At 67.9% G+C, this 56,579-nt stretch carries 49 protein-coding genes and 3 rRNA genes (2 of these 52 running past the window's edge); 13 read left to right on the forward strand and 39 right to left on the reverse strand.

Annotated elements, in window-relative coordinates; all coding sequences use genetic code 11:
- The 7 genes from ACZ5Z0_RS03400 to ACZ5Z0_RS03430 all read right to left on the reverse strand — a co-directional run.
- A protein-coding gene (locus ACZ5Z0_RS03400) for a tetratricopeptide repeat protein (protein ID WP_464109887.1) crosses the window boundary here: on the reverse strand, positions 1 to 723 show its beginning. The gene continues 1,140 nt to the left of window position 1, outside the view; the window shows 723 of its 1,863 coding nt (coding positions 1–723); its start codon is at positions 721 to 723; the stop codon falls past the left edge of the window.
- A gap of 314 nt (positions 724 to 1,037) precedes the next feature.
- Positions 1,038 to 1,154: ribosomal RNA gene (gene rrf, locus ACZ5Z0_RS03405) — 5S ribosomal RNA — on the reverse strand.
- Positions 1,155 to 1,367: 213 nt separating this feature from the next.
- Positions 1,368 to 4,501, reverse strand: a 23S ribosomal RNA gene (locus ACZ5Z0_RS03410).
- Positions 4,502 to 4,984: 483 nt separating this feature from the next.
- Positions 4,985 to 6,509: ribosomal RNA gene (locus ACZ5Z0_RS03415) — 16S ribosomal RNA — on the reverse strand.
- The 16S, 23S and 5S rRNA genes sit together here, the layout of an rRNA operon.
- Positions 6,510 to 7,028: 519 nt before the next feature.
- Positions 7,029 to 8,342 (reverse strand): tyrosine--tRNA ligase, encoded by a 1,314-nt coding sequence (gene tyrS / locus ACZ5Z0_RS03420; protein ID WP_464109888.1) that lies wholly within the window; start codon positions 8,340 to 8,342, stop codon positions 7,029 to 7,031.
- Between the two features lie 99 nt (positions 8,343 to 8,441).
- A complete protein-coding gene (locus ACZ5Z0_RS03425) occupies positions 8,442 to 10,691 on the reverse strand; it encodes a HelD family protein (RefSeq protein WP_464109889.1) in 2,250 nt (749 codons plus the stop codon).
- Positions 10,692 to 10,886: 195 nt separating this feature from the next.
- Entirely contained in the window at positions 10,887 to 11,408 is a 522-nt protein-coding gene (locus ACZ5Z0_RS03430; protein ID WP_464110701.1) for an adenine phosphoribosyltransferase, read from the reverse strand.
- A 204-nt stretch (positions 11,409 to 11,612) separates the two neighbouring features.
- Between ACZ5Z0_RS03430 and ACZ5Z0_RS03435 the strand changes: the two genes are divergently transcribed.
- Positions 11,613 to 12,230 (forward strand): GNAT family N-acetyltransferase, encoded by a 618-nt coding sequence (locus ACZ5Z0_RS03435; protein WP_464109890.1) that lies wholly within the window; start codon positions 11,613 to 11,615, stop codon positions 12,228 to 12,230.
- Here ACZ5Z0_RS03435 and ACZ5Z0_RS03440 read toward each other — a convergent pair.
- Complete coding sequence (locus ACZ5Z0_RS03440) at positions 12,200 to 12,841, reverse strand: DNA-3-methyladenine glycosylase (protein ID WP_464109891.1); 642 nt, start codon at positions 12,839 to 12,841, stop codon at positions 12,200 to 12,202. The genes ACZ5Z0_RS03435 and ACZ5Z0_RS03440 overlap by 31 nt on opposite strands.
- A 104-nt stretch (positions 12,842 to 12,945) precedes the next feature.
- On the opposite strand from ACZ5Z0_RS03440, the gene ACZ5Z0_RS03445 reads away from it, so the two are divergent.
- Positions 12,946 to 14,532, forward strand: coding sequence for a DNA-3-methyladenine glycosylase 2 family protein (locus ACZ5Z0_RS03445; protein ID WP_464109892.1), 1,587 nt, complete (start codon positions 12,946 to 12,948; stop codon positions 14,530 to 14,532).
- Positions 14,529 to 15,044 (forward strand): methylated-DNA--[protein]-cysteine S-methyltransferase, encoded by a 516-nt coding sequence (locus ACZ5Z0_RS03450; protein ID WP_464109893.1) that lies wholly within the window; start codon positions 14,529 to 14,531, stop codon positions 15,042 to 15,044. The genes ACZ5Z0_RS03445 and ACZ5Z0_RS03450 overlap by 4 nt, the downstream gene beginning before the upstream one ends.
- Positions 15,045 to 15,069: 25 nt before the next feature.
- Here the strand turns inward: ACZ5Z0_RS03450 and ACZ5Z0_RS03455 are convergent, their stop codons facing one another.
- The 10 genes from ACZ5Z0_RS03455 to argC form a co-directional block, all read right to left on the reverse strand.
- Entirely contained in the window at positions 15,070 to 15,810 is a 741-nt protein-coding gene (locus ACZ5Z0_RS03455) for a maleylpyruvate isomerase family mycothiol-dependent enzyme (protein WP_464109894.1), read from the reverse strand.
- 76 nt (positions 15,811 to 15,886) lie between these two features.
- Complete coding sequence (locus ACZ5Z0_RS03460; RefSeq protein ID WP_464109895.1) at positions 15,887 to 16,408, reverse strand: pyridoxine/pyridoxamine 5'-phosphate oxidase; 522 nt, start codon at positions 16,406 to 16,408, stop codon at positions 15,887 to 15,889.
- 150 nt (positions 16,409 to 16,558) lie between these two features.
- Positions 16,559 to 17,986: an argininosuccinate lyase gene (gene argH / locus ACZ5Z0_RS03465; RefSeq protein ID WP_138769701.1), complete on the reverse strand. Its 1,428-nt coding sequence runs from the start codon at positions 17,984 to 17,986 to the stop codon at positions 16,559 to 16,561.
- A 5-nt stretch (positions 17,987 to 17,991) separates the two neighbouring features.
- Positions 17,992 to 19,197, reverse strand: coding sequence for an argininosuccinate synthase (locus tag ACZ5Z0_RS03470; RefSeq protein WP_138769702.1), 1,206 nt, complete (start codon positions 19,195 to 19,197; stop codon positions 17,992 to 17,994).
- Positions 19,198 to 19,254: 57 nt separating this feature from the next.
- Positions 19,255 to 19,785 (reverse strand): arginine repressor, encoded by a 531-nt coding sequence (locus ACZ5Z0_RS03475; protein WP_138769703.1) that lies wholly within the window; start codon positions 19,783 to 19,785, stop codon positions 19,255 to 19,257.
- A complete protein-coding gene (argF, locus tag ACZ5Z0_RS03480) occupies positions 19,785 to 20,816 on the reverse strand; it encodes an ornithine carbamoyltransferase (RefSeq protein ID WP_464109896.1) in 1,032 nt (343 codons plus the stop codon). Before argF ends, ACZ5Z0_RS03475 begins: the two co-directional genes overlap by 1 nt.
- Positions 20,813 to 22,072: an acetylornithine transaminase gene (locus ACZ5Z0_RS03485; protein ID WP_464109897.1), complete on the reverse strand. Its 1,260-nt coding sequence runs from the start codon at positions 22,070 to 22,072 to the stop codon at positions 20,813 to 20,815. The genes argF and ACZ5Z0_RS03485 overlap by 4 nt, the downstream gene beginning before the upstream one ends.
- Complete coding sequence (argB, locus tag ACZ5Z0_RS03490) at positions 22,069 to 22,998, reverse strand: acetylglutamate kinase (RefSeq protein WP_464109898.1); 930 nt, start codon at positions 22,996 to 22,998, stop codon at positions 22,069 to 22,071. The genes ACZ5Z0_RS03485 and argB overlap by 4 nt, the downstream gene beginning before the upstream one ends.
- A gap of 38 nt (positions 22,999 to 23,036) precedes the next feature.
- Positions 23,037 to 24,203, reverse strand: a complete 1,167-nt coding sequence (gene argJ / locus ACZ5Z0_RS03495; protein WP_464109899.1) for a bifunctional glutamate N-acetyltransferase/amino-acid acetyltransferase ArgJ — start codon at positions 24,201 to 24,203, stop codon at positions 23,037 to 23,039.
- The gene (gene argC, locus ACZ5Z0_RS03500) at positions 24,200 to 25,231 is read right to left on the reverse strand and encodes an N-acetyl-gamma-glutamyl-phosphate reductase (protein ID WP_464109900.1); all 1,032 of its coding nucleotides are present in this window, start codon (positions 25,229 to 25,231) and stop codon (positions 24,200 to 24,202) included. The genes argJ and argC overlap by 4 nt, the downstream gene beginning before the upstream one ends.
- A 185-nt stretch (positions 25,232 to 25,416) precedes the next feature.
- Between argC and ACZ5Z0_RS03505 the strand changes: the two genes are divergently transcribed.
- The 4 genes from ACZ5Z0_RS03505 to ACZ5Z0_RS03520 all read left to right on the forward strand — a co-directional run bounded on the left by ACZ5Z0_RS03505 (position 25,417) and on the right by ACZ5Z0_RS03520 (position 33,078).
- Positions 25,417 to 26,520 (forward strand): fatty acid desaturase family protein, encoded by a 1,104-nt coding sequence (locus ACZ5Z0_RS03505; protein WP_464110702.1) that lies wholly within the window; start codon positions 25,417 to 25,419, stop codon positions 26,518 to 26,520.
- A gap of 141 nt (positions 26,521 to 26,661) precedes the next feature.
- Positions 26,662 to 27,627 (forward strand): quinone oxidoreductase family protein, encoded by a 966-nt coding sequence (locus ACZ5Z0_RS03510; protein ID WP_464109901.1) that lies wholly within the window; start codon positions 26,662 to 26,664, stop codon positions 27,625 to 27,627.
- Positions 27,628 to 27,685: 58 nt separating this feature from the next.
- Positions 27,686 to 31,639: a Pls/PosA family non-ribosomal peptide synthetase gene (locus tag ACZ5Z0_RS03515; protein ID WP_464109902.1), complete on the forward strand. Its 3,954-nt coding sequence runs from the start codon at positions 27,686 to 27,688 to the stop codon at positions 31,637 to 31,639.
- 65 nt (positions 31,640 to 31,704) lie between these two features.
- Complete coding sequence (locus ACZ5Z0_RS03520) at positions 31,705 to 33,078, forward strand: M1 family metallopeptidase (RefSeq protein ID WP_464109903.1); 1,374 nt, start codon at positions 31,705 to 31,707, stop codon at positions 33,076 to 33,078.
- Here ACZ5Z0_RS03520 and ACZ5Z0_RS03525 read toward each other — a convergent pair.
- From ACZ5Z0_RS03525 to pheS, 3 genes are read right to left on the reverse strand one after another with little or no spacing between them, the layout of a single operon-like run.
- Positions 33,042 to 33,824 (reverse strand): 4'-phosphopantetheinyl transferase family protein, encoded by a 783-nt coding sequence (locus ACZ5Z0_RS03525; protein ID WP_464109904.1) that lies wholly within the window; start codon positions 33,822 to 33,824, stop codon positions 33,042 to 33,044. The genes ACZ5Z0_RS03520 and ACZ5Z0_RS03525 overlap by 37 nt on opposite strands.
- Positions 33,825 to 33,877: 53 nt before the next feature.
- Positions 33,878 to 36,421: a phenylalanine--tRNA ligase subunit beta gene (gene pheT / locus ACZ5Z0_RS03530; protein ID WP_464109905.1), complete on the reverse strand. Its 2,544-nt coding sequence runs from the start codon at positions 36,419 to 36,421 to the stop codon at positions 33,878 to 33,880.
- Between the two features lie 2 nt (positions 36,422 to 36,423).
- Positions 36,424 to 37,485, reverse strand: coding sequence for a phenylalanine--tRNA ligase subunit alpha (gene pheS, locus ACZ5Z0_RS03535; protein ID WP_464109906.1), 1,062 nt, complete (start codon positions 37,483 to 37,485; stop codon positions 36,424 to 36,426).
- Between the two features lie 225 nt (positions 37,486 to 37,710).
- Here pheS and ACZ5Z0_RS03540 point away from each other — a divergent pair, with 225 nt between their 5' ends.
- A complete protein-coding gene (locus ACZ5Z0_RS03540; RefSeq protein WP_464109907.1) occupies positions 37,711 to 38,139 on the forward strand; it encodes a hypothetical protein in 429 nt (142 codons plus the stop codon).
- Between the two features lies 1 nt (position 38,140).
- Positions 38,141 to 38,779, forward strand: a complete 639-nt coding sequence (locus ACZ5Z0_RS03545; RefSeq protein ID WP_464109908.1) for an SIMPL domain-containing protein — start codon at positions 38,141 to 38,143, stop codon at positions 38,777 to 38,779.
- Positions 38,780 to 38,815: 36 nt separating this feature from the next.
- On the opposite strand, the gene pcp is transcribed toward ACZ5Z0_RS03545, so the two are convergent.
- Both pcp and ACZ5Z0_RS03555 read right to left on the reverse strand, forming a co-directional pair.
- Positions 38,816 to 39,457 (reverse strand): pyroglutamyl-peptidase I, encoded by a 642-nt coding sequence (gene pcp, locus ACZ5Z0_RS03550; RefSeq protein ID WP_464109909.1) that lies wholly within the window; start codon positions 39,455 to 39,457, stop codon positions 38,816 to 38,818.
- Positions 39,458 to 39,590: 133 nt separating this feature from the next.
- Complete coding sequence (locus tag ACZ5Z0_RS03555) at positions 39,591 to 39,785, reverse strand: hypothetical protein (protein ID WP_464109910.1); 195 nt, start codon at positions 39,783 to 39,785, stop codon at positions 39,591 to 39,593.
- A 185-nt stretch (positions 39,786 to 39,970) separates the two neighbouring features.
- Between ACZ5Z0_RS03555 and ACZ5Z0_RS03560 the strand changes: the two genes are divergently transcribed.
- Complete coding sequence (locus ACZ5Z0_RS03560; protein WP_464109911.1) at positions 39,971 to 41,143, forward strand: Rv2578c family radical SAM protein; 1,173 nt, start codon at positions 39,971 to 39,973, stop codon at positions 41,141 to 41,143.
- A gap of 58 nt (positions 41,144 to 41,201) precedes the next feature.
- Here ACZ5Z0_RS03560 and ACZ5Z0_RS03565 read toward each other — a convergent pair whose 3' ends face one another.
- Genes ACZ5Z0_RS03565 through ACZ5Z0_RS03580 form a run of 4 tightly spaced genes read right to left on the reverse strand, consistent with a single transcriptional unit; the run spans position 41,202 to position 44,577 of the window.
- Positions 41,202 to 42,575 (reverse strand): NAD(P)(+) transhydrogenase (Re/Si-specific) subunit beta, encoded by a 1,374-nt coding sequence (locus ACZ5Z0_RS03565; protein WP_464109912.1) that lies wholly within the window; start codon positions 42,573 to 42,575, stop codon positions 41,202 to 41,204.
- The gene (locus tag ACZ5Z0_RS03570) at positions 42,572 to 42,934 is read right to left on the reverse strand and encodes an NAD(P) transhydrogenase subunit alpha part 2 (protein WP_464109913.1); all 363 of its coding nucleotides are present in this window, start codon (positions 42,932 to 42,934) and stop codon (positions 42,572 to 42,574) included. Before ACZ5Z0_RS03570 ends, ACZ5Z0_RS03565 begins: the two co-directional genes overlap by 4 nt.
- Positions 42,934 to 44,091, reverse strand: coding sequence for an NAD(P) transhydrogenase subunit alpha (locus ACZ5Z0_RS03575; RefSeq protein ID WP_464109914.1), 1,158 nt, complete (start codon positions 44,089 to 44,091; stop codon positions 42,934 to 42,936). The genes ACZ5Z0_RS03570 and ACZ5Z0_RS03575 overlap by 1 nt, the downstream gene beginning before the upstream one ends.
- Positions 44,092 to 44,133: 42 nt before the next feature.
- Positions 44,134 to 44,577, reverse strand: coding sequence for a (deoxy)nucleoside triphosphate pyrophosphohydrolase (locus ACZ5Z0_RS03580; protein ID WP_464109915.1), 444 nt, complete (start codon positions 44,575 to 44,577; stop codon positions 44,134 to 44,136).
- A gap of 177 nt (positions 44,578 to 44,754) precedes the next feature.
- Between ACZ5Z0_RS03580 and ACZ5Z0_RS03585 the strand changes: the two genes are divergently transcribed.
- A complete protein-coding gene (locus ACZ5Z0_RS03585; RefSeq protein WP_464109916.1) occupies positions 44,755 to 45,963 on the forward strand; it encodes an MFS transporter in 1,209 nt (402 codons plus the stop codon).
- Between the two features lie 48 nt (positions 45,964 to 46,011).
- Here ACZ5Z0_RS03585 and ACZ5Z0_RS03590 read toward each other — a convergent pair whose 3' ends face one another.
- Positions 46,012 to 46,932, reverse strand: coding sequence for a cation diffusion facilitator family transporter (locus ACZ5Z0_RS03590; RefSeq protein WP_464109917.1), 921 nt, complete (start codon positions 46,930 to 46,932; stop codon positions 46,012 to 46,014).
- A gap of 229 nt (positions 46,933 to 47,161) precedes the next feature.
- On the opposite strand from ACZ5Z0_RS03590, the gene ACZ5Z0_RS03595 reads away from it, so the two are divergent.
- Positions 47,162 to 47,428, forward strand: a complete 267-nt coding sequence (locus ACZ5Z0_RS03595) for a GlsB/YeaQ/YmgE family stress response membrane protein (RefSeq protein ID WP_136323365.1) — start codon at positions 47,162 to 47,164, stop codon at positions 47,426 to 47,428.
- 105 nt (positions 47,429 to 47,533) lie between these two features.
- On the opposite strand, the gene ACZ5Z0_RS03600 is transcribed toward ACZ5Z0_RS03595, so the two are convergent.
- The 4 genes from ACZ5Z0_RS03600 to infC all read right to left on the reverse strand — a co-directional run bounded on the left by ACZ5Z0_RS03600 (position 47,534) and on the right by infC (position 50,457).
- A complete protein-coding gene (locus ACZ5Z0_RS03600; RefSeq protein ID WP_464109918.1) occupies positions 47,534 to 48,439 on the reverse strand; it encodes a TrmH family RNA methyltransferase in 906 nt (301 codons plus the stop codon).
- A gap of 65 nt (positions 48,440 to 48,504) precedes the next feature.
- Positions 48,505 to 48,975, reverse strand: a complete 471-nt coding sequence (gene rplT / locus ACZ5Z0_RS03605) for a 50S ribosomal protein L20 (RefSeq protein WP_464109919.1) — start codon at positions 48,973 to 48,975, stop codon at positions 48,505 to 48,507.
- A gap of 119 nt (positions 48,976 to 49,094) precedes the next feature.
- On the reverse strand, positions 49,095 to 49,289 hold the full coding sequence (gene rpmI / locus ACZ5Z0_RS03610) for a 50S ribosomal protein L35 (protein WP_009358635.1): 195 nt from the start codon (positions 49,287 to 49,289) through the stop codon (positions 49,095 to 49,097).
- A 115-nt stretch (positions 49,290 to 49,404) separates the two neighbouring features.
- Complete coding sequence (infC, locus tag ACZ5Z0_RS03615) at positions 49,405 to 50,457, reverse strand: translation initiation factor IF-3 (protein ID WP_464109920.1); 1,053 nt, start codon at positions 50,455 to 50,457, stop codon at positions 49,405 to 49,407.
- Positions 50,458 to 50,882: 425 nt separating this feature from the next.
- On the opposite strand from infC, the gene ACZ5Z0_RS03620 reads away from it, so the two are divergent.
- Positions 50,883 to 51,269 carry a DUF1844 domain-containing protein gene (locus ACZ5Z0_RS03620; RefSeq protein ID WP_464109921.1) on the forward strand — a complete coding sequence of 129 codons (387 nt, stop codon included), beginning with the start codon at positions 50,883 to 50,885 and terminating at the stop codon, positions 51,267 to 51,269.
- Positions 51,270 to 51,391: 122 nt separating this feature from the next.
- Here ACZ5Z0_RS03620 and ACZ5Z0_RS03625 read toward each other — a convergent pair whose 3' ends face one another.
- The 7 genes from ACZ5Z0_RS03625 to ACZ5Z0_RS03655 form a co-directional block, all read right to left on the reverse strand.
- A complete protein-coding gene (locus ACZ5Z0_RS03625) occupies positions 51,392 to 52,711 on the reverse strand; it encodes an MFS transporter (protein ID WP_464109922.1) in 1,320 nt (439 codons plus the stop codon).
- Positions 52,712 to 52,773: 62 nt separating this feature from the next.
- The gene (locus ACZ5Z0_RS03630; protein ID WP_464109923.1) at positions 52,774 to 53,709 is read right to left on the reverse strand and encodes an SseB family protein; all 936 of its coding nucleotides are present in this window, start codon (positions 53,707 to 53,709) and stop codon (positions 52,774 to 52,776) included.
- 13 nt (positions 53,710 to 53,722) lie between these two features.
- On the reverse strand, positions 53,723 to 54,469 hold the full coding sequence (priA, locus tag ACZ5Z0_RS03635; protein WP_464109924.1) for a bifunctional 1-(5-phosphoribosyl)-5-((5-phosphoribosylamino)methylideneamino)imidazole-4-carboxamide isomerase/phosphoribosylanthranilate isomerase PriA: 747 nt from the start codon (positions 54,467 to 54,469) through the stop codon (positions 53,723 to 53,725).
- Positions 54,470 to 54,539: 70 nt separating this feature from the next.
- Positions 54,540 to 54,698: a hypothetical protein gene (locus ACZ5Z0_RS03640; RefSeq protein ID WP_186372245.1), complete on the reverse strand. Its 159-nt coding sequence runs from the start codon at positions 54,696 to 54,698 to the stop codon at positions 54,540 to 54,542.
- The gene (gene hisH, locus ACZ5Z0_RS03645) at positions 54,699 to 55,475 is read right to left on the reverse strand and encodes an imidazole glycerol phosphate synthase subunit HisH (protein ID WP_464109925.1); all 777 of its coding nucleotides are present in this window, start codon (positions 55,473 to 55,475) and stop codon (positions 54,699 to 54,701) included.
- A complete protein-coding gene (gene hisB, locus ACZ5Z0_RS03650; RefSeq protein ID WP_464109926.1) occupies positions 55,472 to 56,098 on the reverse strand; it encodes an imidazoleglycerol-phosphate dehydratase HisB in 627 nt (208 codons plus the stop codon). Before hisB ends, hisH begins: the two co-directional genes overlap by 4 nt.
- 69 nt (positions 56,099 to 56,167) lie before the next feature.
- Positions 56,168 to 56,579: the end of a histidinol-phosphate transaminase gene (locus ACZ5Z0_RS03655; protein ID WP_464109927.1), read on the reverse strand. Its footprint extends 707 nt past the window's final position; the window shows 412 of its 1,119 coding nt (coding positions 708–1,119); the start codon falls outside the window, past its right edge — the gene reads right to left on this strand; it ends in the stop codon at positions 56,168 to 56,170.

Below are 56,579 nucleotides of genomic sequence, written 5' to 3' on the forward strand. Positions count from 1 at the left end.
GAAGGGCTTGCGGTTGTCGCCCCCGCTGAACGGCTTACGATCACGATCGCCACCGAAGCTCCGATGCTCGCCGCCCTCACGCGACGGACGATCACCAAACGGCTTACGGTCACGATCGCCACCACCACTGAACGGCTTACGATCACGATCGCCACCACCACTGAACGGCTTACGATCACGATCGCCACCACCACTGAACGGCTTACGATCACGATCGCCACCACCACTGAACGGCTTACGATCACGATCGCCACCACCACTGAACGGCTTACGATCACGATCGCCACCGAAGCTCCGACGCTCGCCGCCCTCACGCGACGGACGATCACCAAACGGCTTACGATCACGGTCACCGCCACCACTGAACGGCTTACGATCACGATCGCCACCACCACTGAACGGCTTACGATCACGATCGCCACCACCACTGAACGGCTTACGATCACGATCGCCACCACCACTGAACGGCTTACGATCACGATCGCCACCACCACTGAACGGCTTACGATCACCTTCGCGAGACGGACGATCACCAAACGGCTTGCGATCCCGGTCGTTGAAGGACGGGCGCGATCCGTCCGAACGGTCATCCCTGGCGCGGAAACCGCGCGGGGCTCCGCCGGAGTTGTTCGCGCCGCGGAAACCCCCGCCGCCGGAATTCCGTCCGCCGCCGAAGTTGCCGCGGTCGTTGCCGCCGCGGTTGCCATCGTTGTGCTCAGCCATGTTGGATTCCTCCTGTTATGAGCTGACCACTGGCGCAATCGCAGCCGCTCTGTTTCCGTGTTTCGTTCGCTACGCAACCCGAAATCAAGCGCTTCGAAGTCCGTACATCTCAATCAATTCTAGGCGAGTCGCTCCCGCCCGGCTAACGGCGGCGGGCATTTGGGCGCCGCGGTGTCAAGTCTCACAGGACGGTCCGACCGCCACTCGTTAGCAGTCCATCTCGACGCCTGCCTCGAAGGTTTCGGCGGATCGTGTTTTGGGTGTTAAATGGCGCAGGCCCCGACATTGTGTGTCGGGGCCTGGCTGTAATGGTTGTCCGGCGGTGACCTACTCTCCCACACCCTCCCGGGTGCAGTACCATCGGCGCTGTGGGTCTTAGCTTCCGGGTTCGGAATGGGACCGGGCGTTTCCCCCACGCTATGACCGCCGTAACCCTGTGTCCGCACCCTGGGGGCTGTGAGAGCCGTTCCCTGGGTGGGAAATCTGGTGGTTACAACATCTGTGGTGTTGTATTCAGTTGTTTTGGTTCCTTAGCAACGGGTTTGTTGTTTGGGAACCACATAGTGGACGCAAGCGTATCTTGTTTCTTTGTACCCTCTTCCATGGTGTGAACGTCTTTTGAATCCGTTCACGGAAGGGGGTGTGTGGTGTAAGTTATCGGCCTATTAGTACCGGTCAGCTTCACGAGTCGTTAGTCCTCGCTTCCACATCCGGCCTATCAACCCAGTGGTCTGGCTGGGGGCCTCTCACACACAAGGTGTATGGAAATCTCATCTCGAAGCGAGCTTCCCGCTTAGATGCTTTCAGCGGTTATCCCATCCGAACGTAGCTAATCAGCGGTGCACTTGGCAGTACAACTGACACACCAGAGGTTCGTCCGTCCCGGTCCTCTCGTACTAAGGACAGCCCTTCTCAAATTTCCTGCGCGCGCAGCGGATAGGGACCGAACTGTCTCACGACGTTCTAAACCCAGCTCGCGTACCGCTTTAATGGGCGAACAGCCCAACCCTTGGGACCTACTCCAGCCCCAGGATGCGACGAGCCGACATCGAGGTGCCAAACCATGCCGTCGATATGGACTCTTGGGCAAGATCAGCCTGTTATCCCCGAGGTACCTTTTATCCGTTGAGCGACGGCCATTCCACAATGTACCGCCGGATCACTAGTCCCGACTTTCGTCCCTGCTCGAGATGTCTCTCTCACAGTCAAGCTCCCTTGTGCACTTACACTCGACACCTGATTGCCAACCAGGCTGAGGGAACCTTTGGGCGCCTCCGTTACTTTTTAGGAGGCAACCGCCCCAGTTAAACTACCCATCAGGCACTGTCCCTGACCCGGATTACGGGCCGAAGTTAGATGTCCAAAGTGACCAGAGTGGTATTTCAACGATGACTCCACCCGAACTGGCGTCCGGGCTTCAACGTCTCCCACCTATCCTACACAAGCCACTCCGAACACCAATACCAAACTATAGTAAAGGTCTCGGGGTCTTTCCGTCCTGCTGCGCGTAACGAGCATCTTTACTCGTACTGCAATTTCGCCGAGTTTATGGTTGAGACAGCGGGGAAGTCGTTACTCCATTCGTGCAGGTCGGAACTTACCCGACAAGGAATTTCGCTACCTTAGGATGGTTATAGTTACCACCGCCGTTTACTGGGGCTTAAATTCTCAGCTTCGCCTTGCGGCTAACCGGTCCTCTTAACCTTCCAGCACCGGGCAGGAGTCAGTCCGTATACATCGTCTTGCGACTTCGCACGGACCTGTGTTTTTAGTAAACAGTCGCTTCCCCCTGGTCTCTGCGGCCCCTGCACGCTCCGGACAGCTAGTGTCCATCACGATAGGGGCCCCCCTTCTCCCGAAGTTACGGGGGCATTTTGCCGAGTTCCTTAACCATAATTCTCTCGATCGCCTTAGTATTCTCTACCTGATCACCTGTGTCGGTTTGGGGTACGGGCGGCTAAAACCTCGCGTCGATGCTTTTCTAGGCAGCATAGGATCACCGAATCCCCCCATACGGGGGTCCCGTCGGGTCTCAGGCATCATGAACGGCGGATTTGCCTACCGTTCGCCCTACATCCTTAGACCGGGACAACCATCGCCCGGCTCGGCTACCTTCCTGCGTCACACCTGTTAATACGCTTGCCTCCCAGGATCAGGTCCCGCGCTCCACCAAAACCCTTCACCCACAAGGGGTGTCGGGCAGGTCTCGGGCGGTTAGTATCCCCTGTTCAGCATGGGCGGTTTTTCGCCGGTACGGGAATATCAACCCGTTGTCCATCGACTACGCCTGTCGGCCTCGCCTTAGGTCCCGACTTACCCAGGGCAGATTAGCTTGACCCTGGAACCCTTGATCATTCGGCGGACGGGTTTCTCACCCGTCTTTCGCTACTCATGCCTGCATTCTCACTCGTGTAGGCTCCACCGCTGGTTTCCACCGCGACTTCACTGCCCACACGACGCTCCCCTACCCATCCAGACGCCTGAACCACAAGGGCTTAGCTAATATCTGAATGCCACAACTTCGGCGGTGTACTTGAGCCCCGCTACATTGTCGGCGCGGAATCACTTGACCAGTGAGCTATTACGCACTCTTTTAAGGATGGCTGCTTCTAAGCCAACCTCCTGGTTGTCTTCGCAACTCCACATCCTTTCCCACTTAGCACACGCTTAGGGGCCTTAGTTGGTGGTCTGGGCTGTTTCCCTCTCGACTATGAAGCTTATCCCCCACAGTCTCACTGCTGCGCTCTCACTTACCGGCATTCGGAGTTTGGCTGACGTCAGTAACCTTGTAGGGCCCATTAGCCATCCAGTAGCTCTACCTCCGGTAAGAAACACGCAACGCTGCACCTAAATGCATTTCGGGGAGAACCAGCTATCACGAAGTTTGATTGGCCTTTCACCCCTACCCACAGCTCATCCCCTCCATTTTCAACTGAAGTGGGTTCGGTCCTCCACGACGTCTTACCGTCGCTTCAACCTGGCCATGGGTAGATCACTTCGCTTCGGGTCTAGATCACGCCACTGCAACGCCCTGTTCAGACTCGCTTTCGCTACGGCTTCCCCACACGGGTTAACCTCGCGACGTAACACTAACTCGCAGGCTCATTCTTCAAAAGGCACGCCGTCACCCCTACACAGCAAGCTGCGGAGGCTCCGACGGATTGTAAGCACACGGTTTCAGGTACTGTTTCACTCCCCTCCCGGGGTACTTTTCACCTTTCCCTCACGGTACTGGTCCGCTATCGGTCATTAGGGAGTATTTAGGCTTATCAGGTGGTCCTGACAGATTCGCACGGGATTTCTCGGGCCCCGTGCTACTTGGGATACTTCCCAGGCGGCACACTACATTTCGGTTACGGGGCTCACACCCTCTCTGGCCGGCCTTTCAAGACCGTTCACCTATGCACATGCTCTCACCCCACTGTCCCGGCAGAGACAGAACGGAAAGTCCCACAACCCCGACCATGCAACGCCCGCCGGCTATCACACATGGAACGGTTTAGCCTGATCCGCGTTCGCTCGCCACTACTGACGGAATCACTATTGTTTTCTCTTCCTGCGGGTACTGAGATGTTTCACTTCCCCGCGTTCCCTCCACGCACCCTATGTGTTCAGATGCGGGTCACCAGATCACTCGCGCGTCTGGCGGGGTTTCCCCATTCGGACACCCTGGGATCACAGTCCGGTTATCGACTCCCCCAGGCTTATCGCAGATTCCTACGTCCTTCTTCGGCTCCTAATGCCAAGGCATCCACCGTGTGCTCTTAAAAACTTGACCACAAAAGATCAAGGAGTAATTTCGAGAGAACCACAGAAACCACCCCCACACCCAAAGGCGCAAGGACAGATCCAGGTTCATATTCTTGGAAATTGCTTCTTATAAAAGATGCTCGCGTCCACTATGTAGTTCTCAAACAACAACCCCGTACCACACACCCCACACACATCACATGCGCGCTCGGTGCAGCCAGGAAACCAGAAACACAAGCCCCGGAAAGGAAAACCCTCCCGGTCCTGTTGTCTCAGGACCCAACAGTGTGCCAAACACTACCCAACGGTTCATTCCGGCGAGCGTTCCAGGACAGGGACCCCGAAAGGACCCATCCGTACTTGCTGCCGGCCTGTGCCGCCAGGCACCTATTCGTTGATATTCCACCCGTGAGCACCCGCCGCAGAACTTACGTCTGCGCAACGGGCGTACTCCTGACAACCCCGACACACAGGCATAACGCCCGGCACGGTGATTGTAGGTGCTCCTTAGAAAGGAGGTGATCCAGCCGCACCTTCCGGTACGGCTACCTTGTTACGACTTAGTCCCAATCGCCAGTCCCACCTTCGACAGCTCCCTCCCACAAGGGGTTAGGCCACCGGCTTCGGGTGTTACCAACTTTCGTGACTTGACGGGCGGTGTGTACAAGGCCCGGGAACGTATTCACCGCAGCGTTGCTGATCTGCGATTACTAGCGACTCCGACTTCATGGGGTCGAGTTGCAGACCCCAATCCGAACTGAGACCGGCTTTTTGGGATTAGCTCCACCTCACAGTATCGCAACCCTTTGTACCGGCCATTGTAGCATGCGTGAAGCCCAAGACATAAGGGGCATGATGATTTGACGTCGTCCCCACCTTCCTCCGAGTTGACCCCGGCAGTCTCCCATGAGTCCCCGCCATTACGCGCTGGCAACATGGAACGAGGGTTGCGCTCGTTGCGGGACTTAACCCAACATCTCACGACACGAGCTGACGACAACCATGCACCACCTGTGAACCGGCCCCAAAGGGGAAGGACTGTTTCCAGCCCGGTCCGGCCCATGTCAAGCCTTGGTAAGGTTCTTCGCGTTGCATCGAATTAATCCGCATGCTCCGCCGCTTGTGCGGGCCCCCGTCAATTCCTTTGAGTTTTAGCCTTGCGGCCGTACTCCCCAGGCGGGGCACTTAATGCGTTAGCTACGGCGCGGAAAACGTGGAATGTCCCCCACACCTAGTGCCCAACGTTTACGGCATGGACTACCAGGGTATCTAATCCTGTTCGCTCCCCATGCTTTCGCTCCTCAGCGTCAGTTAATGCCCAGAGACCTGCCTTCGCCATCGGTGTTCCTCCTGATATCTGCGCATTTCACCGCTACACCAGGAATTCCAGTCTCCCCTACATCACTCTAGTCTGCCCGTACCCACCGCAGATCCGGAGTTGAGCCCCGGACTTTCACGGCAGACGCGACAAACCGCCTACGAGCTCTTTACGCCCAATAATTCCGGATAACGCTTGCGCCCTACGTATTACCGCGGCTGCTGGCACGTAGTTAGCCGGCGCTTCTTCTGCAGGTACCGTCACTTTCGCTTCTTCCCTACTGAAAGAGGTTTACAACCCGAAGGCCGTCATCCCTCACGCGGCGTCGCTGCATCAGGCTTGCGCCCATTGTGCAATATTCCCCACTGCTGCCTCCCGTAGGAGTCTGGGCCGTGTCTCAGTCCCAGTGTGGCCGGTCACCCTCTCAGGCCGGCTACCCGTCGTCGCCTTGGTGAGCCATTACCTCACCAACAAGCTGATAGGCCGCGAGTCCATCCAAAACCACAAAAAAGCTTTCCACCCCCCACCATGCGATGAGGAGTCATATCCGGTATTAGACCCAGTTTCCCAGGCTTATCCCAGAGTTAAGGGCAGGTTACTCACGTGTTACTCACCCGTTCGCCACTAATCCCCCAGCAAGCTGGGATCATCGTTCGACTTGCATGTGTTAAGCACGCCGCCAGCGTTCATCCTGAGCCAGGATCAAACTCTCCGTTGAAGTAAAACAGACACAACCAGGAACCACGGGAAAACGCGGAAACCCGGTTGCACAAAATTTGAAACCAGCTAAAAACACCAGACCACACCACGGGGTGGCGGATCCGGCACAATCAACCAATTCAATACAAAAAATTGGTATCAACAAACTTGGCACACTATTGAGTTCTCAAACAACAGACACATTCGAATATTTGCCGAAACAATTCATTTAGTGAATTTATTTGTCTCGCTTTTCTTCGCTGCGATGTATTTAGCTTATTTCATTCATTTCCACTTTGCAAACCCGGAAGTTCTTCCGGAATTCACCTCGTGGAGGCGAATCCGCCCAGCAAGATTCGAAGCAATTTCGATTTCCCGCGGCGAGCGCCGGAAGAATTGCTTCTCTTGTTGGGGGGTTTGTCACCACTCAGCGGCGGCGACTCAGAAAACAATACACGCTCCTCTCCGGCCGTGCAAATCGGCTGGAGAGGAGCGTGCGGGAAGGGTCGCCGGCGGTCCGGCAGGCAGCGGGTGCGGGCTAGACGCCGGAAACCTCGACCGTCGCCAGGTTCTTCTTGCCGCGGCGCAGCAGCAGGAACCGGCCGTGCAGGAGCTCCCCCGGCGCGATGACGGCGTCGGGGTCCGAGATCTTGGTGTTGTTCACGTAGGCGCCTCCCTCTCCGACAGTCCGCCGGGCCGCGGACTTGCTTTCGGACAGCCCGGTGGCCACCAGTAGGTCGATGATGCCGAGGCCGGAGCCATCCACAGTGGCAGAGGGCAGCTCCGCCGTGGCGGCCTGCAGGCTCGCAGCATCAAGGACCGTCAGGTCTCCCCCGCCAAACACGGCAGCCGAGGCCGCAATGACTTTCTCCGTCGCCTCCACGCCGTGCACCAGCGAGGTCACCTCGTACGCGAGTTTGCGCTGGCCTTCGCGGGCGAACGGCCGCTCGGCGACCGAGGTTTCAAGGGCTTCGATCTCGGCCCGGCTGAGGAAGGTGAAGACCTTGAGCCGGGCCGCGACGTCCGCGTCGGCAGTGTTGAGCCAGAACTGGTAGAAGGCGTAGGGGCTGCACATGTCGGCGTCCAGCCAGATCGCGTTGCCCTCGCTCTTACCGAATTTGGTGCCGTCCGAGTTGGTGATCAGCGGCGTGCCCAGTGCGTGGACGTGCTTGCCCTCCACCTTGCGGATCAGGTCCGTGCCGCTGGTGAGGTTGCCCCACTGGTCCGAGCCGCCGGTCTGCAGGACGCAGCCGTAGTCGCGGAACAGCTGCAGGTAGTCCATGCCCTGCAGGATCTGGTAGCTGAACTCGGTGTAGCTGATACCCTCGTCGGAATTCAGGCGGGTGGCCACAATGTCTTTTTTGATCATCGTGCCGACGCGGAAGTGCTTCCCGATGCCGCGCAGGAAATCGATGGCGCTCAGCGGCGCGGTCCAGTCGAGGTTGTTCACCATCCGGGCCGCGTTCTCGCCGTCGAAACTGAGGAAGCGCTGGACCTGTCCCTGTAGCCTGCCGACCCATTCCGCCACCGTCTCCGGGGTGTTGAGCACGCGCTCGGCGGTCTGCCGCGGGTCTCCGATCAGCCCGGTGGAACCTCCCACCAGGCCCAGGGGCTTGTGCCCGGCCAGCTGGAGCCGGCGCATCAGCAGCAGTTGCACGAGGTTTCCGAGGTGCAGGCTGGGCGCGGTGGGGTCGAAGCCGCAGTAGTACGTCACGGGGTCGCCGGCGAGCAGTTTCTCCAGCTCGGCCTCATCCGTGGACACGTGGACAAGACCGCGCCACTTCAGCTCCTGCCAAATGTTGGCGAAGCCGGGGTCGTTCTGCTGGGACTGAAGATCATTTAGCTGGGACACGGAATCTAAGTTAGCAGGAACGCCGGGGCTGGACGGCCCGTCCCCGGCACGTGACGGAACAGCAGCTCCCGCCACGCCCGATGCCGCAACACCAGGGTGCTAGGTCCGTGGTCCGCGGGCTTCGTCTTCGATGCCGGCCGGCACGCCGGCGGCCGCGATGAGGCGCAGCCGCTGGGTGGGGCGGGTCATTGCCACGTACAGATCCCCCACCTTGCCGTGCTCATGGTTGAGCATGGCAGACGGTTCCAGCACCACAACGCCGTCGAACTCCAGCCCCTTGGCCTCGCGGGGGCTGATCACCACGATGTCCTGCTCGTAGCTGCCGGCGCCGGTGCCGACGCGGCGGCCGTAGGCGCCGCGCAGGGCGGCGGTGGCTTCGGGCAGGAGTCCGCCGTCGGCAATCACCGCCAGCAGGCCGCCGTCGAGCGCGTCCAGCTCTTCGGGAAGGACCTCCAGGAGCCGGTCGACGATCGTGCCGGGCTCGACGCGGTCGATCACCGGCGACCAGCGGCCGTCCCGGACGGCCTTGGGGGCGGAGACGACGAGTCCGGCGGCGTTGGCCATCCTGGCTGCCGCCTCGGCGATCTGGGCGGGGGTGCGGTAATTGACGGTGAGTTCCTCGAGCTGCCAGCGGTCCCCGAACATCGGGGCCAGGGCGCTCTGCCAGGATTTGGCCCCGGCCACCGAGCTCGTCTGGGCGATGTCGCCGACGATCGTGAAGGACTTCAGCGGGCAGCGGCGCACCAGCAGCCGCCACTGCATCGGCGAAAGCTCCTGCGCCTCGTCCACCACAATGTGCCCGAAGGCCCAGGTCCGGTCGCTGGTGGCGCGCTCGGCCGCGGTCAGCCGACCCTCGCGTTCCTGGTTCTGGTCCACCAGTTCCTCGGCCGAGATCAGCACATCGACACCGGCGGTTTCCATATTGACCAGCGTCTGCTTGGCGTTGGCCAGGTCACGGGCACGGTCGTGTTCCTGCTGGGCCAGGCCGCGGCCGGCAGCCGGGTCCAGTTCACCAAGCAGTTCCGCGGCCTCGTCCAGCAGCGGCACGTCCGCCTCCGTCCACGGCGAACCGGCCGGCCGGAGCAGCAGGGCACGCTCGGCCGGGCTGAGGTTCGGGGTGCAGGCCTCCAGGATGGCTGGCTTGCTCAGCAGCTCCCCCACCAGCTGTTCCGGGGTCATCGGCATCCAGCACAGGTTCAGGGCCACGCGGACGTCCCGCGCCGAGCGGACGTCCTCGGCGAGGTAGGAGCGGTCGGCGTTGTTGCCGATGCTGCCGGCCTCGACCAGCTCGGTCATCTGCTCGGTCAATTCGCGCAGCAGGATCTTGACGAAGGAGACGCGGGCCTCGTTGTGCGGCTTCCCGGTGGCACGTGCCTTGTCCCGGGCACGGCGCACCTGCCGGGGGGTCAGCACAAGTTTGCGGCCGTCAACCTCGAGGATCCGGTTTACCGCCGGGATCCGCTGCCGGTTGGCGACGGCGTTGGCCACGACCTCGGCCATGTCGAGCCGGCCCTTGATCGCCGCGACATCGGCGTCGTCCTCGGCGACGGCGTGGACGCCGGGCATCAGCCGGCCCAGGCTGGCCATGACGACGCCGGTCTCACCCAGGGACGGCAGCACCCGTTCGATGTAGTTCATAAACGACGAGGACGGGCCCACCAGCAGCACGCCCGCCGTCTTGAGCCGGTCCCGGTGGGTGTAAAGCAGGTAGGCGGCACGGTGCAGGGCCACGGCGGTCTTGCCCGTGCCGGGGCCGCCCTGGACCACCAGCGCGCCGGAGATGGAGGAGCGGATGATCCGGTCCTGCTCGGACTGGATGGTGCCCACGATGTCCGACATCCGGCCGGTGCGCTTGGAATTCAGCGCGGCGAGCAGCGCCCCTTCGCCCTGCAGGGAGTCGTTGTCCGCCAGCAGGTCGGCGTCGAGCACGTCGTCCTCGATGGCCTTGACCTCGCGGCCCTGCAGGATCAGGTGCCGGCGGCGGCGAACGCCTTGCCGGTCGAAGGCTGTGGCCTGGTAGAAGTGGCCGGCCTCGGGGGCGCGCCAGTCCACCATCAGCCGCTGCAGGTCCTCGGTGGTCAGGCCGATGCGCCCGATGTACTGGGCCTCTCCGGAGTCCAGGTCGAGGCGGCCAAACACGAGGCGGTCGTCGACGGCGTCGAGCTGGGCGAGGCGGTCCTCGTAGAGTGCGGCAAACGCGTCCCGCTCCGAGACGTTCTGCATAGTGCCCACGGCGCCGGCGCGGCGGACCTGGGCCAGCTGGGCGCGCTTTTCCGCCCGCAGCTCATCCAGCCGGGCGTACAGGCCGGCCACATAGTCGCGTTCATGGGCCAAATCAGCGTCGTGCATCGAGCGTTCCCCTATCGAAAAAGACAGACCAACCATTCTACAGCGATTTCGGTGATCTCTCCCGAAATATGTCGGTTTTCTTCCGGCCGCACTTTTTCAGGCATTCTACCGAGGCGGCCGCCAGGGTCCAGCCAGTGGGTCCAGCCAGCGGTCCCGCCGTCCAGCCGGCGGGCGCCGCCGCCCGGCGTGCCCGGGTTAGAGGCTGAGCAGGGAGTGCACGCGGTGTCCGTCCAGGGCGTCCCGGCCCTTCAGTTCGCCAAGCTCCATCACCACGCCGACGCCGGCCACTTCGACGCCGCAGCGTGCGAACAGCCGTGCGGCGGCGCCCAGGGTGCCCCCGGTGGCGAGGACGTCGTCGAGGATCAGCACCCGGGTGCCCGGGGCCAGGTCCGCCCTGTGCAGTTCCAGGGTGGCGGTGCCGTACTCCAGCGAGTAGTCCTCCGAGACGACCTCGCGGGGCAGCTTGCCGGCCTTGCGGACGGTGACGACGCCGGTGTCCGTGGCGTAGGCGGCCGCCGCGGCCAGCAGGAAGCCGCGCGCTTCCACACCGGCGACGGCGTCGAACTGCCCGCGGAAGGGCTCCACCAGGGCATCCACCATGGCCTTGAGCGCGGCGCCGTCGGCGAAGACCGGGGTCAGGTCCTTGAAGACGATGCCCGGCTTGGGATAATCCGGGACCGTGGCGCACAGGCTGGCAATCAGCTCCTGCACCGGCACGCTGGTGGCGGCCTGCTGGCGGTGTTCTACTGGACTGGCTTGGGGTTCGCGTCGGCTTGGATTCACCCGTCCACCTTACGCGGTGGCGCCAAACCGCAGGCGGGGACCGGTCTGCACTGAGGCCACCCGGGCGTTGCCAACTGTTCATGCTGAGGGCGCCGTTTTTCCGTTTCCCAGGGCATTCCGCGGTGATTCAATACTGCAATGCAACACGAAATTGCCTTGTCCGGACACGGCGTTTGCGCGGTACCGCTCTCGCCGCGGCACGCGTCGGCGCTCTTTGACTTTGTGGATCCGGAGATGTGGGCCGGCATGGCCGCGCCCCGGCCGCTCGACGCGGCGGGGCTGGCCGATTTGTTCCGTGCGCGGCTGGAGGACCCGTCCGTGCTCCCGTTCGCCGTGGCGGACCAGCGGACCGGGGCGCTGCTGGGCACCACCTCGCTGTGCGACTACGTCCCCACGCAAGATCGGATCGAGATCGGCGGCACGTTCTTCGGCCGCCAGTTCTGGGGCAGCCACGTCAACGCGGCGAGTAAGACCATGCTGCTTGGTTACGCCTTCGAGGTGCTCGGAGTGCACCGCGTCGGCTTCCGCTGCGACGCCACGAACCTGCGCAGCGCCGCCGCGATCGAGCGCCTGGGCGCCCAGTTCGAGGGGGTCCTGCGCGGGCACCGGACCGCTCAGGACGGCGGGCGCTCGAATACCGCCGTCTTTTCGATCCTGGCCGGCGAGTGGCCCCGGGTGCGGGACGGCCTGCGGTCCCGGCTGGCTCCCTTTGAAGTTCCTGCCGGCTATGACGTTCGGACTTTCGCGGCCTTGTAACGGGAGACCGTCGGGTCCCCGCTGAGCCAAAAGCGCCAGGGGTAGTCATCGGTGCCGCCTGCGCCGGAGACTCCGACCCGGGGCCCGGAGCTGATACCCGACGCCGGTTCGTCCGGCAGCTCGAGCCGGAAGGGCGGCCCGAGCGCGTCGCGACCGCTGTCCGCCGTCGTCAGTCCCAGAGCGGTGGCGAAACGGGCGGGGCCACTGGCCAGGTCCTTCGGGGATTTCGACGTCGGGCGCCGGACCAGGGCCAGCTCCTCCCCCGCCACCACTTCGCCGGCGCGCAGCAGCAGGGCGGAGGCGACCCCCTCGGGGCCGCAGACGATGTTGGCGCAGTGGTGCATTCCATACGTGAAGTACACGTAGAGATGGCCCGCGGGGCCAAACATCGGGGCGTTCCGCCGGGTCTGGCCGCGGAACGTGTGCGAGCCGGGATCCGGATGGAGCGAGTCCTCCGGCCCCAGGTAGGCCTCCACCTCGGTGATCCGCACCGCCACCGGCCCGCCATGGCTCTCGTGCGTGAGCACCGCGCCGAGCAGCAGCGGCGCCACGGTGCGGGCGTCGGCGGACAGCAGCCCGCGCAGGGCCTCAGGGGTCAGCCGCGAATCCATCCTCCGACTTTAACAAACCCGCGGCGGCGGGCTGCGGCCAGGCCTCCACGGCCGTGTCCGATTTCCGCTAGCAGGGACTGGTTCGAAGCTGGCAGGATGGAGCCATGGACTTCTGGCAGCGCTACCGGGCAATCGACGCCCGGGACACCCGTTTCGACGGGCAGTTCTACACCGCTGTCCGGACCACTGGCATTTACTGCCGTCCTTCGTGCCCCGCCCGGACACCCAAGGCGGACAACGTCACGTTCTATGAAACGTCCGCTGCCGCACACGACGCCGGCTACCGGGCCTGCAAACGTTGCCTGCCCGAGGCCGTGCCGGGCACGCCGGCGTGGAACGTGCGCTCGGACATTGCGGGCCGGGCCATGCGGCTGATCAACGACGGCGTGATCAACCGCGACGGCGTCGAAGGGCTGGCGTCCCGGCTGGGCTACTCCTCGCGCCAGCTCAACCGGATCCTCAGCCACGAACTCGGCGCCGGTCCGCTGTCCCTGGCACGGGCCAGCCGCGTCCAGACCGCCCGGACACTTTTGGTCTCCACCCCGATGAAGGCCGCCGACATCGCTTTCGCCTCGGGGTTCAGCAGCGTGCGCCAGTTCAACGAGACCATCGCCGAGGTCTTTGCCATGACCCCCTCGGAGCTGCGGGCCACGGCCCGGCACCAGCACGCCCCGGGCCGGGCAGCGGTGTCCTCCACGGCCCTGATGCTGAATCTGCCCTACCGGGAACCGTTCGATCACGGCGTCTTCGAGTTCCTGGCCGTCCGTGCCATCCCCGGCATTGAGGAAGGCACGTCAACCTCCTACGCCCGGACGCTTCGGCTGGCCCACGGGGATGCCCGTTTCCGGGTGGAGTACTGCGCCGATGCTCCGGGACGCCCGATCAGGCTCAGCATTGGCGCCGTGGACCTACGGGACCTGGCCTCGCTGCTGAGCCGGGTCCGCCGTCTCTTGGACCTCGACGCTGACCCCGTCGCCATCGATGGGGCGCTGGGGCCCGATCCCCGCCTGGCGGCCAGCGTCGCAGCTGCGCCGGGGATGCGGATGCCCGGCGCCGTGGATCCTCAGGAGCTGTTGATCCGAGCCATGGTCGGCCAACAGATCACCGTGGCGGCAGCCAGGACGGCCCTGGTCCAACTCTCCGAGTGCGGCAGCGGAAGCCTGGTTCCCGCGGACGGACTGCACCGGATCTTCCCGACGCCGGCCGAAATCGCGGACACCGGATTCCAGTTGCTCCGCGGACCGCAGCGCAGGATCGATTCCATCCGCGGCGCCGCCGCGGCGATGGCCGCCGGCGAGCTGGATTTCGGCTACGGCGACGACCTGGCCGGGCTGCAGGCCAAGCTCCTGCCGCTGCCCGGCGTCGGACCGTGGACGGTGGGATATCTCGCGATGCGGGTGATCGGCGCGCCGGACGTGTTCCTGGCCAACGACGCCGCGGTCCGCAACGGCATCCGTTCACTGGCCGAGGCGGCCGCGCAGGATTCGCCGTCGCCGGATTCGATACCTCCGGATTCTCCCTCTCCTGATTCGCTCTCCCCCGATTTTCGGGAGCTCAGCCCCTGGCGCTCGTACGCCACCATGCACCTGTGGCGCGCGGCTGCCGCGGCCCAGTCCAGAGACCGGACCAGGCCGGTCCGCACCACATCAGCCCGGACCAGCACACCTGCCCCGAAGAAAGTAACGCAATGAACGCCCAGTTATTGACCATGGACACACCCGACGGCCCGTTCACCATCATCGCCCGCGACGGCGCCGTCCTGGCCTCCGGCTGGACCGCGGTGCCCGGCGAACTCACCGGCCAGATCCACGCGGAGCTGCTGCCGGGCGGCTACGAACCGGTCGCGGAGCTGGGCGGGATCTCGGCTGCCGTCGAGGAGTTCTACGCCGGCAACCCCGGGGCCGCCATGGAGGTCCCGGTGCTGCAGAAATCCGGGCCGTTCCGCAGCCACGCATGGGACATGCTGCGGACTGTTGCCGCGGGACATCCGGTGACCTACACCGAGTACGCGGAACTGTCGGGCAACGCCAGGGCTGTCCGGGCGGCGGCAAGTGCCTGCGCCTTCAATGCGGCCGCTTTGTTTGTGCCGTGCCACCGGGTGATCCGGACCGACGGGAGCCTGGGCGGCTTCCGCTGGGGACTGACGATTAAGGCGAGCCTGCTGGACCGCGAACGGCAGCTGGCCCTGGCCGCGCAGGCCTAATCAAGCACGCCTGCTTCGAGCGGGCCTACTTGGTCACGGGGACACCCGCGGGCCAGGGCAGCAGCGCCGGCAGCTCAACGCCGTCGGCTGCGGCCGTGGCGCGCAGGCTGCCCAGGGTGGGCGTCCGCCCGGCGAGCCACGCCGCGATGTCGGTGAGCATGCCGTTGATCACGGTCGAGCGCCCGCCCGCGGCGCCGAGAGCGACGGACGGCAGGCCGAGCGGCTGCAGCACGAATCTCTCCCCTCCGGGCACCCGGGCGGCGAGGAATTCGAAGAGGTGCTCGCAGAACGGCCGGCTCCAGGTCTCCGGGCCCCGGCCCGTGCCGAGGTCGGTGGCGTGGATGGTGAGTTCGCGCCAGAGTGCCAGGCCGCCGTCGAACACCACGCCGTCGCGGAAGGTGATCGGCGCCTGCCAGCCTTCCTCGTCGAGGTAGCCGAAGGCGGCCAGGGCGCGGTCGATGGCTGCCCCCACGGCGGCGCGGTGCTGCTCGGCGCTATGGCCGGCGGCCAGCTCGATGGCGCGGTTGCGGCCTTCGAAGCCGCCGTCGTAGAGCTCGATGCGTTCCCCGTGCGTGGAGTACTCCACCTGGCGGCCCATGGCGTTGGCGATCCCGGTCACGTGGGCCAGGACGTGCCCGCGGGTCCAGCCGGGCAGTTCCGACGGCGCGGCCACCGCGGCGTCGTCCAGGCTGGCGGCGATTCCGGTCACGACGTCGGCGGCGCGGCGGAGTTCTGCCAGTAGATTTTCTGGGGTAATGGAAGTCATGGCGCCCATCCTAACCGAGCCGTTTGATTAATCGAGATTAACCGGAGCCCCGCGCCGCGGACGCCGGGAGCTCCGCTTATTGCGGCCCGTAGCGGTGCCGGATGTGCCGGCGGTCGTGCCGTGCCTGCCAGAATTCGAGCTCCCTCGGACGCAGCGCGTAAAGCTGCCAGGCTGAGTTCTCGCTCCCGTCGGCGCCGGGCCGGGCGCGCCAGTCAGCCGCGGACGCCGCCGCGGAGAGCTCCACGACCTCCCCGGCCACGCGGACCTGCCGGCCCTGCTGCTGCCAGAAGAAGTTCAACGCGGCGTTCGGGTTGGCGCTCAGCTCCCGGCCCTTGCGGGACTCACGGGAGGTGGCGAAATGCCAGCCGTCAGCGTCAATGTCCTTGAGGATCAGCATCCGCGAGGACGGCCGGCCGTGTTCATCGGCCGTGGCGAGACTGCCGGCGTTGGGCTGCGGGACCCCGGCGGCCAGCGCTTCGGCGAGCCACTGCCGGAACAGTTCCGCGGGGTCCTCGGGCGCCGCCTCCGGGTCAAAGTCCGGGAGAACGTCCGGGAAATCGGGCAGGGCACGCAGGAACTGGCGGAACGATTCGCTCATGCACCCAGCCTAAGCGCCGCGAGATGACCCTTCGCGGCAGTGTTTACGAAAAACATTGCCGCGAAGGGTCCCCACCCGCCCCCTAACCTCGCAAGCTCGGTCAGGGGACCCTGCGGGCGTGGGCAGGCCCCGTCTCGCGGTGTCGAAGTCCTACCCGGCGTACCCGCGCACGGCGTCGAGCTCCGCCTCGAGCGCCAGCAGCTGGCGTTCGACGGCGGCCGGCGCGGTGCCGCCCTGCGAGTTCCGGCTGTTGAGCGAGCCCTCGGTGGACAGGACCGTGCGGACCTCCGGCGTCAGGTGCTCCGAGATGGCAGCGTATTCCTCATCCGTCAGGTCCCAGAGTTCGACGTCGCGGCTTTCCGCCTGCTTCACGGCGGCGCCGGAGAGCTCGTGCGCCTCACGGAACGGCACGCCCTGGCGGACCAGCCATTCGGCGATGTCCGTGGCCAGGGCAAAGCCCTGGGGTGCCAGCGATTCCATCCGCTCGGTGTTGAACTTCAGCGTCGCGATCATGCCGGACACGGCCGGAAGCAACAGCTCCAGGGTGTCGGCGGCGTCGAAGACCGGTTCCTTGTCCTCCTGCAGGTCGCGGTTGTACGCGAGCGGCAGGCCCTTGAGGGTGGCGAGCAGACCGGTGAGGTCGCCGATCAGCCGGCCGGCCTTGCCGCGGGCCAGCTCGGCCACGTCCGGGTTCTTCTTCTGCGGCATGATCGAGGAGCCGGTGGAGTAGGAATCGTGCAGGGTCACGAAGGAGAACTCCTTGGTGGCCCACAGGATCACTTCCTCGGAAACCCGGGACAGGTCCACGCCGATCATGGCCGAGACCCAGGCGAACTCGGCGAAGACATCGCGGGAGGCGGTGCCGTCGATCGAGTTGTGCGTGGCCGAGTTGAAGCCCAGGTCCGCCGCGACGGCCTCCGGGTCCAGGCCGAGCGAGGATCCGGCGAGGGCACCGGAGCCGTAGGGGGACACCGCCGCCCGCTTGTCCCAGTCCGCCAGCCGCTGCACATCGCGCAGCAGCGCCCAGGCGTGGGCCAGCAGGTGGTGGCTGAGCAGGACCGGCTGGGCGTGCTGCAGGTGGGTGCGGCCCGGCATGGCCACGCCCTGGTGGGCCTTGGCCTGGCCGATCAGGGCGTCGATCGTGGCAAGCACGCCGCGGGCGATGATCCGGGCATGGTCGCGCAGGAACATCCGGCCCAGGGTGGCAACCTGGTCGTTGCGCGACCGGCCGGCGCGGAGCTTGCCGCCGAGCTGGGTGCCGGCGCGCTCGATCAGGCCGCGCTCCAGCGAGCCGTGCACGTCCTCGTCCGACTCGGCCGGGGTGTACGCCCCCGATGCCACGTCCGCGTCCAGCCGGTCCAGGGCGTCGAGCATGCCCGCCAGTTCGGCGTCGTCCAGCAGGCCGGACGTGTGCAGCACGCGGGCGTGCGCCTTGGACCCGGCGATGTCGTAGCGGGCCAGCCGCCAGTCAAAGTGCGTGGACTTGCTCAGCGCGGCGAGGGCGTCCGCGGGGCCGCCGGCGAACCGGCCGCCCCACAGCGCACCCGTGTTGGTCGCCTCCGATTTTTGCTCAGCCACAGAGACTACTTCCCCGCGACGCGGATGTCGCGGCCGGAGGCAACCTTGGCGGACATGCCCCACAGCTCGATGAAGCCTCGGGCCATCGACTGGTCGAAGGTGTCGCCGGTGTCGTAGGTGGCGAGATCGAAGTCGTAGAGCGAGGTCTCCGAGCGGCGTCCGTTAACGATCGCCTGGCCGCCGTGCAGGACCATGCGGATGTCACCGGAGACGTAGCGCTGCGTGTCCATGATGAAGGCGTCCAGGGAGCGCTTGAGCGGGGAGAACCACTGGCCGTCGTAGACCAGTTCGGCCCAGCGCTGGCCGACGGTCGCCTTGAAGCGGGCCTGCTCGCGCTCGATCGTGATGTCCTCGAGGTGCTTGTGCGCGGTGATCAGCGCCATCGCACCGGGGGCCTCGTAGATTTCGCGGGACTTGATGCCGACGAGGCGGTCCTCGACGACGTCGATCCGGCCGACGCCCTGGGCGCCGGCGCGGCGGTTGAGTTCCTTGATGGCCTGCAGCGGGGTGACCTTGACGCCGTCGATCGCGACCGGGATGCCGGCTTCGAAGGAGATGGTGACTTCATCCGGGGCCGGCGGGAATTCCGGGGTGGCGGTGTAGTCGTAGATGTCCTTGGTGGGGGCATTCCAGATGTCCTCGAGGTAGCCGGTTTCGACGGCGCGGCCCCAGACGTTCTGGTCGATCGAGTACGGGTTCTTCTTGGTGGTCTCGATCGGCAATCCCTTTTCCTCGGCGAAGGCAATGGCCTTGTCGCGGGTCAGGGCGAGGTCGCGGACCGGGGCGATGCACTTCAGGTCCGGGCCCAGGGTCTGGATGCCGACCTCGAAGCGGACCTGGTCGTTGCCCTTGCCGGTGCAGCCGTGCGCCACGGTGGTGGCGCCGAATTCGCGGGCGGCCTTGACCAGGTGCTTGACGATCACCGGGCGGGAGATGGCGGAGACCAGGGGGTAGTGGCCCTGGTAGAGGGCGTTGGCCTGCAGCGTGGGCATGCAGTATTCATTGGCGAACTCATCCGACGCGTCGGCCACGTAGGCCTCGACGGCGCCGCAGCCGAGGGCACGCTGGCGGATGGTCTCCAGCGACTCGCCGCCCTGTCCGACGTCGACCGCCACGGCAATGACCTCGGCGCCGGTTGCTTCTCCGATCCAGCCGATGGCTACGGAAGTATCCAGGCCACCGGAGTAGGCCAGCACAATACGCTCAGTCACTTCAAATGCTCCTTAGTTGTTGGGTTCTTGGTTGTCTGTTGGAAGTTGTCAGTAAGTTCATTGGCCGGCCTCTTCGGCCAGCTGCAGGAAGCGGGCGGCGACGGCGGCGCCACCGGCTGGGTCGCGGGTGACCAGCAGCACGGTGTCGTCCCCGGCGATGGTGCCGAGGATCGAGGGCATCACCGAGTGGTCGATCGCGAGGGCCAGGAAGTTCGCGGCACCCGGCGGGGTCCGGAGCACCACGAGGTTCGCGGACGCCTCGGCCGTGACGAGCAGTTCGCCGCAGAGCCGCGCGAGGCGGGCGTCGAGGATTTCCTGGGTCACCCCGCTCTTGGCGCCGCGTTCGCCGCCCTCCCCCGGCACGGCGTAGACGAGCACGCCATCCTTGCCGCGGACCCGGACGGCGCCGAGCTCCACGAGGTCGCGGGACAGCGTCGCCTGGGTGACCTGGACGCCGTCGTCCGCGAGCAGCGCCGCGAGCTCCGCCTGGGAGCGGACGGACTCGCCGGTGAGGATCGCGGTGATCCGTGCCTGCCGGGCCGTTTTGGTGGCCGGACTGGCCCCCTGGGCGGCGGGCTGGACGGACATCAGTCCAGCCCGTCCACCGGCGCGAGCCCGTCCACCGGCGCGAGCCCGTCCACCGGCGCGAGCCCGTCAACAACGGCCAGGCCGGAGCGGTGCATGAGCCACGCCATCAGGGCCTTCTGGGCATGGAGCCGGTTCTCGGCCTCGTCCCAGACCACGGACTGCGGGCCGTCGATCACGCCGGCGGCAATTTCGTAGCCGCGGTAGGCGGGCAGGCAGTGCAGCACGACGGCGTCGGAAGCGGCGAGCTTCATCGCGGCCTCGTCGACGGAGTAGTTGCGGAACAGCTGCAGCCGCGCTTCCTTCTCGTCCTCCTGGCCCATCGACACCCAGGTGTCGGTGGCTACGACGTCGGCACCCCGGAGCGCCTCGGCGGCGTCGACCGTGACGAGCACCGAGCCGCCGGTCTGGGCGGCGCGCTCCTCGGCGGCGGCGACGATCTCGGCGGCGGGCAGGTAGCCCTCCGGGCCGGCGATGCGCACGTGCATGCCGGCGGTGACGCCGGCCAGCAGGTAGGAGTTGGCCATGTTGTTGGCCGCGTCGCCGAGGTAGCTCATGGTCAGGCCCGCCAGCTCGCCCTTGTGCTCTTTGACGGTCAGCAGGTCGGCCAGAAGCTGGCAGGGGTGGTAGTCGTCGCAGAGGGCGTTGATGACCGGAACTCGGGAGTTTTCCGCCATCGCGACGAGGCCGGCGTGCGCGCCGGTCCGCCACACGATGGTGGAGACCATGCGCTCGAGGACCTTGGCGGTGTCCTCGACCGACTCCTTGTGGCCGATCTGGGCCTCGCCCGGGTTGATGATGAGCGCGTTGCCGCCCATGTCCGCGATGCCGGTGGCGAAGGAGACGCGGGTGCGGGTGGATGTTTTGTCGAAGATCACGGCCACGGTCTTGCGTCCGCTGCCCTCCGCGGCGAAGGGCTGGACGCTGTACGGCGCGGCCTTCATCCGGACGGCGAGGTTCAGGACCTCGGCCTGCTCTGCCGGGGTGAGGTCCGTGTCCTTGAGGAAGTGGCGGGTGGTCACAGGTGCAGTCACTGGGCGTCCTTTGCGGTCTGGAGGAGGGCGGGCAGCGCGGCGAGGAAGCGGTCGGCCTGCTCCTTGGAAAGGATCAGCGGCGGCGCGAGCCGGATGGTGCGCGGTCCGGGGCTGTTGACGATAAACCCGGCGTCGAGTCCCGCGGTGACGACGGCGGGGGCGACGTCGGCGTCGAGGTCGAAACCGATCAGCAGTCCTTCGCCGCGCACCTCGGTGACGCCGTCGATCGCGGCGAGGCCGGAGCGCAGGTGCTCCCCCACCTTCCGGACGTGGGCCAGCACCTGCTGGCTTTCCAGCACGTGCAGGGTGGCCAGTGCCGCCGCGGTGGCCACCGGGTTTCCGCCAAAGGTCGTCCCGTGCTGGCCGGCGGACAGCAGGGCGGACACCTCCGGGCCAAAGGTGAGCAGTGCGCCGATCGGGAACCCGCCGCCGAGGCCCTTGGCAAGGGTCACCGCGTCGGGGACGATCCCGGCGTCCTCGCTGGCCAACCACTTGCCGGTACGTCCGATGCCGGTCTGGACCTCGTCCAGGATCAGCAGCGCTCCGGCCGCGGTAGTGGCCTCGCGGGCCGCCTGCAGGTAGCCGGCGGGCAGCGGGCGGACGCCCGCTTCGCCCTGGATCGGTTCGAGGAAAACGGCGGCGGTGGTGTCGTCGATCGCGGCGCGCAGCGCCTCGATGTCGCCGAACGGCACGTGCACGACGCCGCCGGGCAGCGGCGCGAACGGTGCCCGGTAGGCCTCCTTGGAGGTCAGTGCCAGGGCGCCCATGGTGCGGCCATGGAAGGCGCCCTCGAGGGCGATGATTTTGGTGCGGGGCGCGTCCAGCGAGCCGGCGTTCCGCCGGGCCAGCTTGAACGCCGCCTCGACGGCCTCGGTGCCGGAGTTGGCGAAGAACACCCTGGACCCGGCCGGCGCGTTGCTGATCTCCAGCAGCTTCTCGGCCAGGGCCACCTGCGTGGGGCTGGTGAAGAAGTTGGAGACGTGGCCCAGGGTGGCGAGCTGGCTGGAGATCACGGAGGTGACGAACGGGTGTGCGTGGCCGAGCGCGTTCACAGCGATCCCGCCGAGCAGGTCCAGGTACTCCTGGCCGTCGGCGTCCCAGACGAGGCAGCCGGCGCCGCGCACCAGGACGCGCTGCGGGGTGCCGAACACGCCGAGCAGCGCCGAGGAATAGCGGGACAGCCACTGCGCGCCACTGGCGTGGCCGTGCGGCTCGACGATTTCGGTTAGTTCGGGTGACGCTTCAATTTGGTTCATTTGTTTTCCTCGTCGGGGACGACCTGTGTGCCGATGCCGGCGGTCGTGAAGGTTTCCAGCAGCATCGAGTGCGGCAGGCGCCCGTCCACGATGTGCGCGCGTTCAACGCCGTCGTCGATGGCTTTCAGGCAGGCCGCCATCTTCGGGATCATGCCCGACTCCAGCCGGGGCAGCATCTCGCGCAGCTCCGAGGCCGTCAGGGAGGAGATCAGCGAGGAGCGGTCCGGCCAGTTGGCGTAGAGGCCTTCGACGTCGGTGAGGATAACCAGTTTGGAGGCGCCCAGGGCGGACGCGACGGCGGCGGCGGCGGTGTCCGCGTTGACGTTGAGCACTTGGCCGGTGGTGGAGCCGTCGTCGTGGATTTCCGGCGCGACGGTCGAGATCACCGGGATCCGGCCGGCCGCGATGATGTCCAGGATGCCTTCGGGGTTCACGCCGACGACTTCGCCGACGAGGCCCAGGTCCACCTCTTCGCCGTCGACCACGGTGCCGGTCCGGACCGCGCGCAGCAGGCCGCCGTCCTCGCCGGACATGCCGACGGCGTAGGGGCCGTGCGAGTTGATCAGGCCTACCAGTTCGCGGCCCACCTGGCCGGTGAGGACCATGCGGACCACGTCCATGGCTTCGGGCGTGGTGACGCGCAGGCCGCCCTTGAACTCGGATTCGATGCCGAGCCGGCTGAGCATGGCGTTGATCTGCGGGCCGCCGCCGTGCACCACGACAGGGTGGATGCCCACGTGGTGCAGGAAGACGACGTCCTCGGCGAAGGCGCGGCGGAGCTCGTCGTTGACCATGGCGTTGCCGCCGTACTTGATCACCATGGTGGTTCCGGCGAAGCGCTGGATCCAGGGCAGCGCCTCGATCAGGGTGCCGGCCTTGCCCCGGGCATCTGCCATGGAGGTGGTTTCGCGGGTCTGCGTGTTCATGCTGTTCGTCCCTGCTGTTGTTTGTCCCTTCGGGCGGATTAGCTGGAGTAGGCGCTGTTTTCGTGGACGTAGTCGTGCGTGAGGTCGTTGGTCCAGATCGTCGCCTCGGCGGCCCCGGCCTGCAAGTCGATCTCGACGAGGACTTCGCGCGGTTCCAGGTCCACGAGGTTGCGGTCGTCGCCTATGCTGCCGTTGCGGCAGATCTGCACGCCGTTCATTGACACATTGAGCTGGTCCGGTTCGAAGGCCGCGTCGGTGGTGCCGACGGCGGAGAGCACCCGGCCCCAGTTCGGGTCCTTGCCGAAGATCGCCGTCTTGAAGAGGTTGGAGCGGGCCACGGCACGGCCGACCACTTCGGCGTCCTTTTCGCTGGCGGCGTTGAAGGTGCGGATGGCAATGTCATGGCTGGCGCCCTCGGCGTCGCCGATCAGCTTGCGGGCCAGGTCGGCGCAGACCTGGGTGAGGCCCTTGCCGAAGTCGGCCGCGGACGGGGCGGCGCCCGAGGCGCCCGAGGCAAGCAGCACCACGGTGTCGTTGGTGGACATGCAACCGTCCGAGTCGGCCCGGTCAAAGGTGACGCGGGTGGCGTCGCGGAGCGCAACGTCGAGCAGTTCGGGCTGCACGTCCGCGTCCGTGGTGAGGACGACGAGCATGGTGGCCAGACCCGGGGCGAGCATGCCTGCGCCCTTGGCCATGCCGCCGATGGTGAACTCCCTGCCCTCGGCATCGGTGCCGGTGAAGAGCGCCTGCTTGGAGACCGAGTCGGTGGTCATGATCGCGGTGGCAGCTGCCGGGCCGCCGTCGGCGCTCAGCTCCCCGGCCGCGACGCTGATGGCCGGGACCAGCTTGTCCATCGGAAGCTGCTCGCCGATCAGGCCGGTGGAGCAGACGAAAATGTCCGTCGCGGAAGCGCCAAGGGCCTCGGCGGTCTTTTCCGCGGTGGTGTGGGTGTTTTGGAAGCCCTGCGGACCGGTGCAGGCGTTGGCGCCGCCGGAATTGAGGATGACGGCGTCCACGCGGCCGTCCTTGATGACCTCGCGGGACCAGTGCACGGGAGCTGCGGCCACCCGGTTGGAGGTGAAGACGGCGGCGGCGGCCTTGTTGGGGCCGTCGTTGACCACAAGGGCCAGGTCCGGGTTTCCGGAGGCCTTGAGGCCGGCCTTGACGCCGGCGGCGCGGAATCCCTGGGGGGCGGTGATGCTCACGGTGCGACTCCCTGCAGTTCGAGGCCGGCGGTTTCCGCCAGGCCGAGGGCAATGTTCATGGACTGCACGGCGCCGCCGGCGGTCCCCTTGGTGAGGTTGTCGATGGCGCAGGTGACGATCACGCGGCCGGCGCGGGCGTCGAGGGCCAGCTGCATCACGGCGTGGTTGGAGCCCTGTACGGACTTGGTGGAGGGCCACTGGCCTTCCGGCAGCAGATGGACGAACGGCTCCTCGTCGTAGGCCTCGGCCCACGCGCGGCGCAGTTCCTCGGCAGTCACGCCCGGGCGTACCTTCGCCGTGGCGGTCGTGAGGATGCCGCGGCTCATCGGGGCCAGGGTGGGCGTGAAAGAGACGGTGACCGGGGCATTCAGTGCCTTGGAGAGGCCCTGCTCGATCTCCGGGGTGTGCCGGTGCCCGCCGCCGACGCCGTAGGGGCTCATCGAGCCCATCACCTCGGCGCCGATCAGGTTCACCTTCGCGGCTTTGCCGGCCCCGGAGGTGCCGGACGCGGAAACGATCACGACGTCGTCGGCCTGGAGCAGGTGGTTGCTGAAGCCCGGGGTGAGGGCCAGCAGTGCCGACGTCGGGTAGCAGCCGGGCACGGCGATCCGCTTGGCGCCGCGGAGAGCCTCACGCTGGCCCGGAAGTTCGGGCAGGCCGTAGGGCCAGGTACCGGCGTGCGGCGAGCCGTAGAACGTCTCCCACGCCGCCGGGTCCTCCAGCCGGTGGTCCGCGCCGGCGTCGATCACCACGGTACCTTCCGGCAGCTGCGCTGCGATCGCCGCGGACGCGCCGTGCGGCAGCGCGAGGAACACGACGTCGTGTCCGGCGAGGTTCTCCACGGTTGTGTCCTCGAGGATCCGGTCCGCCAGACCATGGAGATGCGGCTGCAATTCCCCTAGTCTGGAACCGGCGTTGCTGTGGGCGGTGATGGCGCCGATGGTGACGTCGGGATGGCCGGCCAGGAGCCTCAGGACCTCGCCGCCGGCGTAGCCGCTTGCACCGGAGACGGCAACAGAAATAGTCATAGCCCCGAGTATACAGCAAGACTATGCATAGAACCCGATATTTATGCATGCGGTTGACCGCGCCCTGCGCCCCCGGCCCTCACTGCGCCAACCGCCCGCGTATGCTGGGTAGAGGGTGATCCAGACCGTGCCGCTGCAAATGTCAGCTGCAGCGTTGCCCGTAACAGTTACGAGGCATGCGTTCCATGACCCCCACCACCACACTTTCCGCCGAAAAACCGGCGCGCCCGCAACCGCGGGTCCGGCAACCGAACACCGTCGTCCTGAGCTATTCCGAGCTGCTGAAGCGCGTCAAGGCCGAAGGCCTGCTGGAACGCCGCACCGGGTTCTACCTCACGGTGTTTTCCGTTTTGGCCCTGCTGATGACCGCCACCTGGTTCGGGTTCGCCCTGATCGGTGACAGCTGGTTCCAGCTCCTGATCGCCGCCGCCCTGGGCATCCTCTGCACCCAGCTGAGCTTCCTGGCCCACGAGGCCGGGCACCGGCAGATCTTCGCCTCACGCCGCGCCAACGACTGGGCCGCGCGGCTGCTCGCCACCTCCGTGGCCGGCATCAGCTACTCCTGGTGGGAGCAAAAGCACGGCGCGCACCACAACCACCCCAACGTCATCTCCAAGGACCCGGACATCGCCACCGGCGCGATCGCCTTCTTCCCGGAAGCCGCCGCTACCCGGCAGGGGCGGTTCTCCTTCCTGACCCGCAAGCAGGGCTGGTTCTTCTTCCCGCTGCTGTTCCTGGTCGGCCTGGGCCTGCAGATCGATTCGGTCAGGTTCATCTTCCAGCGCGCCAAGGTCACGCACCGCTGGGTGGAGATCCCCATTCTCGTGGCCCGCCTGAGCGTGCTGCCAGTCCTCGCCTTCACGTTCCTGCCCTTGGGCATGGCGTTTGCCTTCATCGGTGTGCAACTCGCCGTCTTCGGCTTCTACATGGGCGCCTCCTTCGCACCGAACCACAAGGGCATGCCGGTGCTGCCCGCGGACAGCCGGGTGGACTTCTTCAGCCGCCAGGTCCTGACCTCGCGAAACATCTCCGGCGGCCGCTTTATGGACATCCTGCTCGGTGGCCTCAACCGCCAGGCCGAGCACCACCTCTTCCCGGACATGGCGCGCCCGCAGCTGGATAAGGCGGCAGTGATCGTCCGCGAGTTCTGCGCCAAGCACCAGGTCCCGTATACCGAAACCACGCTGCTTCAGTCCTATGGCATCATCGTGCGCTACCTCAACGACGTCGGCCTCGCGGCGGGCCGTCACTTCGAATGCCCGATGGCCACCGTTACCCGCCGTTACTAGCCTCCTGCCGGGCATGGTTCGCCCGGCGCTGCCCTGTCCCTAGGATGGTCTCAGGATCCGGGCCGAGAAACCCTTCTCCCCCGGAGCGCTGATAATTCGGTGCGCTGATGAATCGCAGCGCTGCACTTCAGAAGGAGACACATGACGCACGCAATTGTGGCCCGGCAGTCCGGCGGACCCGAAGTCCTCGAACTGGCAGAAGTCGACCGTCCCGTTCCGGGCCCCGGCCAGCTGCTGATCAAGGTCGCCGCCGTGGGCGTGAACTTCATCGACACCTACAAGCGCAGCGGCGTCTACAAGGTGCAGTATCCTTTCACCCCGGGTTCCGAGGCCTCCGGAACCGTGGAGGAAACCGGCGACGGCGTGACCGGCTTCTTTGCCGGTGACCGGGTGGCGACGGCCGAGGGCGTCAACTGCTACGCCGGGTACGCCCTCGTGGACGCGGACAAGGCGCTGCCGGTGCCGCGCGGCGTCGACGACTTCACCGCTGCCGCGCTCCCCCTGCAGGGCATCACCGCGCACTACCTGATCAACTCCTCCTTCAAGGTGCAGGCGGGCCACACGGTGCTGCTGCACGCCGGCGCCGGCGGAGTCGGCCTGCTCCTGATCCAGCTGCTCAAGGCCCGGGGCGCGAACGTCATCACCACGGTCTCCACCGACGAGAAGGAAGCGCTGGCCCGCGAAGCCGGCGCCGACCACGTGCTGCGTTACGAGGGCTTCGCCCCCAAGGTCCGCGGACTGACCGGCGGCGCCGGCGCGCACGTGGTGTACGACGGCGTCGGGAAGGACACCTTCGACGGATCGCTGGCTGCCCTCCGGATCCGCGGCACGCTGGTGCTCTTCGGCGCGGCCTCGGGTCCGGTGCCGCCGTTCGACCCGCAGCGGTTGAACGCCGGGGGCTCGCTGTACTTGACCCGGCCGACGATCACGCACTTCCTCCGGGACGCACAGGAACGCCGCTGGCGCTCCGACGAGCTCTTCGCCGCCGTGGCGGACGGCAGCCTCAAGGTCCGGATCGGCGCCCGCTACGACCTCGCCGACGCCGCCACGGCCCACACCGACCTGGAGCAGCGGCGCACCACCGGCAAGGTCATCCTGGTCCCTTGATCCCGCACGGGAGCGACGCCGAATTCTTCCGTTCATCTGCCCCGAGGAGAATCACGCTGTGATCGAGCAGCCACCGCCCGCCGGCGGAACTCCCCCGGCCAGCCCCGCCTACCAGCCGCAACTGCCGGGCGCCTTCGCTGCACCGCCGGAACGGACGCTGATTGATGTCCTGCAGGAGACTGCCGCCCGCTTCCCCGACGCCTCCGCGCTCGACGACGGCCACCGGTCGCTCAGCTATGCCCAGCTGATGGACGAGGTCCGCGCCGCCGCGCGGAAACTGCATCTCGCCGGGCTCGGCGCCGGCGACAAGATCGGCGTCCGGATCCCTTCGGGCACCAACGAGCTCTACATCTCGATCCTGGCCGTGATGTTCGTCGGGGCGGCGTACGTTCCGGTGGACGCGGACGACCCCGACGAGCGCGCCAAACTGGTGTTCGGCGAGGCCCGCGTCTCTGGCATCCTGCGCGCCGGCGGAACCATCGTCGCGGATACCGGCCGCCCCCGGCCGTTCCCGGCCGCCAGGCAGCCGGTCACCGCCGACGACGCCTGGGTCATCTTTACCTCCGGATCCACCGGCACCCCCAAAGGCGTCGCGGTGCGGCACAGCTCAGCGGCCGCGTTCGTCGACGCCGAGGCGCGGATCTTCCTGCAGGCCGAGCCGGTCGGGCCCCAGGACCGGGTGCTGGCCGGACTCTCCGTGGCCTTCGACGCCTCCTGCGAGGAAATGTGGCTCGCGTGGCGGCACGGGGCATGCCTGGTTCCGGCGCCCCGGGCCCTGGTCCGGACCGGAATGGACCTCGGCCCCTGGCTGATCAACCACGGCATCACCGTGGTGTCCACGGTGCCCACCCTCGCCGCGCTGTGGCCCGCCGAGTCACTGGAAAGCGTCCGGTTGCTGATCTTCGGCGGCGAGGCCTGCCCGCCCGAACTCGCCGAACGCCTCGCCGTGGACGGACGCGAGGTTTGGAACACCTACGGGCCCACCGAGGCCACCGTCGTCGCCTGCGCCGCGCGGCTGGGCGGGCCGGGACCGGTCCGGATCGGGCTGCCGCTGGACGGCTGGGACCTCGCCGTCGTCGGCTCCGACGGGGTGCCGGTCGCCGAGGGCGGCATCGGGGAGCTGATTATCGGCGGCGTCGGGCTCGCCCGCTACCTCGATCCGGCCAAGGACGCGGAAAAGTATGCTCCGCTGCCGGCCCTGGGCTGGTCCCGCGCTTACCGCTCCGGCGACCTGGTCCGCTACGAACGGGAGGGCCTGATCTTCGTCGGCCGCGCCGACGAACAAGTCAAACTCGGCGGCCGCCGGATCGAGCTCGGCGAGATCGACGCCGCGCTCCAGTCCCTGCCCGACGTCGCCGGCGCGGCGGCGGCAGTCCGCACGACGGCGGCCGGGAACCAGGTGCTGGTCGGTTACCTTTCCCCGGTCGACGGCCGCGAGCTGGACCTCCCGGCTGCGCGGGCCCTGCTCGCTTCCAGCCTGCCCGCCCCGCTGATCCCGCTGCTCACCGTTGTGGACGCCCTGCCGACCAAAACCAGCGGCAAGGTGGACCGGCATGCCCTGCCGTGGCCGCTGGCCGGGGCCGGCGCCGCGGACGCCGAGTCGGCGCCGTTGAACCTGCCCGACGACGCCCGCTGGATCGTCGAACAGTGGAGTGCCGTGCTGGGCGGGCCCGTAGCGGACCTGGACGCCGACTTCTTCGCCTTCGGCGGCGGTTCCCTGGCCGCGGCCCAGCTCGTCTCCGCCCTTCGGGTCCGCTACCCGACGATCACGGTGGCGGACATCTACGCCACACCCCGGATCGGCGCCTTGATCGACGCCGCGCGCCAGTCCCTGCCGGAGGGCGGGGCCGCCGCTGCCGGCGAGCGGTCCGTGCGTCCCACCTCCCGCCGCGCCCAATGGGCCCAGACGCTGCTGGGTGTTCCGCTGCATATCCTCGTCGGCATGCGCTGGCTGACGTACCTGATGGTGGCAAACAACCTGCTGTCGTCCCTGGCCGGTTTCACCGCGGCGCCGACGGTGTCCTGGTGGTGGGTGGCGGCGTCCTGGCTGGTGTTCGTGAGCCCCGCGGGGCGGATGGCGATCTCGGTCGCCGCGGCACGGCTCCTGCTGCGCAACGTCGCCGCGGGAAGCTACCCCCGCTCAGGCAAGGTCCACCTGCGCCTGTGGCTGGCCGAGCAGATCCAGGATCTCGCGGGCGCTATCAGCCTGGCCAGCGCGCCGTGGGTGCCGTACTACGCCCGGGCCCTCGGCGCCACCATCGGCACCAACGTCCAGCTCCACTCGCTGCCGCCGGTCACGGGAATGCTTTCGCTCGGCAACGGCTGCAACATCGAACCCGAGGTCGATCTCTCCGGCTGGTGGATCGACGGCGACTCGGTCCACATCGGCGCGATCCGCATCGGCGCCGGGGCCGTCGTCGGCGCCCGCAGTACCCTCATGCCCGGCGCGAGCATCGGTGCCGGGGCGCAGGTGGAACCGGGCTCCGCTGTCCTCGGCCGGGTCAAGGCCGGTCACTTGGTCGCCGGGTCCCCCGCGGAACGCCGGGGCAAGGCAAAACAAGGCTGGCCGGACACCCCTCCGGAGCACCACCTGATCGGCCGGCTCTGGTTTGCCGGCTTTGCCTCCGCCTCCGCCGTGCTGGCCCTGATCCCTTACGTGTCCGCCGCGGCCGCCGCGCTGGTGATGTTCGGCTTCATCCAGGGCCGGGACTCACTGGCCGAGGCCCTGCCGCAGCTGACCGTGTCGCTCCCGCTGGCCGCCCTGGCGTGGTTTGGCACAAACATCTTGCTGGTCCTCGCCAGCACGCGGCTCCTCGGGATCGGCCTGCGCGCCGGCTATTACCGGGTGCGCAGCCGGATCGGCTGGCAGGTCTGGGCCACGGAGCGGGTCCTCGACCTGGCCCGCGACCTGCTCTTTCCGGTCTATGCCAGCCTCTTCACGCCTGTCTGGCTGCGGCTGCTCGGCGCCAGGATCGGCAGGAACGTGGAGGCGTCCACGGTGTTGCTGATCCCGAAGATGACGACCGTGGGCGAGGGCGCCTTCCTGGCCGATGACACGTTGATCGCGTCCTACGAGCTCGGCGGCGGCTGGATGCGGATCGCGCCGGCAAAGGTGGGGAAACGCTCCTTCCTCGGCAACTCCGGGATGACGGCCGCGGGACGGAACGTCCCCAAGAACTCCCTCGTGGCCGTGCTCTCCGCGACCCCTGCCAAGGCGAAGTCCGGCACCTCCTGGCTGGGCAGCCCGCCGGTGCGGCTGCGACGGACCGCCATCGCCTCCGACGACACGCGCACCTTCCAGCCGCCGAGGCGGCTAAAGCTGGCGCGTGCCCTGTGGGAACTCTGCCGCTTTGTCCCGGTGATGCTCACCGTCGCCGTGGCCGCCGGCGTGCTCGTGGCCCTGGACTGGCTGGCGGGCACCTTCAACTACGCGGTGGCGGCGCTCCTGGGCGGTGTAGTGGTCCTGCTCGCCGGCGCCGTCGCCGCCGGAAGCGCCGTCGTCGCCAAGTGGCTCCTGGTGGGACGCATCCGCCCCGGCGAGCACCCGCTCTGGAGCTCCTTCATCTGGCGGAACGAGGTGGTGGACACCTTCATCGAGATGGTCAGCGCCCCATGGTTCGCGCGGGCCGCGTCCGGCACTCCTGCGCTGGTGTGGTGGCTGCGCGCCCTCGGCGCCAAGATCGGGGCCGGAACGTGGTGCGAAAGCTACTGGCTCCCCGAGGCGGACCTTGTCACCCTGGGCCGCAGCGCCACGGTCAACCGCGGCTGCGTGGTCCAGACCCATCTGTTCCACGACCGGGTCATGAGCATCGACACTGTTACCCTCGAAGACGGGGCCACGATGGGCCCGCACGGAGTGATCCTGCCGCGCGCCCGGATCGGCAACGGGGGCACGGTCGGCCCTGCATCACTGGTGATGAGGGGTGAAACGGTGCCGGCCGCCACGTACTGGATGGGAAATCCGGTCAGCCCGTGGGGCGGCCCGGACGTTCCGGCGCCCAAGCCGAAGTAGCCCCGCCCCGTCCGTGCAGGACACACCGAGAGCACCACGCCCACCGCAACCACTAAGGCCAACTGATGAGTCCAACCGCTTCAGCCGCCGAGGAATTTCCCGCTGAATTGCCTCCCGATCATCCAGCGGAGGCCCCGGACCCGTACATGCCCGGCCACGGCACCGAGGTCTACCGGGTGACCCGCTACGAGCTCGAGCTCGACTACCGGATCAACAGCAACCACCTCGCCGGCCGGGCGACGCTGCACGCCGTTGCTCGGCGCCAGAGCTCCGCCATTGTCCTGGACCTGACCGGACTCCGGGCCACCAAGGTGCTGATGCCGGGCCGGAAAGTGCGCAAGTTCACGCAGCGGGCCGAACGCCTCGTGGTGGTGCCGGACGCGGCGCTGCTGCCCGGCGACGAATTCACCCTGGACATCCGCTACGACGGCAATCCGGCCCCGCGCCGCGGACTCTGGGGCGAGGTCGGCTGGGAGGAGCTCAGCGACGGCGTCCTGGTCGCCGGGCAGCCTAACGGCGCGGCGTCGTGGTTCCCGTGCAACGACCACCCACGGGACAAGGCCAGCTACCGGATCGCGGTCACCACGGATGCGAACTACCGGGCCGTCTGCAACGGTGTGCTGGTCTCCCACCAGGCCCGGTCCAGCCGCGAAACCTGGGTTTACGAGCAGTCCGAACCGATGGCAAGCTACCTCGCCACGGTCCAGATCGGCCGGTACGAATTGCTTCCCCTCAACCCGGAGCGGTCTGCCGGCGACGTTGCCCAGGTGGCAGCGGTGCCGGCGGAGCTCTCGGCCGAGGCCCGCACCGGGCTCGCCCGCCAGCCGGAGATGATGCGGACCTTCACCAGTTGCTTTGGGCCGTATCCCTTCGCCGGCTACACCGTGGTGGTCACCGAAGATGCCCTGGAAATCCCGCTGGAGGCGCAGTCCCTGTCCATTTTCGGCCGCAACCACCTGGGGCAGGACTGGGAATCGCAGCGGCTGATCGCCCACGAACTGTCCCACCAGTGGTTCGGGAATTCGCTGACTGCGGCCTCGTGGAGGGACATCTGGCTGCACGAAGGCTTCGCCTGCTATGCCGAATGGATCTGGTCCGAGGAGGCGCGGGTCATGACCGTGGCCGACCGGGCCCGGGCCGCCTGGAGGATGCTCAACGGGGAGGACCAGGACCTGCTGGTCGGTGATCCCGGGCCGGAATTGATGTTCGACGACCGCGTCTACAAACGCGGCGCCCTCGCCCTGCACGCGATCCGCCTCAGTTGCGGCGATCTGGCGTTCTTCGCACTCCTGCACGACTGGACCGGGGGGCGCCGGCACGGCTCGGTCACGACGGAGGACTTTATCCTGGCAGCGCAGCGGGTCACCGGGATCGACGCCGAGGCCGTGCTGCACCCCTGGCTCTATGAAGAGGCGCTGCCGCCGCTGCCCGCCGGCTGACCACCGCTTACGGCGGTTGGCGCGCCGGTGGTCCCGGCGGTGGTCCCGGATGGGAGGCCGTCCGGAGTGCCGGCCAAGGCGACAGCGGCGGCAAAGTGCGCGGGGAGCCCGGATTCGGCGGGCGGCAGGTCCCTGATGCCGGGGTGCTCAAGCACCTCCACGCTGTCCGGCGCGGTCCGCAGCCCGGTACCGCACAGCTTGAGCCAGGCCTCCTTACGGGCCCAGAGCCGGGCCCGTTCGGCCAACAGCACGGTGCCGGCCAAGCTGCGCAGGCCCGCGCGTTCGGCCGGGCCGAGCACCAGCTCGTCGAAGCCGGCAAAGTCCGTGCCCGCAGGTTCCTGCACGTCGACGCCGAGCCGGAGTCCCGGTGCCGGATCCGGCACTGCTGCCAGCAGGACCCAGCCTGCGCTCCGCGAGAGGCTGAGCAGCAACGGCGCCGGCATACCGTGCAGCGTGTAGCCGGGTCGGCCGTGCGGACTTCCGGGGCCGCACTGCGGACAGTCGTAGGCCGCACGGAGGTCCGCCGCCGGCACACCCAGCAGTTCCGCCGCAAAGCTCCGCAGCGCCAGCCGGCCGGCCAGGAAGTCCTGCCGCGGACGGGGTTCCAGCGCCCGCGCACGGCCGAGTTCGACGTCGTCCAACAGCCCACGGGCTGCCGCCTCCAGGGATCCCGTGGCTCCGGGGACTTCCGCGGCGCCGGAAACGCGGAAGGGCGGGACCGACCGCACCATTAGCTGCGATGTCATATCCCGCCCTCCCGTGTTTACCGCCGGTGGTTAGCTCCGGAGGCTATGTGCCGTTAGCGCTGGACCGCACCGAACCGCTCATGGGCGGCGGCAACCGCGCTGTCCCGGGCCGCCGAGGCCTCGTCGGCGGTCAGCGTCCGGTCATCGGCGCGGAAGCGCAGGTTGAAGGCCAGCGACTTCTTGCCCTCTTCGATGCCCTTGCCCGCATATACGTCGAACAGTGCGACGTCCTCGAGCAGCTCCCCTGCACCTTCACGCAGGGCGGCGAGCACCTCGTCCGCGGCAACCTCGGCCGCCACCACGAGGGCGACGTCCTGGGTGGCCACCGGGTAGGTGGAGATGTGCCGGGCGACGATCACGTCGGCGGCGGCTTCGAACAGTGCGTCGGCGTTCAGTTCCAGCGCCACCGAGCGGGCCGGCATGTCGTGCGCCGCGAGAAGCTTCGGGTGCAGTTCGCCGGCGTAGCCCAGGACCTCACCGTTGCGGAGCGCCAGCTGAGCGGCCCGTCCCGGGTGGAAGGCCTGGTGCTGGCCCTGGCTGATGACGATCTCGACGCCGAGGACGTCGCCGGCGAGCCGGGCGATGTCCAGCGCGTCAGCCCAGTCCCAGGCGCGGGGCGCATGCGCCGGTGCGGCAGGCGAATCGTGGCCGGTCAGCACCGCGGCGAGGTACAACGGCTGGTCCGGGACGCCGTCGTACAGGCCGTCCAGCACCTCGTCGGCGGGCTTGGCGCCCAACGGCGGGATGGAGGCGGTGCCCAGCGTGTCCCCGGGCAGGAAGACCAGCCCGGACTCGAACAGCGCCAGGTCGCGGAAGCCACGGGAGTGGTTGCGCTTGGCGACCTCGATCAGGCCCGGCAGGATGGAGGTCCGCAGGTAGCCGTGCTCTTCGCTGATCGGGTTGGCCAGCTTGAGCGCTTTGCGCTCCGCGCCGGCCTCCGGGGTCCCGAAGGTGTCGTTGGCGGCCTTGGAGACGAACGGGTAGGCCAGCACTTCGGTGAGGCCGGCGTCCGCCAGGGCCTGGACGAGCCGGCGGCGCTGCTGCTGCACGCGGGTCAGTCCGCGTCCCGGAGGGGCCACGGGCAGGGTGGCGGGGATCTTGTCGTAGCCGACCAGGCGGGCGATCTCCTCGGAGAGGTCCTCCTTGGTTTCCAGGTCGGTGCGCCAGCTCGGGGCCGTCACGGCGTAGCCGGTGCCGGTCTTCTCGACGACGGCGCCGAGGTCCTGCAGCGAGGTCAGGATCTGGTCCTCGGTGAAGTCGATGCCGATCCGCTCCGCGGCGAAGGCCGCGGGGAGTTCGACGGCGACGGCGTCCGGTGCGGTGCCGACGTCGGTCCCCTCGGCCATGGCAGTGCCGCCGGCGAGCTCGACCAGGAGGTCAACAACCCGCTGGGCGGCCACCGGGGCGATGTGCCAGTCGACGCCGCGTTCGAAGCGCTTGGAGGCCTCGGACGGCAGTTTGTGGCGGCGGCGGGAGCGTGCGATCGACACTTCGTCGAAGTGCGCGGCCTCGATCAGGACGTTGGTGGTGGCGTCGGACACCTCGGTGGCGGCGCCGCCCATCACACCGGCGATGCCGATCGCGCCGGAACCGTCGGTGATGAGGAGGTCCTCGACGTCGAGCGTGCGTTCCTTGGCGTCCAGGGTGGTGATCTTTTCCCCGGCCACCGCCCGCCGGACCACAATGTCGCCGGACAGCGTGTCGAGGTCGTAGCAGTGGGTGGGCTGGCCGAGTTCCAGCATGACGTAGTTGGAGATGTCCACCGGCAGCGAGATGGAACGGATGCCGGCGAGCCGGAGCCGGGAGCTCATCCACGGCGGGGTCGGCCGGGTGGCGTCGACGCCGCGGACGGTGCGGGCCACGAAACGGTCACAGCCGGGCTTGCCGTAGATGGGCGCGTCGTCGTTGAGCTTGACGCCGTAGCCGCCGGTGAGGTCCGCGGGCGCCTGCACCTTGGACGCCGGGTCGGTGAAGGGCGTGCCGGTGGCGTGGGCGTACTCCCTGGCCACGCCGCGGATCGAGAACGCGTAGCCGCGGTCCGGGGTGACGTTGATTTCGGCGGCCTGGTCGTAGAGGCCCAGCAGCTCCATGGCGTCGGTGCCGATTTCCGGGTCCAGTCCGATCCGGGAGAGCACCAGGATGCCGTCGTGGTCCTCGCCGATGCCGAGCTCACGCACGGAGGCGATCATGCCGGCGGAGAGGTGCCCGTAGGTTTTGCGGGCGGAGATGCGGAAGTCCCCGGGCAGCACGGCGCCGGGAAGGGTGACCACCACCTTGTCACCCTCCACGAAGTTGTGGGCGCCGCAGATGATGCCCTGGACGCCCGAGGGGTCGATGCCCTCGCCCGTCAGGGTCTGCTGCTGGCCTTCCGGGACCACCCGGACCTGGCACCAGTTGATGGTCTTGCCGTTGGTCTGGGGTTCCTTGACGATGCTCAGCACCTGGCCCACCACCACGGGGCCCTGGAGGGCGTCGGTGGGACGGTGGACTGCTTCTTCTTCAAAGCCGACCTTGACGAGGTCCGCCATCACGTCTTCGGCGCTCGCTCCGGCCGGTACGGCTGCAAATTCACGCAGCCAGGAAAGTGGGATACGCACTGTTAGATCTCCATCCCGAAGTGCTCGCTGAAACGTACATCGCCTTCGATCATGTCGCGCATGTCGCCGACCTCATTGCGGAACATGAGGGTGCGTTCGATGCCCATGCCGAAGGCAAAACCTGAATAGACGTCCGGATCGATGCCGGCTGCGCGCAGCACATTGGGGTTGACCATGCCGCAGCCGCCCCACTCGATCCAGCGCGGGCCGCCCTTGGCGCCCGGGTGCCAGATGTCCAGTTCCGCGGACGGCTCGGTGAACGGGAAGTAGTTGGGGCGCAGCCGGATCTGGGCCTCGTCGCCGAACATCTGGCGGGCAAAGTGCTCGAGGGTGCCGCGCAGGTCGGCCATGGACAGCTTCTTGTCGATGGCCAGGCCCTCGAACTGGTGGAACACCGGCGTGTGCGTGGCGTCGAGTTCGTCGGTGCGGAAGACCTTGCCCGGGCACAGCACGTAGATCGGGACGTCGCGCTCGAGCATGGAGCGGACCTGCACCGGGGAGGTGTGGGTGCGCATGAGCAAGTGCGCCTCGGGCGGCTCCACGAAGAACGTGTCCTGCATTTCGCGGGCAGGGTGGTCCGGCTTGAAGTTCAGCGCATCGAAGTTGAACCACTCGGACTCGACCTCGGGACCCTCGGCGATTTCCCAGCCCATGCCCACGAAGATGTCCGCGACGCGGTCCTGCAGCGTCGACAGCGGATGGCGCGCACCGGCACGACGGCGGCGCGGGGCGGCGGTGACGTCCACCGTCTCTTCCACCAGGATGCGGGCGTCATTCTCCGCTTCGAGCTCGGCGGTACGGTCCGCGAGCGCTTTGTTGACGCGTCCGCGGGAGGCGCCCATGAGCTTGCCGGCTGCGGCCTTCTGGTCCTTGGGCAGCCCGCCGATTTCCCGGTTGGCGAGGCTCAGCGCGGATTTTTCCCCGGTGTGGGCGAGCCGCACGGCCTTGAGTTCATCGAGCGTCGAGGCCGCGGCAATGGCGGCGACGGCCTGGTCTACGGCGGCGGTGATGGCGGCTTCGTCCAGAGGGTTCGGGACGGCGGCGCCCGGCAAAGTTTCAGTCATCTACTGTTCTTAGCTACGAGTCGGTTCATGCCAACGGCACAGGACCTTCAACAGGAGCAGGGACCAGTGCGTTGACAAAGGGCAGGGCTCGCCAAAATCGTTCCGGCGGGCGCTCCCCTCAGTCTAGTTGAAGGCACTCAGGTGCCCGAACGTGACGGCGCTGCGGCCGCCGGCCTCCCGCACCGCGTCATATCCCGGAAGCGGGTGCCCCGCTAGCATGGCCTCATGACTCCCGGACAGCGGCTGCGGCAGCTTGCCAACGTGGTGAATGCCTCGACCCCGCTGGGGCTGTTGCTGGCCGCCTGCGCACGGACCAGGCTCCGCCGCGGCCCGCGCGGCCTGCTCCTGGCCACCGGCTACCGCTGGCGCCTGCCGTTCGCGGCGGCGTTTACCGTGGGCAATGTGGTCCTCTTCCGCGCCGGGCCGGACGAGGCTCTGGCCAACCCGGCACTGCTGGGTCATGAAGAGCGGCACGCCACCCAGTACGCCTGGTGCCTCGGGGTGCCGTTCCTGCCGCTGTACTTCCTGGCGGCGGCCTGGTCCTTGATCCGGACGGGCAACCCCGGATCCGCCAATTTCTTCGAGCGGCACGCCGGTCTCCAGGCCGGCGGCTACCCGCAGGCACTCCCGACCCACGAACGGAACGAGGCATAACATGACGGAAAATCCCAGGTCCATTTCGGTGACCGGCTCCGCCACTGCGGAAGCGGCACCGGACCTGCTCACGCTCTCCCTCGGCGTCGAATGCAGGCGCCCGGGCGTGGACGCTGCTTACCGGGACGCCGCCCGCGCCTCGTCCGCGATCACGGCCGTGCTCCGCGATCACGGCGTCGGAAATCCGGACATCACCGCCTCGGGGCTGAACGTCCGGGCTGAGGTCAGCTGGCAGGAGGGACGGGGCCACATTGTGTCCGGCTACCTGGCCTCCAGCATGCTCACGGTCCGGCTTCGCGACCTTCCGGCGTCCTCCGGGCTCATTGCGGCCGCCGTCGAGGCCGCCGGGGACGACGCCCGCCTCAACGGACTCGAACTGGGCTTCTCGGATCCTGCTGCGGTCGAAGCCCGGGCCCGTGAGGCCGCGTGGAACAATGCCCGGGCGGCCGCGGAACATTTCGCCGCACTGGCCGGAACGCGGCTGGGCAAGGCCCTCTCCGTTACCCAGCAGCCGGGGACCGCTCCGCCGCTGCCGCTGGCCGCAATGCAGCGCGCCGTGGCGTCCGAGCCGCTGACCGTCGAGGCGGGCGCGGCCGGTATCATCGCGACCGTCGGCGTTGTCTGGGAACTGCTGGACTGACCGGTACCGGCGCGGTTTCCGGCGCCCGCGGGGGTGCTAGTGGGTGGCGCCTGCTGCGAGCTTGAGGTGCGCCGTCGTCGCCAGCGCGGTGCGGACGACGACGGCGAGCGCCTGCGTCATGTGCTCCAGCGGCAGCGACGCCAAGCCGCTCCCCGGCGGAACCTGGTCCGGTGCGTACGGGACGTGGACGAAGCCGCCCCGGGTGCCGGGGGTAAGCCGCAGGGCATGCATCAGGCCGTAGAAGACGTGGTTGCAGACGTAGGTCCCCGCGGTCTGGGACACCTCCGCCGGAATGCCGGCCGAGCCCAGCGCAGCCAGGGCCGCCTTGACCGGCAGGGTGCTGAAGTAGGCCGCCGGGCCGCCGGGGACCACGGGCTCGTCGACTGGGGCGTTGCCGGCGTTGTCCGGGATCCGCGCGTCGTCGCAGTTGATCGCGATCCGTTCCAGCGAGATGCGGGCCCTACCTCCGGCCTGGCCCGCGCAAATGACGAGCTCCGGACCGTGCTCGGCCATGGCGGCCTGCAGGACGGCGATGGCGTCGCCGAAGACACAGGGCAGCTCCACCGCCGCTACCTCGAGCCCTTCGGATTGAAGCAGGGCGGCGGCTCCGCGCGCCGCGGCCCAGGACGGATTGGTGGTTTCGCCGCCAAACGGTTCGAACCCGGTCAGGAGAATCATGGGCCCAGCCTAGCAACGCCGCGTTCTTCAGCCGGACGGCTGTGCGCCGCGCCGCAGCCGTTACGGCCGCGGCATTTCCTTCCCCGATCACCGATCCTTCCCTAAGCACCGAGCGGAAGCCGGCGGCGTCCTGTCACCCCCGAATATCAACCAGCCCCAAGGCGGCGGCCGGCAGGAGCTCAGCCACAGCGATGCCCGTGAGGAGCGCCAGCAGCAGCGCGGTGTTCCGGTCGAAATGGCGTTCCTCCAGGACAAAGAGGGTCTCCATCAGCAGCAATGCGGCGGCCGGGGCCGCGAGGAGCCGCAGGGACCGGATTGGTTTGAACATGCCTTCACCCTAAGGGGGCTCCGTCACCATAGAGCGACCATTCGGGTGAGCTCCAACCCGATGATGAGGAAGTTCCCCGGAGGGGGTGACTTCTCCGTCGACCCAAGGCTGGCACCGCTGACTAGTGGCGCCACGTGCGATGCGACATCCTTGACTTATGATCGAACATATATTCGAATATAGTCATGAGATGGGACGCGCAGGCACTCAGGCCAGCTGACACCACAGCCGACGGGCAGGAATCCGGGGATGCCGCCTCCGGCGCGGGCCCGGCAGCTCCGGCGTTGCTGCCGCTGGCCGGATTGGTGCGCTCCGTCTCCACCCCTGAGTTTGCCGGGGTCACTTTCCATGAGGTCACTGCCAAATCGGTGCTCAACAAGGTGGCCGCCGGTTCCCGGATGCCCTTCGAGTGGACGGTGAACCCTTACCGCGGCTGCAGCCACGCCTGCGTGTACTGCTTCGCCCGCAAGACCCACACCTATCTGGACTTCGACGCCGGCCTGGACTTCGACAGCCAGGTGGTGGTCAAGATCAACGCGGCCGAGGTCCTGCGCAAGGAGCTCGCCAAGCCGTCCTGGCAGCGCCTTCACGTCGCCCTCGGCACCAACACGGACCCGTACCAGCGAGCCGAGGGCCGGTACCAATTGATGCCCGGCATCATCGGCGCCCTGGCCGACTCCGGCACTCCCCTATCCATCCTCACCAAGGGCACGCTGCTGGCCCGCGACATCCCGCTGCTCAAGCACGCTGCCGCCCAGGTCCCCGTGGGTGTGGGGATTTCGCTGGCAATGACTGACGAAGGGCTCTCAGAAGCGGTGGAGCCGGGGACTCCCGGACCGCGGGCAAGGCTGAAGCTGGTATCCCGGCTGCGTGAGGCGGGGCTTCCCTGCGGTGTGATGGCGATGCCGATCCTGCCATGGCTCTCCGACTCCGACGAAGCATTGGACTCCCTCTTCGGCTCGCTTGCCGCCGCCGGCGCCACCGGTGTCACAGCCGGGGCGCTCTACCTCAAGCCTGGAACCCGGGAATGGTTCATGCAGTGGATTGCCAAGGAACACCCGCAGCTCGCCGGCAAGTACCGCCGGTTGTACGGCGGCGGGTCGTACGCCTCGAAGGAATACCGGGCCTGGCTGGCCGGGCGGATCCGGTACTTCAAGTCCCGGCACGGGTTCTTGGGTTCCTCGGGATTCAGCCACCGGGACCTCGACGACGATCCCCGGGAAGAGGAAGCCCAGTACCCGGCCGGCAGCATCCCCGACCCGGCGGCGCAGCGCGCGTTCGCGGGTGGAACGTCGGCGCGCCATGCCGCTGCCAGCGCCGCTTCCGCAGCCGGGGCCGCGCAGCCCACGTTGTTCTGAGCAACGCGGTTTGGACCCGGCCTCTGGCCGGATCCTGCCCCTGCCCCTGCCCCTGCCCCTAAAGGATCTTGACCGCGCCGAGAACCCTGGAGAGCGAATCCTTGGCGTCGCCGAACAACAGGGTGGTCTTCGGATCGTGCAGCAACTCATTTTCGATGCCGGCAAAACCCGGGCGCATCGAGCGTTTGAGGAACACCACCTGCTGGGCCTGGACCACTTCCAGAATGGGCATCCCGAAGATCGGTGACCCCGGGGACGTCTTGGCCGCCGGGTTGACGACGTCGTTCGCGCCCACCACCAGGACGATATCCGTGCTCGCGAACTCCGGATTGACTTCTTCGAGTTCCCGCAGCGACTCGTAGGGCACGTTCGCCTCGGCCAGCAGCACATTCATGTGCCCGGGCATCCGGCCGGCGACGGGATGGATGGCGAAGACGACGTCGACTCCCCGGGCGGTCAGGGCGGTCGCCAGCTCGGCCACCGTGTGCTGGCCCTGCGCCACGGCTAGGCCGTAGCCGGGCACGATCACGACGCGCTGGGCATACCCGAGCTGGACGGCGACGTCCTCGGGCGAGGATGAGCGTACCGGCCGGTCGCTGAGGGTGGTCGAGCCAGCCGTGGACCCGCCCCGGAAGGCGCCGAACATGATGCCGGCCACACCGCGGCCCATCGCGGAGGCCATCACCTTGGTCAGGATGGTGCCGCTGGCGCCGACGAGCGTCCCGGCGACGAGCAACAGCACGTTGCCCAGCACGATCCCGGACGCCGCGACGGCGAGGCCGGTGAAGGCGTTCAGCAGCGAGATCACAATGGGGACGTCGGCACCGCCGACCGGGAGCACGAGCAGCAGCCCCGCGGCCAGTCCGAGCACCAGCAACGCACCGGCCCAGCCGGGCGAGCCCGTCCCCACAATGAAGCCACCGGCGGTGAGCGCGCCGGCCAGCACGACCACCATCACCGCGGGCATGCCCGGGAACAACAGCGGGCGGGTGCTGATCAGCTCCTGCAGCTTCCCAACCGTGACGGCCGAGCCGGCGAAGGACACCGCGCCGACCAGCATGGTGAAGACGACCGCCAGCCGGACCCAGGAATCCCCGCTGTGCCCGAGTTCCAGCACCGCGACCAGCGCGGCCGCGCCGCCGCCGACGCCGTTGAACAAGGCCACCAGTTGGGGCATCTGCGTCATCTGCACGCGCCGGGCGACCGGAACTGCGAGGGCGGTTCCGACGGCAATGGCGGCCAGGATCAGCGGGATGTTCTCCAGCCGGGCCGAGAGGAACACGGTCACGACCGCCACCGCGGCGCCGGCGGCGCCGATGGCGTTGCCGCGCCGGGCGGTCCGGGGAGAGCTGAGGCCCTTGAGCGCCAGGATGAAGCACACCGCCGCCACGAGGTAGAACAGCGCGGTCCAGGCGGGGGCGAGGATGCTCACGGGCGCCCCTCCCCCGCCCGGCCGGGCGCTTCCGACGTGCCGGCCGGGGTGCCGGCACCGGCCGCCGGGTGCGCGGCGGCTGCTTTCCGCGGGCTGAACATTTCCAGCATCCGGTCGGTGACCACAAAGCCGCCCACCAGGTTGACGGTCGCGAGGGCCACCGCCAGCAGGGCAACGGCCAGCAGCCAGGGGTCGTCGGCCTGGCCCGCCACGATGATCGCGCCGACCAGAATGATGCCGTGGATCGCATTGGCCCCGGACATCAGCGGCGTGTGCAGCTTGCTAGTGACCTTGGAGACGACTTCAAAGCCGACGAAGACGGCGAGTACCACCACCGTGAGTAACGTGACCGCATCCATTAGTTGTGCGCCTCCATAGCCGCGGCCGTCCCGGCGTGCCGGACGGCGCCGTCGTGGGTCAAGCAGGCTCCGGCGACGACGTCGTCGTCGAAGTCGGGTGCCACCGTACCGTCCGTGGTCATCAGGGCGAGCAGGTTGGCGACGTTCTTGGCATAGAGGCGGGACGCGTCGGAGGCGACGGCGGATGCCGCGTCCTGCATCCCCACCAGTGTCACGGCGCCGCCGGGGACCGGCACCAGGACGTCCCGGCCGGCGATGACACCCTCGACGTTGCCGCCAGACTCGGCGGCCAGGTCCACGACGACGGACCCGGCCCGCATGCCGGCCACCATGTCGGCGGTGACGAGCAACGGGGCGGCCCTGCCAGGGATCGCCGCCGTTGTGATAAGCACGTCCGCGGCGGCGACGTGCGGCGCCAAGAGCGCGCGCTGCCGGGCGGCGCGGTCCTCGCCGAGTTCCCGGGCGTAGCCGCCGCTGCCCTCGGCGGACATGTCTGCGGCCCGCGTGTCGAGGTCCAGGTTGATGAAGGTGCCGCCCATCGACGCGACCTCGTCCGCGGAGGCCGCCCGGATGTCGTTGGCGGAGACGCGGGCACCGAGCCGTTTGGCGGTGCCGATCGCCTGAAGGCCCGCGACGCCGGCGCCAAGGACCAGCACCCGGGCCGGCGGGATCGTGCCGGCGGCGGTCATGTAGAGCGGGAAAAACCGCGGATACCGCAGGGCTGCCTCCAGGACGGCGCGGTAGCCGGCGACGAGGGACTGGGAGCTGAGGGCGTCCATCGACTGGGCGCGGGAGATCCGGGGAACGAGTTCCAGGGCGAAGGATGTGACGCCGGCGGCGGCCAGGGCGCCGACAGACGGCAGTTCCGAGGCCGGCGAGCCGAAGCCGATGGTGACGGCGCCCGGCCTCAGCGCGGCGGCGGTCTCAGGGGTGAGCGGCCGGACGTGCAGCAGGACATCCAGTGCCCGGAGCGGGAGGTCCGGAACAAGGGCGGCCCCGGCCGCCTCATAGTCGGCGTCGCCGTAGCCGGATTCGAGCCCGGCACCGCATTCCACCAGCAGCGCCAGGCCGAGGCCTGTCAGTTGCCGCACCGTCTCCGGTGTCGCCGCAACCCGGCGTTCCCCCGCACGCTGTTCCCGCCTGACTCCGACCTGCACGTCCTGCTCCTCCCAGTTGGGCCCAGCGTAGACACACGGGGCTCAGTTTGGCGAGGGTTCGCCCGCGACGGCCGCCAGCAGGGCCTCGACGATCGGAAGGTCCGCCGGGATCCAAGGCAGGCCAAGCACCTCCGCCGGGTCCGCCAGCGCGACCCAGCGCAGTTCATCGTGATCCTCCAATGGCTGGGGGGTGCCTGCCGCCAGCTCGGCGAACCAGACCCGCATCGCCGCCCGGCCGTTGAGCGGCCAGCCCGTCGGGGATTCGGCCGGCAGTTCCGTCCCCAGCCGGACCTCCACCCCGAGTTCCTCGTACAGCTCACGGTGCAGGGCACGCTCCGGGGCCTCGCCCGGATCCACCTTGCCGCCGGGGAACTCCCACATGCCCGCGAACTGGGGCGGCGCCGTCCGCCGTGCCACCAGGAGGGTCCGGGGTGCGGCCAGGGAATCCACTACTGCGCCGCCGACGACGCTGATGAGTTCAGTCACGTCCACCAGTCTAGGGGCGCCCCGCCGTCCCTGCCGGGGGACAATGGTGGGACGCACCACGTCAGGCACCGGAATACCAGGGCCCGCGCGCCGCGTTCCCCCCACTGACAGCAAGAGCCGATCCACCACGCCGCATTCTCCCGGCCCCGGCCGGGATCGATCCCGAAAAGCAGACGGATGACCATCACTAAAGACGCCCCCGCGACGCCCAAAACCGGCACCCGCCACCTCGCCCTCGCCATCATCTCGCTCGCCATGGGCGGATTCGGCATCGGCACCACGGAGTTCACCATGATGGGCCTGCTCAAGGAGGTGGAGCAGGGCCTGGGCGTCGGCACTCCGGAGGCCGGGCACCTGATCTCCGCCTACGCCCTGGGCGTGGTGGTCGGCGCGCCGGTGCTGGCCGCGGTCGGAGCCAAGCTGCCGCGCAAGTACCTCGCGCTGGGGCTCATGCTGTTTTTCAGCCTCGCCAACCTCAGCTCGTTCATTGCCCCGGACTACGGCACCATGCTGGTGTCCCGCTTCGCTGCGGGGCTTCCGCACGGCGCCTTCTTCGGGGTTGCCGCTGTCATCGCCTCGTCCCTCGTGGCCCCGACGCGGCGCGGCTGGGCGATCTCGATGGTGATGGCAGGCCTGACCGTCTCCAATGTGATCGGTGTGCCGTTCGGGACCTGGCTGGGCCAGAACTTCGGCTGGCGCCTGCTCTTCCTGCTGGTGGGCCTGATCGGCATTGCCACCATGGCGATGCTGTGGAAGTTCGTGCCGTTCCAAAAACCGCACGCCGACGCCAGCATCCGGCGCGAACTCGGTGCGCTGAAACGTCTGCAGGTCTGGCTGGCCATCCTGATCGGCATTGTCGGTTTCGGCGGGTTCTTCGCCACGTACACCTACATTGCCCACACCATGACCTCGGTGGCCGGCATCCCCGCGGAATGGCTGCCGCTCGTCGTCGCGCTCTACGGTGTGGGCATGGTGGCGGGCAATATCGTCGGCGGCCGCATCGCGGACAGGTCGGTCATGGGCACCATCTACTGGGTCCTGCCCGGCGTAGCCGTGGCGCTCGTGGTCTACGCGGTGGCCGTGCACTGGCCCTGGTCCGCCTACGTGATGGTCTTTGTTGTGGGCGCGGCCGGTTCCATGCTCGTTCCGGCGCTGCAGACCCGCCTCCTGGACGCCTCCCCCGATGCGCCGTCGCTGGCGTCCTCGCTGAACCACGCCGCACTGAATGTGGCCAACGCCCTGGGCGCGTTCCTCGGAGGCCTCGTCATCGCGTGGGGCTGGGGCTTCGTGGCCCCGGCCCTGGTGGGAGCCGTGCTGGCCATCCTGGGCCTCGGCGTCGCGCTGCTCAGCGGTGCGGTGGAACGCAAGAGACCGCTGGTCCGGTAGCCCGCGAAATACGGCCCCGGCCCAGCGGCCTCGGTGCGACGCCCGGCCCTAGCTGGCGTTGACGCGCTCCAGGTCCGGCTCCAGGTAGATGACCCGCGCTGTCGGCACGGCGTCCCGGATCCGGGTCTCGGCGGCGTCGATTGCCGCCGCCACCTCCCGGCCGGTATCGGAGTGGCCGATGCCGATCTTGGCCGCGACCAAGAGTTCCTCGGGGCCCAGGTGCATGGTCTTGAGGTGGATGATGCGGGTGCCGTCGGATTCGATGGCGCCGCGGATCTTCGCGACGTCGGCCTTCGTGGCGGACTCGCCGATGAGCAGGGACTTGGTTTCCACGGCCAGCACGGCGGCGATTGCCACCAGCAGCAGACCGATCATGGCAGTGCCCAGGGCATCCCAGATGCCGTTGCCGGTGACCAGCGTCAGGCTCACGCCGAACAGCGCGAAGGCCAGCCCCAGCAGCGCGCCGAAGTCCTCCAGCAGGATCACGGGCAGCTCGGGCTGCTTGGCATTGCGGATGAAGTGTACCCAGCCCTGCTTGCCGCGGATGTGGTTGGACTCAATGATTGCCGTCCGGAACGAGAAAGACTCGGCGATGATGGCGCCGACGAGGACCGCCAGCGGCACCCACCAGAAGTCGCCCTCGATGCCGTGGGGGTCCTGCAGCTTGCCCCACGCTTCGTAGAGGGCAAAGAGGCCGCCAACGCTGAACAGCACGATCGAGACGATGAACGCGTAGATGTACCGCTCGCGCCCGTAGCCGAAGGGATGCTCGGGGCTTGCTTCCTTCTTGGCGCGCTTGCCGCCCACCAGGAGCAGCAGCTGGTTGCCGGAGTCGGCGAGGGAGTGGATCGCTTCGGCCAGCATCGATGAGGAGAACGTCAGGATGTACGCGACGAACTTCAGGACGGCGATCGTCAGGTTGGCGGCCAGCGCCGCGACAATCGCCTTGGTACCGCCATTTGCAGCCAAGAGAGCTTCTCCTTTGGAGGTTTTTCGAGGGAATCGCGGACACCGGCAAGGACCTGTATCCGCAAGCAACACCGTACCCGTTCCGGGCCAGCTCCCGCACCGCGGCGGGGCCTCCGGAAGCACGTAACGATTGGGGGTGATGTTGCTGACATGGGATGACGCCGTGTGTTAGCTTGAAGCCATAATCGGGATTCCTAAGGTGAATGCCGACGAATATGTAGGAGGAGAAATGGGCTTTCTAGGCTGGATCATTCTCGGACTCATTGTAGGTGCAATCGTTAAGGCAATCATGCCTGGCAAGGTCGGTGGCGGCTGGGTCACCAGCCTCGTGCTCGGCGTCGTCGGAGCCATTGTCGGCGGCTGGATCGGCGACCTGCTGTTCGGCGGCGGCAAGATGGAATTCTGGAACCTCGGTTCCTGGCTCCTGGCCATTGTCGGCGGCCTCGTTGTTGCCGGCATCTACGGCGCAGTCACCGGCCGCAACCGGACCACATAATCTCTCAAGCCACCGCCCCGGCAGCAGTGCCGCAGCGGTGAAAGGACGACGGCGGGGGCCCACGGATTGGTGGGTCCCCGCCGTCGTTGTTTTTGCGGACGTCCGCTATGAAGAGGCGGCGGGCTGCTGGGACCGCGCGCTGGCGTACAGGCACACCGTAGCCGCGGTGCCGAGGTTGAGGCTCTCGGCGGCCCCGTAGACCGGGACGGCAACCCGGTGGTCGGCCAGGGCGAGTTCCTCCTCGGACAATCCCTGCGCCTCGTTGCCGAAGAGCCAGGCGGTGGGCTGTTCCAGCGCGAAGGCCGACTCTACGGCGGAGGCGCCCAGGCGCCGGGCCACGTTCTCGTCCTGGAGGCGGTCCAGGTTCAGCTGGCCCTGGCCGTCCGCCGCGAGGATTCCGATGCCGCGTTCCTTGCAGCGGGCCACCAGTTCCTCGACGTCGGCGCCGAGCACCACGGGCAGGTGGAAGCGCGATCCGGCCGTCGAGCGGACGGCCTTGGGGTTGTAGATGTCGACGCTGGAGGCGGTCAGGATGACGGCGTCCGCGCCGGCGGCGTCGGCCGCCCGGAGCACGGTCCCGGCGTTGCCGGGGTCGCGGACCTGGCACAGCACCGCGATCAGCTGCGGGTCCGCGTCCAGGACCTGGTCGAGCCCGACGTCCAGGAAACCGCAAACCGCGAGAATGCCCTGCGGGGTGACCGTGTCCGCCATGGCGGCCAGCACTTCGTCGGTGGCGAGGTACGCGGCGGTGCCCTCCGCAAGGGCCTCCAGGTCGGGGTGCCGGTCGAGGCAGGCCTCGCTGGCGTAGACCTCATAGACGAGCCCGGGTTCCCCGGCGGCGATCCTCTTCTGGTGCAGGACCAGGGCCTCCCGGACAGCCTGCGGGCCCTCCGCCAGAAACTCGCTGCGCTTTAAACGGGCCGGGCGCCCGGCAAGCTGTGCCACCTTCCTCACTCGATCGGCTCGAGGATTGGAAAGTGGTGAGTCTTGCGGGCGCCCGGTTTCGTTCATATAAGAACCTTAGTTGCTTTCGCAGCTGGTCCTTGAACTGCGCTGTCTTTCGACGGCGGCAGGGACTACTTTGCGGCCTCGGCGTCAGCCTTCTTGGCAGCAGGCTTCTTCGCGGGAGCCTTCTCGGCGGCCTTCGGAGCCGGAGCGGCTTCAGCCTGGACGGCCGGAGCGGAGGTGTCTGCCGGCAGCGAGTCCTTGGCGACCTTGACCAGTGCGGCGAAGGCGTTGGCGTCGGAGACGGCCAGCTCGGCCAGCATACGGCGGTCAACCTCGACCTCAGCGGCCTTGAGGCCCTGGATCAGACGGTTGTAGGTCAGGCCGTTGGCGCGGGACGCAGCGTTGATGCGCTGGATCCACAGGCGGCGGAAGTCGCCCTTCTTCTTCTTGCGGTCGCCGTAGCTGTACACAAACGAGTGCAGCAGCTGCTCTTTGGCCTTGCGGTACAGGCGTGAACGCTGTCCACGGTAGCCCTTTGCGCGTTCGAGGATAACCCGGCGCTTCTTGTGGGCGTTGACCGCCCTCTTCACACGTGCCACGTGCGTACTCCTTCAGAATTCTGATCCCAAGCGTCTACTGCCGGAAAACCCGGCTGGCCTGAGAAGCCTTTTTGGTAGTGGACGGCTGCCAGGTGGCAATCGCTCCGAGAACTTGGAACTTAGATGCCGAGCATCTTCCGGATGACCTTGGCGTCGCCCTTGAAGACGATCTTGTCGCCGGCGAGGCGGCGGGTCAGCCTGGAGGACTTGTGCTCGAGGTAGTGGCGGCGGTTGGCCTGCTGGCGGCGCAGCTTGCCGCTACCGGTCAGCTTGAAGCGCTTCTTAGCACCGCTGTGGGTCTTCATCTTCGGCATGGGAACCGATCTCCTTACGTATCCGCAGACTAGGTCTGCAGTCTTTCGTGCAGCCACCCCTGCGGGCGGCGTGCTGGTTGCTTGCTGCCGGACATTGCTGTCCGGCAGCCCTGAACTAGTTGGTCTTCTTACTGCCCGGCTTCGGGGCGGCCTTGGGGGCCGGCCGTGCCGCAGGCTTCGGCGCTGCAGGCCGGGCTACCGGCTTCGGAGCCGCGGTCGGCTTCGGAGCAGGCTTCTCGGCGGCCGGCGTCGCGGCGGGGGCCGCAGCAGCGGGCGCCTTCGGTGCAGCCTTGGGGGCCGCGGCCTTAGGGGCAGCCGGTGCCTTGCTTACTGCCGGCTTCGCATCGGCCTTGGGGGCCGCCTGCTTCGGAGCTGCCGCCGGGGCCTTGGGGGCTTCCTGCTTGGGCTCTACCGCGGCGGGGGCTTCGGCGGCCGGAGCCTTCTCGCCAGCGGCTTCCTCGGCCTTGGGCACCTCGACGGCGGGAGCTTCCGTCGCCGGAGCCGCTGCTTCGGCTGCCTCAGCCTCGGGCGCCTCTGTCCGGACCTGGTAGCCCTCCGGAAGGAGGTCCGCGAGGGACTGGGTCAGGGGTGCCTCGGGGCCGGACGTGTCAACGCGGCCTCCACCGGACGCCTTGGCTTCGTTCTCGGCCTTGGCTTCTGCGCGCTGCGTTGCACGGCGGGCTTCTGCCTTCGCCTCGGCCTTGTTCTTCAGCGGACCAACCACCATGACCATGTTGCGGCCATCGATACGCGGGCTGGACTCCACGACGCCCACTTCGGCAACGTCGTCGGCGAAGCGCTGGAGCAGGCGGATGCCCATCTCGGGGCGCTGCTGTTCGCGGCCGCGGAACTGGATCATGGCCTTGACCTTGTCACCGGCGCCGAGGAACCGGAGCGCGTGGCCGCGCTTCGTCTCGTAGTCGTGGGTGTCGATCTTGAGCCGGAACCGGATTTCCTTCAGTACCGTGTTGGTCTGGTTCTTCCGGGCCTCACGTGCCTTGACGGCGGCTTCGTACTTGTACTTGCCAAAGTCCATCAGCTTGCACACCGGAGGCTTCGCCTGCGGTGCAACTTCAACGAGATCAAGATCGGACTCGGCAGCCAAGCGCAGGGCATCCTCAATACGGACGACTCCTACCTGTTCACCTGCAGGGCCGACCAGCCGCACCTCGGGGACGCGGATACGCTCATTGATTCTTGGCTCGCTAATGTTAAAGCTCCTGTGATCGTGGGGGTACTTCGCCGGAAAATGAAGAAGGCCTCCAATTGCCGGAGCAATCGAAGGCCTCGAAGATCGGAACTGCCCTCCCCCGTGAGGAGGCGACATGCGTCCCCCGCCAGGCGTAACGCCCGGGAAGGATGCCCGACCAGGTACCCGGCAACCTTGATTCCGTGAGGAATACGCGCGGCTGGCGCGGGTGGGAGAGAACTCCGCTTGCAAACTGAAAAGCCATTCTACAGAAAGGCACCCGGTCAACGCACATGTGCGCCGGCGGGTTCCACGTGGTGTGTCTCAACCGGTGTTTCTCAACCGGTGATCCTTAACCCTGCAGAAATAACGACATTCAGTCGGTCTGTGACAAGCTTACCAGCATGAGCACTTCAGATAGTAATTCACACGTTTACCAGCCGGCCGAGGCGCAGGCCGACGTCTCCCAGCAGATCCGCGACATCTCCGAGGTCCCCGCGATCGAGGTCATTACCACCGCCGCCGTTCACCTGATGAGCGCCGCCGCCGTGAAGCTCGGCCTGGCCGCCGAGGATAACGCCGAAGAGCTCAAGGACCTCGACGAAGCGCGCAAGCTGATCACGGCCCTGGCCGGACTCGTCACATCCGCGGCACCCGAAATCGGTTCCCAGCACGCCGGGCCCTTGCGCGATGGCCTGCGCTCCCTGCAGCTCGCTTTCCGCGAGGAATCCGTCATCCCGGACGCACCGGGCAAGGGCCCGGGCGAGAAGTACACCGGCCCGGTCAACTAAGCAACAGGCAGCGAACCAGCGGCCCACAGCGACGGCGGCGGGCGGACCAGAACGGTCCGCGCCGCCGTCGTCGTTTAACCGCCTGGCTGGCCGGAGCGGCCTGCGGGATCGGCGCGAGCCGGTCAGGCCGGGCCGAGCCGCCGCCGCCGGCGGTGCTGCAGGACCAGCCCCACCAGGCACAAGACGACGCCGGCCACCCCCACCGCGACGAACCCCGCGCCCGGGCCCACGCCGTCGATGAAGATCCCGGCCAGCGGGGCGCCGAGTGCCACGCCGCCGGTGAGGGCCGAGCCGTACCAGCCCATCGCCTCGCCGCGGCGGCCCTCCTCGACCAGTTCCGCCACCTTCTCCGACGCCGCGGAGAGCACTGGCGCGCAGAGCAGGCCCGGCAGCAGCGAGAGTACCGCGAGGGTCCAGGTGTCGTGCGCGAAGGCCATCGGAATCGTCAGTGCGGACATGCCCAGCAGCAGCAAGAGCGGGGACACCGGCCGGTGCATGGCGCCGTAGACCAGTCCGCCCAGCACGGATGCCGCGCACCAGAACAGGAAAACGATGCCGATTTCGGCCTGGTGCCCTCCTCTCTCGAGGGCCGCGACGATGCCGACGTCGGTGCCGCTGAGCACCATGCCCGCGCCGGCCGCGACGGCGAAGACCGCCGCCACGCCTGCCGTGAACCAGGCGAAGTTGCGGACGACTTTGTGCCGCAGGCCGAGGCGGCCCTGCCGCCGCTGCTCCGCGGCGGCCAGTGGTGCCAGCTCGGCAGCGGCTTCCTGGACGTGGGGTGCCGCGGCCACCAGGGCCGTCTCCGCGCCTTCCTGCTGGGCCGCCTCGAACGCTGTGTCCGGCTCAGCCCCGGAGTCGGCGCTGCGGGTGGGCGGGTTGATCCACATCAGGAACAGGCCGGACAGGGAGGTGGCAACGCCCACCACGGTCAGCCCCAGCGCGGAGAAGCCCGCGGTGGCGACGACGGCGCCGGCCGCGGGTCCGATCATAAAGACCAGTTCGGTGCTGATCGCGTCCAGGGCGAAGGCCGTCCGGCGTTGCTCCCCGCCGGCGAGGATGCCCAGCGATTGGCGCACGACGCTGAAGATCGGCAGCGTCAGCAGGCCTCCCACGAAGACCAGGGGCAGCAGCAGTTCGTAGCCGACGTGCGGCACGATCGACCAGATCACGGTCTCCGAGACGACGGACGGGATCAGCGCCCGGCGCAGGCCCACGGTGTCCACCCGGCGTCCGCGCCACGGGGCTCCGACGGCGATGCCGATCGTCATGACGGCCGCGGCAGCCCCGGCGGCCGCGTAGCCCTGTCCCAGGGTGAGGACGATGTGCAGTGTCAGCAGCACGCCGGCCGCGGAGTGCGGGATCCGGGCGACCATGCCAACGAGCAGGAGGTTCCTGATGGGCCTCACGGCCAGTAGGTCCCGGTAGAGCGCGAAATTCACGAAACTGCTTTCCTTTGTGTACTGCCGTTGGCAGCACCCGGAGGCCTTCGCGCCGGCTTCGGCTAGGGTGCTGCGCGCTGCAACTTGATGTCGATCGAGTCAACCCGTTCGGCAAATGTTTCATTCCGGGCCAAGGCGTTGTTCAGCCCGGCCACGAGGGACTGCACCGCGGCGGCGTCGAGCCCGTCTTCAAGGTACAGCACCATCCGCAGCTCCGGACCGGCGCCCCCGCCGGGAAGCTGGCCCCCGCCGGCCTGCGCCGATGCCACTCCCCCGCCGGGGTGGATTTCAACGCGCCGGAGCGCCGGAAGGCCACCCGCTGCGGTTGCGACAGCTTCGGCCACCGCCGGATCGCTGTAGCTGGGCGTCCAGGCGTGCTGCCGGGCCAGGGCCCAGACGGCGGGCCGGCGCACCACAAAGGTGGCAGCCGAGCCGGGGTCGAGGACCAGCAGTTCGGCCCCCTCGGCGACGGCGGAGAGCGCGGCCCGCGCCGCGTAGACCGCCACGGGCCTCGCCTCCGCGTGCCAGGCCGCCAGGGCCCCGGCAGAGGTGAAGACCGGCAGCGCGGTCCGGCCGTCGGGGGCCTGCAAGGTCACGAGGGCCATGTCCGCCTGCTTGTCGCCGTGCAGGTCCTCCCCGTGCTGTTTCTTGCCCTCCTGGCCGGCTACGCCCTCGCCTTCTTCGGCAAGCCGGGCCACGATCGGCACGAAGACGCGCGCGGTAGCCAGCGATGCCACCACGGCTGCCTCGTCCCCGGTGCCGGCGGCGAGGGCGTCCAGCGCGGCCAGGTAGCCGGCGTCGGCGGCGCCGTCGTCGTCCTCGAAGTTGTGGATCTTGGCGTCGTCACCGCTGAGGCTGCGGCCGGCCCAGGGCTGGCCGGCGGAGTCCGTCGCGCCCCCGGCGCCCGCGAGGGCGGCGGCGATGTGGCCGGGCAAGGGGCGCCCGCCGGGCTGGCTGTGCTCGGGCAATGTTCCCTGAGGCGGGGGGTTGTGCTCCATGGCCGGGACTTCCCTAGCGGCGGCCGGCGATGTCGAGGGCTTCGGGCAGCGTGAAGTTGCCGTTGTAGAGGGCCTTGCCGATGATGGCGCCCTCGACCCCGAGCGGCACCAGGGAGCGCAGGACTTTGAGGTCCTCGAGGCTGGAGATGCCGCCGGAGGCCACGACAGGCTTGCCGGTCTTCTCCACCATTTGGCGCAGCAGTTCGACGTTGGGGCCTTGCAGGGTGCCATCCTTGGTGACGTCGGTGACGACGTAGCGGGCGCAGCCGGCTTCCTCGAGGCGGCCGAGCACGTCCCAGAGGTCGCCGCCCTCCTTGGTCCAGCCGCGGCCGGCGAGGGTGGTGCCGCGGACGTCGAGGCCGACGGCGATCTTGTCCCCGAAACGCTCGATCACACGGGAGGTCCAGTCGGGGTTCTCCAGCGCGGCGGTGCCGAGGTTCACCCGGGCCACACCGAGGTCGAGGGCCTTTTCCAGCGACTCGTCGTCGCGCAGGCCGCCGGAGAGTTCGACCTTGATGTCCAGCCGGCCGACGACCTCGCGCAGCAGTTCGGCATTGGAGCCACGGCCGAAGGCTGCATCGAGGTCCACGAGGTGGACCCATTCGGCGCCCTGTTTCTGCCAGTTGAGCGCCGCCTCCAGCGGAGTGCCGTAGCTGGTTTCGCTGCCGGCTTCGCCCTGGACCAGGCGCACGGCCTGGCCGTTGACGACGTCGACGGCGGGGAGCAGCTCTAGTACCGGCAGCGGGGTTTCGGTGGTCATCGTTGGGTCCTCACGTATCGGGGTGGCGGTCGGGGCGGGCTGGGACGTGGTGGTCAGGTGCCCGGCAGGGTCAGTTCCCCGGCAGGGTTAACAGCCAGGCGGCCAGCAGCGACATGCCGGCCAGGATGTAGAACACGATCTGGACCCAGAGCGGGCTTTTCTGCTGCCGGAAGGACAGGGCGCCGCCCACCAGCAGTCCGGCGAGGCCCATCAGGACTATGGACCACATCTAGGCGGTCTGTTCCGGGGTGCCAGGCTGGACTGTACCGGCCTCGGCGGCACCGCTGGTGGCGGCGCCGCTGCGCAGACCGTCCACCCAGTTGCGGAGCAGGCGCGCGCCGGCGTCGCCGGACTTTTCGGGGTGGAACTGGGTGGCGCAGAGCGGACCGTTTTCCACCGCTGCGATGAACGGGGCACCGTGTTCGGACCAGGTGACGAGCGGCGCCTTCATGCGCGGCTGGATCACATCGAAATCCCAGTGCTGTACACCGTAGGAGTGCACGAAGTAGAAGCGCTCGTTCTCGACGCCGGCAAAGAGCCGGGAGCCCTCCGGAACGGTGACGGTGTTCCAGCCCATGTGCGGCACCACGTCGGCCGGCAGCAGCTCGACCTTGCCGGGCCACTCCCCCATGCCCTCGGCAACGGTGCCGTGTTCGACGCCGGCCTCAAACAAGACCTGGAGTCCGACGCAGATCGCCAGCACGGGCCGGCCGCCCGCGACCCGGCGTCCGATCATCCGGACGGCGTCGACCGCCTTGAGCTCGTTCATGACGGTTTCGAAGGCCCCGACGCCGGGGACGACGAGTCCGTCGGCGTTCAGCACGTCTTCCGGCCTGGCGCTGAGGATGACCTCGGCGCCGGCGCGCTCGAGGGCGCGCACGGCCGATCGGACGTTACCCGAACCGTAGTCCAGCACGGTGACCGTGGGCTTACCCTCGGGCGACACGGGCTTCCGGTAGGCGTCAGGGTCGATGATCGCGCCGTCCTGGAGAACTTTGCCGGTCACAGCGCACCCTTGGTGGAGGGAATACCCTCGACCCGGGGATCCGGCTCAACAGCCGCGCGGAGGGCCCGGGCAAAGGCCTTGAACTGCGCCTCGACGATGTGGTGCGGATCCCGGCCGGCGGTGACGTTCATGTGCAGGCAGATTCCGGCATGCAGGGTGATCGCCTCGAAGACATGCCGGGTCAAGGACCCGGTGAAGTGGCCGCCGATGAGGTGGTATTCCTGGCCCGCAGGTTCTCCGGCGTGCACGAGGTAGGGCCGACCGGAGACGTCGACGACGGCGTGTGCGAGCGCCTCGTCGAGCGGCACGGTGGCCTCGCCGAAGCGGCGGATGCCGGCCTTGTTCCCCAGGGCGGTGCGCAGGACCTCCCCGAAGGTGATGGCGACGTCTTCCACGGTGTGGTGGACATCGATGTGGGTGTCACCGGTGGCCTTCACCGTCATATCGATCAGGGAGTGCTTGCTCAGCGCCGTCAGCATGTGGTCGTAGAACGGCACCGAGGTGCTGATGTCCGAGACGCCGGTGCCGTCCAGGTCGATCTCGACCAGCACGGACGACTCGCTGGTGGTCCGTTCGAGGCGTGCGGTCCGGGCCTCGGCAGCGGCAGATCCGGTGTTGCTCATGTGGGGTGTCCTTTGGATGAGGCGGGCGCCCGGCGAACGCCGGCGGTGTGCGTGGGTCCTGGCTTAAGTCTAGGCGGACTGTGCTTCGTGGCCGGTCAGGATGCGTTCGAGCGCGTGCAGAAACGCTGTGGTTTCCGTCTCAGTACCTGCGGTCACACGCAGGTGGCCGGGGATCCCGACGTCGCGGATCAGCACACCGGCGTCCAGCAACCCCTGCCATGTCTCATGCGGGTTCTCGAGGCCGCCAAAGAACACATAGTTGGAGTCGGAGGCCGCCGGTTTCAGCCCCATCCGGGTCAGCTCGGAGACGATCCGGTCCCGCTGGCGCTTGATGTCTTCAACATCGGCCATCAGGGCCACGCGGTGGCGCAGCGCGGCCAGCGCCGTGGCCTGCGTGATGGCGGACAGGTGGTACGGCAGCCGGACCAGACGCAGGGCATCGGTCACCTCCGGCGCAGCCGCCATGTAGCCCAGCCGCGCG

This window comes from Arthrobacter sp. T2-23 (assembly GCF_055398325.1).

Coding starts and splice junctions, on each gene's coding strand:
- ACZ5Z0_RS03425 (WP_464109889.1), bottom strand. CDS start 10,691: ATGCACGACGCTGATTTGGCCCATGAACGCGACTATGTGGCCGGCCTG.
- ACZ5Z0_RS03435 (WP_464109890.1), top strand. CDS start 11,613: ATGCAACACGAAATTGCCTTGTCCGGACACGGCGTTTGCGCGGTACCG.
- ACZ5Z0_RS03440 (WP_464109891.1), bottom strand. CDS start 12,841: ATGGATTCGCGGCTGACCCCTGAGGCCCTGCGCGGGCTGCTGTCCGCC.
- ACZ5Z0_RS03445 (WP_464109892.1), top strand. CDS start 12,946: ATGGACTTCTGGCAGCGCTACCGGGCAATCGACGCCCGGGACACCCGT.
- ACZ5Z0_RS03450 (WP_464109893.1), top strand. CDS start 14,529: ATGAACGCCCAGTTATTGACCATGGACACACCCGACGGCCCGTTCACC.
- ACZ5Z0_RS03455 (WP_464109894.1), bottom strand. CDS start 15,810: ATGACTTCCATTACCCCAGAAAATCTACTGGCAGAACTCCGCCGCGCC.
- ACZ5Z0_RS03460 (WP_464109895.1), bottom strand. CDS start 16,408: ATGAGCGAATCGTTCCGCCAGTTCCTGCGTGCCCTGCCCGATTTCCCG.
- ACZ5Z0_RS03475 (WP_138769703.1), bottom strand. CDS start 19,785: ATGTCCGTCCAGCCCGCCGCCCAGGGGGCCAGTCCGGCCACCAAAACG.
- ACZ5Z0_RS03485 (WP_464109897.1), bottom strand. CDS start 22,072: ATGAACCAAATTGAAGCGTCACCCGAACTAACCGAAATCGTCGAGCCG.
- argB (WP_464109898.1), bottom strand. CDS start 22,998: ATGAACACGCAGACCCGCGAAACCACCTCCATGGCAGATGCCCGGGGC.
- argC (WP_464109900.1), bottom strand. CDS start 25,231: ATGACTATTTCTGTTGCCGTCTCCGGTGCAAGCGGCTACGCCGGCGGC.
- ACZ5Z0_RS03505 (WP_464110702.1), top strand. CDS start 25,417: ATGACCCCCACCACCACACTTTCCGCCGAAAAACCGGCGCGCCCGCAA.
- ACZ5Z0_RS03510 (WP_464109901.1), top strand. CDS start 26,662: ATGACGCACGCAATTGTGGCCCGGCAGTCCGGCGGACCCGAAGTCCTC.
- ACZ5Z0_RS03520 (WP_464109903.1), top strand. CDS start 31,705: ATGAGTCCAACCGCTTCAGCCGCCGAGGAATTTCCCGCTGAATTGCCT.
- ACZ5Z0_RS03525 (WP_464109904.1), bottom strand. CDS start 33,824: ATGACATCGCAGCTAATGGTGCGGTCGGTCCCGCCCTTCCGCGTTTCC.
- pheS (WP_464109906.1), bottom strand. CDS start 37,485: ATGACTGAAACTTTGCCGGGCGCCGCCGTCCCGAACCCTCTGGACGAA.
- ACZ5Z0_RS03540 (WP_464109907.1), top strand. CDS start 37,711: ATGACTCCCGGACAGCGGCTGCGGCAGCTTGCCAACGTGGTGAATGCC.
- ACZ5Z0_RS03545 (WP_464109908.1), top strand. CDS start 38,141: ATGACGGAAAATCCCAGGTCCATTTCGGTGACCGGCTCCGCCACTGCG.
- pcp (WP_464109909.1), bottom strand. CDS start 39,457: ATGATTCTCCTGACCGGGTTCGAACCGTTTGGCGGCGAAACCACCAAT.
- ACZ5Z0_RS03555 (WP_464109910.1), bottom strand. CDS start 39,785: ATGTTCAAACCAATCCGGTCCCTGCGGCTCCTCGCGGCCCCGGCCGCC.
- ACZ5Z0_RS03560 (WP_464109911.1), top strand. CDS start 39,971: ATGAGATGGGACGCGCAGGCACTCAGGCCAGCTGACACCACAGCCGAC.
- ACZ5Z0_RS03570 (WP_464109913.1), bottom strand. CDS start 42,934: ATGGATGCGGTCACGTTACTCACGGTGGTGGTACTCGCCGTCTTCGTC.
- ACZ5Z0_RS03585 (WP_464109916.1), top strand. CDS start 44,755: ATGACCATCACTAAAGACGCCCCCGCGACGCCCAAAACCGGCACCCGC.
- ACZ5Z0_RS03595 (WP_136323365.1), top strand. CDS start 47,162: ATGGGCTTTCTAGGCTGGATCATTCTCGGACTCATTGTAGGTGCAATC.
- ACZ5Z0_RS03600 (WP_464109918.1), bottom strand. CDS start 48,439: ATGAACGAAACCGGGCGCCCGCAAGACTCACCACTTTCCAATCCTCGA.
- rpmI (WP_009358635.1), bottom strand. CDS start 49,289: ATGCCGAAGATGAAGACCCACAGCGGTGCTAAGAAGCGCTTCAAGCTG.
- ACZ5Z0_RS03620 (WP_464109921.1), top strand. CDS start 50,883: ATGAGCACTTCAGATAGTAATTCACACGTTTACCAGCCGGCCGAGGCG.
- ACZ5Z0_RS03630 (WP_464109923.1), bottom strand. CDS start 53,709: ATGGAGCACAACCCCCCGCCTCAGGGAACATTGCCCGAGCACAGCCAG.
- priA (WP_464109924.1), bottom strand. CDS start 54,469: ATGACCACCGAAACCCCGCTGCCGGTACTAGAGCTGCTCCCCGCCGTC.
- ACZ5Z0_RS03640 (WP_186372245.1), bottom strand. CDS start 54,698: ATGTGGTCCATAGTCCTGATGGGCCTCGCCGGACTGCTGGTGGGCGGC.
- hisB (WP_464109926.1), bottom strand. CDS start 56,098: ATGAGCAACACCGGATCTGCCGCTGCCGAGGCCCGGACCGCACGCCTC.